Here is a 57671-nt window from a genome sequence, read left to right as displayed (position 1 = left end):
TATTACAATTTCATTTATATCTCCTATGGAGCTGATTCTATCTGTTACATGTTGAAGGATAGTCTTCCCAAAGAGCTTTTTCATTACTTTTCCTGGTAAACGAGTGGAACCCATTCGGGCCTGAATAATTACAACAGTCTTCAATTAGGCTCCCCCTATTAAATTAAATTCTCCTGCATTATCCAATCCCTAATTAAAGATTTATGGATAGGAGTTAAATTATCTTGACCATCCGTAGGAAAAAGGGTGTTTAATGAGGGATTTACACGATAAACTGAAGGTATAATATACATATTTAATTCTTCTTCTGCTATTAACTTTTCTTCGAAGGTCATTAGCTCCTCATATCTTTTTTCGCCAGGACGAAGCCCAATATTGTGTATTCCGACTTCAGAATTAATTTGATAACGTTCTTTGACTATTTCAATTATAACTTCGGCCAAATCGCCTATTTTAATAACAGGCATTTTAAGAACAAAAACCTCTCCTCCTTGCGCTCTATCATTAGCTTCAAGTATAAGTTCAATTGCCTGAGAGGGAGTCATCATATAGCGCAGCATATTTGTGTCCGTTACTGTTATACTACCATTCTCAAGTATTTGCTTTTTAAATAGGGGAATAACCGATCCCCTTGAGCCCATTACATTTCCAAATCTTACAGATGAAAAGATAGTCACCTTAGAACCCTTTTGATTTTCTGCTGCTGAGATTAATCTCTCAGCAGTAAGTTTAGTTGCTCCGTACGTATTAGTTGGTGAAATAGCCTTATCTGTACTGGTGAACAAAACCTTGGTAACGTTGTTCTCCAAAGCTGCTTGTATTACATTTTGGGTTCCTAGTACGTTCGTTTGTACTGCCTCAAAAGGATTATACTCACATGAAGGTACATGCTTCATTGCTGCAAGATGAAAAACATGATCAATACCTTCCATCGCTCTAGAAAGACGCTTTTGATCTCTTACATCCCCAATCAAAAATCGCAATCTTTGAGAGTATTCTTGAAGCTCGATTGCCATTTCATATTGTTTGTGCTCATCCCGGCTGAAGATCCTGATAACATCTGGTTCATCCTCAAGTAAACGACGAATGAGCTGATTACCAACTGTCCCAGTTCCACCTATGATTAATATTTTATTTCCTTTGTAATTATAGTCAGACATTGATTTTCCCCTTTAATTGTACGTTTTCTATTCTCTCTATTGACTCGTTCAAAACTTTTGTCAAAAAAGAAACCTCGCCAAGTATTTGTTGGAGTAAATCCCCTAAATACTCGGCAATAGAGTCAGACTTGTGAATAATATTCTTCTCAGTAATGATGCTTGGAAGTTCTCGATCAAATCGGCTGATTTCCACTGGGAGCAACGTTTCGTAAAGCGGATTAAACCAATCCTTGTTTACGATATTCGCCCAATTTCGCTCTATCACTTCTAAGTTTTTTTGACATTTAGCCGGTTTAGTACGACTTAACTCTCTAACTTTCTTCACTAATTTTAACGTTTGGTCAATTTCAGTGACTAGTCTGAGAATTTCATTTTTAGTTCGAATCAATTTTTCTTTTACCATATCTATCTTATCAGTTTTTACAGCTGATTCTTTCACTTGAACTATTAAGTCAGCAATTAAGTTATTACATACTTTTTCTTTTTTTACGATTTCATATGCAACTTCAACCGATTTCCAACTAGAACCTTCTATTTGAGCACCATTACGTGTTGAATTTATAAATTCAATTTTAGGCAGTAAAGCAATTATGTTTTCAATTCTATTCTTCATTTGTAGGAAACCAGCAGTTGTACGGTTATAATCTCCATTAACATTAATAACAGTATGCTCGGCCTGCTTAATCAACTGATCTATATAACTTTGATCCCCATGGTTAATTCCATCTGAGTAGAACTGTTCTCCAGGGAAAGACAAATCCTGTCCCATCATAATGATACGTGAACAGCCCAACCAAGCGGCAGTCTGAATGGCCGTGCCTGCAACTGTAGGATTCGGATGTAAAATCTTTTCCTCTTTCCTCACATCCATAAAATAGCTTGTAACATCGTCGTTGTTCAAAACTCCATAGATGAGACCATCTTCTTTGGAATCGGATACACCATAATAAGCAGTTGATGCAAATAAAAGGGGAGCCCTTTTAGCCTCATCACTGGAAAAAATCTGAGCATTAATTTCGCCTCCATCCATCACAACCGCAAGATGAGGCTGGATTCCATGCTTTACAAGAGCCTGTATACTTGAACCCGCAGAAATGATGATAGCATGGTTCTTCAACTTCTCAAGCCAATGGATATCCTTCTCCAACGAAGGTCCAGAAGATACAATGATTGCTGTTGTCCCCTTTAGCTTTCCAATTAATTGATTAAGAGAAGGGATTTTCAACATTGTTGGTATTTGAAATAAACTATTTCGTATCCAGTCATGGCGAAAAAGATTTCGGACATTTTGGTTAGACTCAAAAATCTTTTTATAATCCAAATATTTATTTTTCGTCGATTGCAAAACCTCAATCTGCTGTTCGAGATAGTAACGAGAAGCTACAAACGCCATTTCATCTTGGATATGAGTAGACATAATTGAAAATAATTTATCCAACTGTTTATTTCCAACAGAAATAGCATATACATTAGGATGTTCCAGCAAAAAAGTTAAATCAATATGATTCATAGCATTTATAAATGTTTGCTCGTCAGGCTCATATACAAAGAATATACGATCTGGGTACAGTTCGACTAAATCGCTCAACCCTAATCCCTGGCCAAAACCGTAAACAAAAACAGACTTTAGGCTACCAACTGATCCTTGAACCGCAGCTAGCCACTCCTGATCCCTCTCTAGTTGTTCTGTTAGATTAAATTCATCCTGTACGGTTCCTTTTTTAACAGAATTATCTTCGAAAACGTGTGGGAAACGTTTTTTTATTATAGCTAAATTCCGTTCGTAGTTCAGCATCATAACAACCACCATTCATATTTTTACTTCTATTTACATTATCGGTTACTGCTTTCTAGAAATGAAGTCAGCAAAAGCAAAAAAACCCCTTTTGCCAAAGGGATTTTATACCATCTACTTTTCTTGGTTAATTTCTTTTATCTATAAAAAGGCCATCCAATGCGTATTGATTCTGGTAACCTTTTTGTTGAACACGTGCCCCACCAAATTGTCTAAGCTGCTCAGCTGCCTCTTCCTTAAGAAAGTGCATTCTAGCCTTTATAATGATGTCTCTTTCCATAATTTCAGTAATATTATGTTTATCCGATTCATTTACTTCTGTACGGTAAGGTTCCATCGCGGAGACATATTCCTCACGCCGCTCTAGAAACTTTTCAAAATCTTCTTCAGACCAATTATACATTTGGTTTAATGCTTCACTCGTATCATGTCTTATCTTTTCCAGTAGTTCGGACAGCTCTCTTTGCTCAGTCATACGACAGCCCCACCAACACTCTTACTTGCTTCAACCCAGGTATCTCTAAGGTCCACTAAATACTCAAGAACTTCTTCAGCTTTAGAGACATTCTTTTGAACATTAGATTCGATGAGCAAATGAAGCATATATTCATATACTCGAATAAGATCATTAGAGATGGCATAGGAGAAGTCTAACGATGAGATTAGCTCATTAATAATACGCTGTGCTTTGCACAAGCTATTGTTGGCCTTTTCATAGTTTCTTTGTTCAATCCCTTCAATACCGGACTTCACAAAACGAATGGCACCATCATACAGCATAATCAACAGCTTGGGCTTCGAAGCCGTCTGTGCCTGAGCCTGCTGATATTTCTGATAAGGTGAATTAATCAATGTTTATCCTCCCTCACTACAAATAACTTGCCAAACTTGACGAAATGTTATTGTACTTATTTATCGCGGTTTCCATAGCAGTAAACTTCTTGTAGTAGTTTGTTTCTTTCATGCTGATCTTGGAAGTTAATTCACTTATCCTTCTATCCATCCCTAATAACTGAGTCCCCATGGTACTATTGGATAAGAAGGCAGCTGTCAGATCGGAGCTATACTTGGAAGTTCCTGCAGTCTCTGCCAGCTTGATTACAGCTGTATTGGATATCTTCCGCATGCGCGCAAAAATACCATCATTTTCTGTATAACTATTGTTAACAGTAGCATTAGAATAGTTCTGTCCGAAAAAGTTATTCACAATATCAGGATTTTTTTCAAGTGATGCTTTTAATTTGTCGGTGTCAAGGAGAAGTTTACCCTTTGTTTCATAAGTCCCTGTAGACATTCCCAAATCGGCAAAACTGATTTTAGAACCATCTGACAGAGTGACTCCCTGAACCATTGCTGCTCTCATATCTGAAATGGCGGAAGTGAGTATACTATCATTCTTTAACATTCCGCTCTTGGCCTTGGAAGTCCATAGTTCAATCTCATCATCCGTCATGGCACTTTTCTCATCCGAAGAAAGTGGGTTATATTTAGAATATCTCTCTTCATTTGTTTTTCCATTCATAAATGACAAAAGTTCGTTATACGAATCGACGAAATTCTGAACCGTAGCGACTATGGAATCTACATCCTTTGATACCGAAATCGTTGTTGCTTGAGTACCACTCTTACTATTCAAAGTGAGCTCAACTCCATTAACAGTTAGACTGTTGCTTGAACTAGTCATGGTAACCCCATTGACCGTTAACGAAGCATTTTCTCCCCCTGTTAAACTTGAATCAAGCTTAAGTGCACTAAATATGCTTCCGGTCAAAGCAACATCCTTTTCCCCTGTTGTTTTGCTAGTTAAGGATACTTGACCAGTGGCGCTATCAAGCACTGCTGTAACTCCAGCTGAGCTACTGTTAATTTGGGATATAAATGATCCTAATGTTGTGTCTCCTGTAATGCCTGTAATAGTAGTATCACCGATTTTAATGATATCACTACTAAAACCAGTAATCGTAGATAATTTAACATTGTTCCAATCAGATATAGTGGAATCAGTCTTCATAGGATTCCCAGTTGAAACAGTTCTGGCCGCGGTAGCCAAATTGGATACACTAACCTCCAATACCCCGCTTGCAGAAGAAGTAGCAGAAGCAGTTACCGCAGTTGCATTTCCTGTAGTAGTTGCTTTTTGAGCATTTAAGGAAGTACTTTTGCTTAAATTCGATAATTTATCTTGAATAAAAGATACTAGCTTTACACTCGTCTCTCTATAACTGTCCCGTTTCCACTCCAGCAGCTGCTTTTGTTGATTCAACTTAGTGAGAGGTTGGCTGTCTGCCTTAACCAAGTTTTTAACCAGTGTGTCGATGTCCATCCCAGATGCCAAACCTGAAATACGAGTTACCATGTTGACGCCCTCCTATACCTTTTTATCAAAAATTATCCCCGTGATCTCCATCATATGGGCAGCAAGATCTAAAATTTTTTCTGGTGGAACTTCTCTAATTAAATCCCCTGTTTCTTTATTCAATACCTTAATCATGATAGCGTGGGTTTCTTCATGAACTGAGATTTCAAAAGATTTTTGCGGTCCTTGAATAGCTTCAATGGCTTTATTCAATTCATTTATAGTTTCCTTTTGACTTTCATTCATTTGCGCAATGCTTGTAGTTTGGTTAGCAATTACTTGAGGCAACTGCACTTGTTCCATAGGAGTAATTTCTTTCTTAGCTGGGGCTGGGAACTGAATTTCTCCCTTGCTTGCAGAACTGGACGAGTTAATACTACTCATAACCATCCTCCTAATATTTCATAGATAAATTACACAAATTAATAACTAAGCCGGTATTGTATATATCGGTTAATTCTCATAAAAATTTATAAAAACAAAAAAAAGAGCTCTGCATTAAGTTGCAGAGCTCTAGATAAAAAGAGAAAATTAACGAAGCAAGGACAATACACCTTGTGGTGCAGAGTTTGCTTGAGCAAGCATAGATTGAGAAGCTTGTAGCAAGATGTTGTTTTTGGACAAAGCAACCATCTCTTTAGCCATATCTGTATCACGAATACGGGATTCGGATGCAGTCAGGTTCTCAACAGTAGTACCCAAGTTGTTAGAAGTGTATTCCAAACGGTTTTGAACCGCACCAAGGTTAGAACGTTGTGTAGCTACTTTAGTAATTGCATCACTAATGTTTGTAAGAGTAGTAGCAGAAGAAAGACCGCTAAAACCAGTTCTGCTAACGCCGTTAACAGTAATTTGGAAAGAACTGTCATCTGCTTGAACTGTCACATTAGAAGTAATGTGAATTCCGTTGAATGTTGTGTTTGTCATGATTGCATCAATTTGCGATCCCAGTTGATTCAACTCAGAATTGATGTTAGATTTGTCGCTGGCACTGTAAGTACCGTTAGCTTTTTGAACGTTAAGCTCTTTCATACGAGATAGCATGGAGGATACTTCGTTCATTGCGCCCTCAGCTGTTTGTGCGAATGAAATACCGTCTTGAACGTTACGTTGAGCTTGCTCCAAACCACGGATTTGACCACGCATTTTTTCGGAGATGGAGAGACCTGCAGCATCGTCAGCCGCACGGTTGATACGCAGACCGGAAGACAATTTCTCCATGTTTTTGCTTGCTGCTGAGTTGTTCAGACCCATATTACGGTGTGTGTTAACCGCTGGTAAGTTGTGATTGATAATCATTGTTTATTTCCTCCCTGAAATGGTTATATGCCCACATCCATGTGGTATTAGCGTCTTCACAGGTCGGCCGCCCTGAAGATTACCGCCTTAATATATATATCGACGCCAAGCCATAATTTGTTTATAGCCATTTCAACTTTTTTTCTATTTTTTATCATCATTTTTAGAAGTACATTAAAATACTATTCAGTTATTTTCCCAAGCCCTTTTATCGTTTTTTGCAATGTCTCCAGATTCATCGCCGCATTTTGATTGTTTTGCTCAATCGCGTCGAGAACTTCTTTACGAAAAATATCAATATCCCTTGGAGCTGCTATACCAAGTTTCACATTCTCTCCGTCTACGGATAGAACTGTCAATACGATATTATCTGAAATGACAATAGATTCACCCTTTTTGCGCGTAAGTACCAGCATTAGATGTCACCATCCTTGATGAGAGAATCTTCTTTTCTCCATAATGCATGTCTAGTTTTGTACTCGGTATTTTGCAGTACAATTTGTTTGCCCCTTTTTTTTTGTTTATTGAACACAATTGGAGCCAGCAAGTTTGCTGTCGCATTTCGAATATCATCATGTAAAGTAACAATACAACGGACCTCCACATCAGCTGGATCTGTTACGCCAAGATCTTCTACGTTTTCAGGAGAGAGTTCAAACTCATAGTCCGGATGAAAATCGAATGGATTTACGGTTACAAAGGCTACGGCCGGCTCTTCAACTGAACTGAAAAGGCTAAACACTTCATCATGCCGCTGCAAATTAAAAGATTTCAGTTCTTCAAAACCCGGAATTCCTTTATGGAAAGTATATGTTTCCTTTAATATCTGTTCTTCAGTTATATTTAAATTGTTGTTTTCTTTCATCTTATTCTTCCTCCTATACTAGTAAAAAAGCTATGGAACATCATCTATGTCCATAGCTTACTGTTAATATATAATTAAAATCAATTATTATCTCATGAAATCCATTAGTGAAGGTTGCATGATCTGAGCAGATGATTTAAGAGCTGCTTCATAGATGGTTTGCGCAGAAGTAGCCTGAATCATCAGACTAGCCACATCTGCATCCTCTGTCTTGGATTGTAAAGTCGTAAAGTTCAAGTCTTGATCCTGCAGACGATTTTGAACCAATTCCACTCTATTAGTTCGTGCACCGACCTCTGATAGAGATGCTTGCATTTTGGTTGACCTGGATTCAATGTTTTGCAATTGCTGCTGTACCCCGTCATGATCACCACTGTTTAATGCCGCAGAGAGATTATCAATGATTTTGAATATATTATCCGTATCGCCTTTATTACCGAAGAAATCCGCTCCAGAGGTATTAATTTGGAAAGTGACCTGTTCACTGATGGAGTAAAGAACTCCCTGTGTATCCGTCTCCACATCCGCATAATCTGTCACCGTTCCTGACAAATCATACGGCATCTTATCGTAGGTTTGACCATTAAAAATGTACTTGCCGCGGATTTGCGTATTACCAATATCCACAAGGTGTTTCTTCAATTCCTCTACTTCCAAATTAACAGCTCCAAGATCAGAATCAGACAAGGTTCCATTAGCGCCTTGAACTGCCAGTTCTTTTAATTTTTTCGCTACATCCAACGCTTGCTGCATATTTGAATCCGTCGCATCCAGCCAGCTTACCGCTGCATCCGTATTAGATTGGTACTGCTCATTTGCCGCCAACTCTGCACGGTAACGAAGCGCGTAAGTCACACCAACGGGATCATCGGATGGTTTATTGATTTTGCGCCCTGTGGAAATCTGGTTGGACATGTTATCCATACGGTTCAGGTTGCGGTTCAGGTTGCTAAGCATCTGAGTGCTCATCATTCCTGAGGTTACGCGAATAGCCATTATTGGTTACCCCTCTCTACGTCTTAGCGACCGACTACACCGGTGCTGTTAATGAGTTTGTTCAGCAGTTCATCGTAAGCAGTCATAAAACGGGCAGCTGCACTATACGCGTGCTGAAACTTGATCAAGTTACTCATTTCTTCATCTAGCGATACTCCACTTACCGATTGACGATTCAAGTCGACCTGTTCAGTGAGGAGTTGAGCATTTTGTGCTTGACGGTTAGCTTCTTGGGTCTGTACACCAAGTTGTCCTACAATTGCGCCGAAAAAGTCATCTACCGTGGTTGGTTTGGACAATGCTGATCCAAAATCAAATTTCGCATCTTTTAAGCCAGCTAAAGCCAGCGCCAGGCTATTATTCCCCAGTACTACACTCTCACTTGTACCTGTTCCGGTCGTACGCATCGAAGTCGCGATGTTATTCGGATCATTTTGGATATCTTTACTTAATGTAATATTACCAGCCGTGATCGTTCCAGAACCGTCTTTGGTTGAGAAAAAATCCCCGCCTGCTGTCGGAGTATCACCGCTAAGGGTATACCCCAGTTTATGAAGCCCATTAATCCCTTGAACCGTCACTTTCAAATCTGACGTTAACGTTCTATTGTTATTGGCATCTGAATAGGTCACATTGTTGAAAACCGTGCCGCTAGGCAATACGGATCCAGCAGGAATGGTAATCTCAATATCCCCGGTTGCGAGCGTATTCGCCAGTTGATTGATTTGATTACGATAGTCTGCTACATATTGATCACGGGAATGGATCATTCCATAGACTTCGCCGCCAGTTAAAGTCCCAGCTTGATAGGCATTCTCTAGAATATCAGCCGTGACAGGAACCACCGCAGCTCCAGTGACTGCTACTTGGCCTGCAATCGTTACCTGGTAGCCACTATCCAGTTCTGTTATCTGAACGCCTGCAATCTTGGAGAGCTGGTCTACGGCATAATCACGTTGGTCACGCAAATCATTGGCATTGTCTCCGAGTTGCTCCACTTTTACGATGTTGTTGTTCAGATCCGCTATGGACTGCAAATATGAGTTGATCTCAGTGGTTTTTAACGAAACGTTATTGGTCAAATCACTAGTCAGTGCATCCAATTGGAGACTGATTTGATTTAAACCATCTGTTAATGCCAAAGTTGTCTCTTTCACAATTTTGCGGTTTGTAACATCCTGTGGATCTTGACTAAGATCGAACCAAGAGTTCCAGAAGTTATTCAGCACTGTGCGAATACCCGTATCCGAAGGCTCATTCATAATCGTTTCAAGCTTTTCAAGTGTACTATTACGAATGGTCCATCCTCCAAGTGAGGTATTCTCATTACGGAATTGCCCGTCCAAAAAAGATTCACGAACACGCATAATTGAGTTGAACTCCACACCCGTTCCAAGCTGACCCGGTGCTGTTGTACGGTAAAATGCCACTGCATCAATTGGATCTGCTGCCGTCATGTTGACAACTTGTCGTGAATAACCTGGTGTATTCGCATTGGCAACGTTATGTCCTGTTGTGTTCAAAGCGGCCGTTTGTGTGATCAGACTGCGTTTGGCCGTTTCAATTGAATGAAATGTTGAAGCCATATTATTTTTCCCCCATTGTTAACCACGAGTATCAAAAAGACCAGAGCGAGCTATACCATAAGATTTCTCTAAAGGATTCTGATACGTGGCTTCTGATTCAGCATGAAATGACATTGTCTCAATAAAAAAGTCGATGTACGAGAGCGACTGCTTAATAAGCTGTTGATTGGATTCATTAAGATATTTCACCTTTTGTAGCACATCTGTTAATGAAGTTTGAGCTTGAAGAAGCCTCTTTTTCTCTGCGGTATCAAAGACCAGTCTTGTCAACTCACTAATGGTCAGATTTAACTTGGACTTAATACCACGTCCCTCCAGAAACTGGTGGACAGCCAGAAATCTTTGCTGTTCGATCAACTCAATCCTTTTCAGCAGTTTAGATTCCTGGTTAATTAGAGAAATCAGGATATCAACTTTGTTGGCAACAACAGCTTCCTTCTTCCGTTCCCCCAGCTCAAGCATCTCCACATGTGCGGCTTCCAGCTGTTCAAGTACACCAATTATCGATTCAATTGCCATGTGTCCTCCTATTGATTAGGGAAGTTCTTAAAGTATGGAGCGAGCTTCTCGGCAAGCTTCTGGCTGTCTACTTGATAAGTTCCCGAATTTACCTGTTCTTTTAATTCTTGAATACGTTGTATACGTCCTGCATCCTGTGTACGACCTTGTTCCTCAAGCATCTTCATCGCCTCCGGAGAAATGGATACTTCGTCCTTACGGCGGCTCTTTTTGGCATCAGCCTGCTGATTGGATTCAACGTTTCTCTGATAGGAATTGATAGCACCAATTCTATTTGGTTCATTGATTTTCATACAAACTACACTTCCTTTACCCTAGGATTTTTTACATTATCTTTATGTTATTGAATGATTGAGATAATAAAAAAAACCGATAATCTTTAATAAGTTTATCGGTACGTTCCAAAACATTTGTTATAGCAAAAACTGTATTTAAGCCCTCGCTCCTATGAATCGCGCAGTTTGTCGACAGCATTGTAGGCTCGCCCGCCTATATTATTGTTATCCTTCTGACCTACTTCACGGGCTGCTCCTGCCAAATCTTTGGTCAAGCGGCTTCGACATGAATCACACATATGTCCTTCACGAATCAGCGTTCCACATACTTCACAAGGATACATCATGTTAGGGGCGTTTTCGATGGAAATCCGACCCTCCCGAATAAAGCGCGTGATTTGCTTAATCGAAATCTCCGTTGCATCAGATAACTCCTGTATATTGGTACCCTTATTCTCACGTAGGTAGTCTACACATGTCTGGTATTCCTGCTCAATTTCTTTGATACAGTTCGAACATACATCCCGAAAATTCAACGCATATAATCTGCCGCAGCGAGGACAATTACCTAGATTCATTGCTAAAACGCCCCTCTCATACTTCCTTTTCCGAATGGATAATAATTATACATTACCTTATTTTCACACATCAAGCCATAGTCTATTGCAAACATAGCAAGGGGTTAAAATGCATGTATGCGCAATCTTATGGATATTAAACAAGTTGTTTTTGCAGAATTACACATTAATCTTTCTCAATTGAATAACTGATGAACATAAACCCAGATATGATATTATTCAAAAACCAGTAAAATAATCACCTGTAATGGAGACAGGCATCACGTAATATAATATTAATTTATCATAACCACCTATGGTCTTTAAACTTAGGATCTAGCCAAAGTCAGCGTGTAAATTTCAATTGGAATGTTTATGGAATATCCGGCGTTCAGTATCACCTGTCCACAAGCATTCAAAGTGCTACCCGTTGTGTAAATATCATCGATTAGTAGCAATCGTAAGGGAGGAATATGCCCGCTTTGTGGGGCTGGTCTGAAATGTGAAGAGACTCCTTCTCCAATGGCGTATGAATTTGTTGCTGGCTGTGAATGCATGTCCTTGTGCGCCAATTCAAGATTGGATTGATAGAGGTCATGTATCAACTCCAGTCCATCCGGCTGCATTGCAAATGCATCCTGCATGGTCTGAATACGCTCGCCACGTGTCTTGAAGCTTTGTTTGGTGGTGTTGATCCGACGCTGCAGCAGATCAACTACAGGCAGGCGGACGGCTGCGGCAAGTCCTGCTGCGAGCCGCTCGGCCTGGTTGAAGCCGCGCTCGGCAAGGCGTTCGTTGCTGACGGGGACATAGATCACCGCGTCAGGCCGCCATCGCGGCTTATTGTTTTGGAGCAGCGACTGGCGGCTGAGGGTCGCTGCTCCGGTAGGAGCGTGCGTATAGTACGCGTCTGAGCTGTGGCTGTTGTGTTGCGCGTGTATATGCACAGGCGCTAACGCGGTAGGTAAGTGAACGGGCGCTTTTACGCGCCCGTTAGGTCGGTGAATGAGTGCGTTGGTTGACGCACTCGAACCGGGTGGATGTGAGCTGCCATCCACCTGGTATTGAGCAGGCGTGGCGGGATGAGCCACGAGGGCCAGGGTTTCTTTTGCCAAAACAGGGTTCAGTTCTTCGCTCATTGCTTGAAATGCTTGAATCATAAGAGCCGTTAACAGTGGCGCGTAGCGCTCGTGGCCTCTGAATTTGTACATCCCAATCCATTCCTTCATTAAAGCGTTATACTGGACGGCGCTGCGGTTGCATATGAAAGAACGGTTTTGCATGTGTGGGCGGACGCAGTCCGGGCAGCCGATCCCTCGACCACAACGGAGACAGCGAATGGAACGAATCCATGGAATTTGCTGCACACAACGCGGACAGATGCCGGGGTAGATCGGAGACAATATGGCTCGTGTACCACAGGTTAGACAAGTCGCTCCGGGTGGGGCGAGTAATCCATGCAGGCGATGGGTAAGTTGGTGTACGTGGTCAGTGATGCTGCTTAGCCAGTTCGACATTAGATTGTTGCCTCCCTTCGTATCTATGGGTGTGTTGGCGGGTGAAGGTAGCCTTTGCGTTTTGCGATGGTGTTCATCTTTTGGATTTGTGCCACTGCCTTTACCTGGGAACGCGTACGACGGGATGATGCAAAGACGACTCTTCCTGCTGGATCATCCATAGATCGACCCGCTCTACCCGCCATCTGTACCAGAGATGCTTCGTCGAAGAGACCATTATCCGCATCCAAAATAAATACATCGCTACGTGGAATAGTGACGCCCCGCTCCAAGATGGTGGTGGTCACGAGCAGACGTATGGTCCGTTCACGAAACGCAATAACTTTGCTCGCGCGATCCGGATCTTGGGATGATGTTCCTTCGATATGGATTTGTGGAAACATGCGACGCATGAGATTTACAAATGCCTCAATCTGAGCGATCCGCGTCACAAACACAAATACCTGAGCTTCCCGTAGCAAGGAGGTTTGAATGCTCTTTTTTAGTGTGGCGGGCAGCTCTCGCTTCCGAATACACTCGGCGACGGTAAGCATTTTCAGTAAACGCGGTACGGGTAAAGGGTGGCGGTGGAAGCGCACCGGAACTTTGGCGTGAGTGAGTTTCCCTTGCGCTGCTTCCCGCTGTAGCCTAGCTGGTGGCGTAGCGGACAAGTACACAAAATGGCCATCAGGCTTGCACGAGGACTCCGCCGCATGAGCGAGCATGGGATCATTATGGTAGGGAAATGCATCAAGCTCGTCGATAATGACCAGATCGAATGCCTGGTAAAAACGCATCAGTTGGTGAGTGGTCGCTAGTGTGAGCTGCGCGTCTTTCCAACGCTCGGTGCTGCCTCCGTATAGCGTAGCGATCGAGATATCGGGGAACGCTTTCGCCAGACGAGGGGCAAGCTCCAGCACGACATCCCGGCGCGGCGTAGCAACAAGCGCTCGTCCACCGCGCTCCAATATGTATTGGAGCAAAGGGAATATCATTTCCGTCTTACCGGCCCCGGTCACGGCCCACAGCAAAAACCGCCCCGGCCCATCCCCTGCGGATGGCTGGGCCAAAAACGCCAGCGCCGCGGCAGCTGCCGCGCTCTGCGCAGGGCTGAGCCCCCACCGGGCAAGTCCGCCCTCGGTGGGGATAACGGCCGTGCCACGCTGCGATGCACCGCGTGGCATGGCACCTGGCGCTGCGCTGCGCAGCAGCAGCGCACAGGCACGGCTGCGCCCCAGCGCGAGGCAGGCCTCGCAGTAGGCGCACGCCGCCAGGCCACAGGCAGCGCATGGCACGCGCTGCCCGGCAAAGCTGCCGCATCGGCGGCAGCGGGGCGCGCTGTGCGCGCGACCAAGCCACGCAAGGCGTTGCTGCCGCGTGGCAGGCCCTTCCAGGGCGGCTGCTATGCTCAGCCGCCCACGCAGGTGCGCGAGCTGTGCAGCCGCGCGCCAAACCGAGGCAAGCTGCGGCGACGTGTCCGCCAGCATCGCCTCTGCCTCGGCCGCCAGCAATTGGCGGCCGCGAAGCCGCTCAGCCAGCAGGGCCGCGCCCCGCTCCAGCTGAACCCAGTCTCCGGCGGGATAAGGCTCAGGCATCCCGCCCACCTCCGTACCTCTTTCAGCGCCAATCCCCGCTTTGCCCGCCATCTCTCCCCTAGCCTCCAGTTCCCCGGAAGCCCGCTCGTACTTTTCCAGTTTGCCCTGCATATACGCCTGCCATTGCTTCTCTCCCCACTGATCCATCCCCCCCTCTACCTCAAAATTCTCTACCATCCAAGATGCCTGACTTAAAGGCACCTCCCTGCCTAACAGCAACCATCGCAACACCCGCTGTCCGCTCGCCCCCTCAAGCCACCACGCTACATCCACTCGGACATCCAGTGACAGCATCATCTTCCACTCTTCTCTCACTCGGCACACATACAACCCAACCTTCATCCGCTCTCCTCCCTCATCCTCCATGTCTCATAACGCAAAAAAAGCACATGCCAACCGACTATTCGTCGGAGCATGTGCTTCATGTCCATATCTCATTTATTCACTATCCATTTGTATTATCACTATATCAATTATGCAGTTGTCCCACAAGTCGTGTAGTTTCCAAAAGCAATCGTTACGACCATTTTACCCATTCAAGGAGTAGCGATAATCTTTCTTTGATCACGCGAAACTTTTTCCAATCTGCATCGTCTATACTTTTAACTTAAGAGTTCTGATTTCAAAAAGGTTCTTGCTGCGATCCCTACAGGGCTCCAACAGAGACAATAACCATAGATTGCATAAAAACCCATATTTAATTTAACAGCAAGCTTGGCTACAATGACAAAAAAAGACTACAGCATAAGCTGTAATCTTTAACCTCGAACATGATGAAATGCACGCTTATTTTGGCAAGCTTGCATGACTTCATTGATAGTGCATTCTGACTGATGACACGCTTTAGCCAGTCTGTCTCAGCAGCTTGCACGATTAATGAGTCCGACTGTTGCAAAAAAAGCATCTACTGCTTTGGCTCACGCAAATCGATAAGGCGCATAGAATGACTCCCGGTTTGATTCCACTGTTCCATATCCGAAGGGACAGCGGACAAGTAGGATAACTCCATTCCTTGCCTATGCATAAGCTTCTCAATAATACGAACCGTTTCGGCTTCCGTACGATCAGCGACAACCGTCAATGTGAAGCTCTTTCCACGGTAAAATAATTCCCGGCAAAGCGCTCTTACAATGCCTTCTATCCGCTGCTCCTGATTGGAAGGAATGAGCATAATCTGCTCGTAGCCCTCGGGGTCCGGACGGGAAAGATGGCGCTGGTGCATGGCATGAACGGCCATTGCCGCCAGGAAGTATATGAGCAGAATCATAGTCAGATGAGCAACCATGGCAACTGCACCTCCTCGGAAGGTCATGCTCACCCATGGCGAACATCCCTGTATACAGCAGTATATGCTGCATTCCCCGAAGGGTTACACTTGCAAATCCTAAAGCGCATATTCCATTCTGATCGACACCGGACGAAGAAGACAGGCCAGGTCGTTCAATCATTTATGCCGAAGCTTGAACATAAGTTCTTCTAACTTCACACTTTGCTCATTTGCAGTAATAAAGTCCATTAACCCGCTAACCAGTCCAACATTCTGGAATGGGCGCGAGTAAACAGAATCCTATAATTGCTATAATCAAACTGCATCTAAATACAATCGTATATTAAAGGGTAACCCAACCATACTTGATCGAGTTGATAACCGCTTGCGTACGATCATCCACTTCCATCTTCTGCAGAATACTGCTGACATGGTTTTTTACTGTTTTCTCACTGATGAACAGGAACTCACCAATCATTTTATTGCTCTTACCTTCAGCCATCAGACGCAATACTTCAGCCTCACGACGAGTAAGCGGATTATTGTCGCCAGCGACAAATTTAACGCCTGCTTCCTTCGAAGCTCCTTCGCTCATTGCCCCTGTCTCATTAAGGTACGTCATACGACGCAACTGCATGATCAGTTTGCCAGTTACTTTAGGGTGGATGAATGCATGCCCTTCATGAACAGAACGAATCGCATTGATCAGGGACTCGGCCTCCATATCTTTGAGCAGGTAGCCATTAGCACCTTTACGCAGCGTCTCGAACACATAACTCTCATCATCATGAATAGACAAGATAATGACTTTGACATCCGGGAACAGCTCACGCAATTTCTCCGTCGCTTCAACCCCGTTTTCCACAGGCATGTTGATGTCCATCAATACGATGTCCGGTTTATCCTGATTACAGAATTCGAGCACCTGAATCCCATCGCCGCATTCGCCGATGACCTCAATGTCGTCCTCCATATTTAAAATGCGTTTCAGACCTTCACGGAACAGCTGATGATCATCAGCCAAAAGAACTTTAATTGATGTCTTTCCAGTATCACGGTTTTCCATCCTGCTACTCCTTTCCCTTATCCACGTTTGTCGGGATATGAATCACTATTTTGGTTCCTTGATTTTCCGCGGACTCGATCTCTATTCTTCCTTCTAACAGTTCAACCCGCTCTCTCATCCCAATCAGACCGAAGTGGGTATGATCCTTGCTCTTCTTCGCAAGAAGCTCCGGTTTGAACCCAAGCCCATTGTCCTGCACGACAATCTTAACGAGCTGAGCCTGGTATGTAATTTCCACTACAACATAAGTGGGATAAGCATGCTTCGCAGCATTGGACAGACCTTCCTGCACGAGGCGGTAGATCGCAGCCTCCATTGCCGAAGATAAACGGTGTTCCTTGCCTCTCGTTTCAAAAAGTGAGCGGATTTTTGTTTTTTCTTCAAAATCCTGCACGTACTTCCGAAGCGTTGGAATCAATCCCAGGTCATCCAGTGCCATAGGACGCAAATTGAAAATAACTTTTCTCATTTCTCCAAGACTCGAACGAACCTGGCCTTTCAAATCTACTATTTCGGCCTGGACCATCTTAAAATCCTGCTTTATGAGCATTCTTTCTACAATTTCCGTCCTAAGCACTAGATTCGCGAGCATCTGCGCAGGTCCGTCATGGATCTCACGGGCAATACGTTTCCGCTCTTCTTCCTGGGCCAAAATTATTTTCAAACCAATCATTTGTCGATTTTTGGCGGATTCAATGATGCGGGTCACTTGACCCAGCTCACCCGACAGATACTCCAGTACAACCCCCATCTGGGAACCGATCGTCTCGGCGCGCTCCACGGAAGCTTCCACATTTTTGGCACGCTTTTGCAGATCATCCCGACGGGCTTTCAGATACATTTCCTTCTCACGGTAAATCATCAGATCCAGCTGTAACTGCGTCGCTTTCTCATACGCCTGCTTGATATCATGCTCGGAATAACGGACGAAGTCGCGGCTAACCTCAGTTAGCCGGATTCGAGAGCGGCGGTAGTTCAGCTCCAATTGATCTACTTTCTCGATCGTTTCCGCCGTCTCTTTCAAAACCGACTTCAATTCCTCGTTCAGCGTTTTTAGCTCATTCCGAGTCGAGTCCATAATCTCAAACATTTGATATTTACTGTTTTCCATGACTTGTATGGCGTTTTTTATGACGCGGTCTATGGCATCGGCTTGTAAATCCACGTTTGTTCGACTCCATTTCTATCGTTTCCGGTATATATCATACCATATCACGATGAGATGGTAACGGTCTTCGTGTTCTGTTCCCATTTTACAGTCAGTCCAAGCTGCTCCGAAACGAGTCTAAGAGGGACTAAAGTCCTACCACCAGATACGTAAGGTGCTACTGTTGCACTTTGTCTTTTGCCATTGATAATGAATTCTTTCTGGCCTACAACCAGATCAATTAGCTTGCCACCACGTACAACGGTAATCCGTTGATTTTTGCTATCCCAGCTCGCCTGCCCACCAAAAGCATCCAATACATGCTTGATTGGGACATATGTTGTACCATTTTTCAGTACTGGCGCAGCATCAATTGCCTTTTTCGTTCCGTTTACGGTCATGGATTTCTGTCCAAGCACTAATGAAGCAGTTCCTGTAGGCAAGCCCACTTCACTGGATTTGGATGGCATGGTGAAAGCAATATTGTCAAAAGCAACCGTGCCCGTCTTCGCACGCTCATCCTGACCTTCTTCCACATTCACCACATAAACCCGTTTCAGCTTCGCCGGATAAGCAATGTTCAGCCCATTCAGATCCACATTGAGCTTTTTCCACCCATCCCAATCAATTGCCTTTGCGAGATCGGCATATACCGTTTTGCCACTGGCATCCGTAAATTCGGCGCGCAACCAGTTGAGGCTCTTATCTCCCATAACATCCATTGACATGGATGTCGCAGTTGCAGATACTTCTTTGCCAGTGGAACCGTTCAATTGGGCATAAGCATACATTTTCCCTATTCCTGCGGTCATGTCATAGTTCAGCTGCAGCACCTTGGAGCCAGCTTTTTCACCTGTTCCCGCTGTCACGGAAGCCGATCCAGTTACACCTGATGCATTGGTCGTGAAGTTGATCGGGTAGCTTACATTCTCGAAGTTCTCCCATATTGTTTCACTTGCCGCAGCGGAGAGCACAACCACCGTGCTGTAGCCGTCATAACGACCGATCGCATAGCCAACTTGAGCGCCGGAGTTCACAGAGGATACGGTTAATTGGTCTGCAACCACTTTACCTTTGAATCCAATAAACTCCCATGTCAGCGAATCCGCCGGAACTGTCACACTTTGTCCGTCTTTGGTCTTCGCCGTTACTGGAATGGAAATCGTTGTACCCGCTTGGAGCGATCCCAAGCCAGATCCTGCTGTCAGCGAAGCCAGTTCACTTCCGCCCAACACGGTAACTTTAATGGAAGATGAAGCTCCATTGCTTGTTGCAGTCAGCGTCACTGTACCTGGTTTCACACCTTTGATCGTTCCATTGCTTACACTCACGATGCCGTTGTTGCTCGATTTCCATGTCATCTTGATATCGCCTGTCGCAATCGGGTTATAGTAGGTGTCATATCCTTTGGCTGTATACTTGCCCTCTTGCCCTACCAGCAACGTTTGGCTGCCACTCACGGCAAAGCCTTTCAGCTTACCTTCTGGAGCCGTAGAGAACACGCCCAGCGTGTTTACGACCTGACGCTGCTCTGTACCGTACTCCGTGTTGAACGTAAGCCCTGCTGTCTCCTCGCCAAGCGGACGTGTTACCATCGTTGTGGAGCCGCCTCCGTCCAGATTCATGCCTTTCCATACACCAATGCTGGTCATGAAGGATTGCAGTTCGGTCAGCGACAAACCGCTGCTGTTACTGTTTTTCTCCGCTGCAATAATGTAGACATACCGACCATCTTGAGAGTAGCCGACTGCTGTTCTCGCACGAATGCCACCGATACCGGAAGCAGCAATATCACGGGAAAAGGTAGCCGCCTTCCCACCATTCACCAGAATGGTATGACCACCGATCATCATCTGCAGATTGCTTGGATCAACGGTCTCCCCCGTCGTTTTGGCTTTCAACTTGTAATCCGCATTCAACGTCTGGCCTACCGCCAAGTGAGTCATAATCCATGTCGCTGCCGTTCCATGCGCACGCAAAATGTACCCATCTGCCGGCACAGTCATGTTTAACGCCTTTTTATCCGAAATTTGGGTTATTACACCGTTCTGTACAAGTACCTCGGTTGGTGTTGTGGAAGGATCATTCGGCCGCTTCGTGGACGTCCAAGCTGGTGTATAAATATACATCGAATTGGCGTGACTGTACTTCACCGAGCTCGATTCGACCGTGTAGTCCTCTTTATTTATCCCACGCAAAGCAAACGTTGAACCATCATCTGCCTTCACGGTGCCATCGAATGAATATTCATCAATCATCGGCTTACCGTCCTTGGTTACGGTGAGGGCATACATCCCTGACAGTTCGGATGGAGTAGATACGAGGACCCCATCCGAGACCTGTCCACCGATCGGGGCAAGTTCCCCGGATACATTGAAATAATCGCCGTTTACGGCGGCTACTGCGCCATTTTCCTTAGCCATGCCACCCGTGCTTTGTTTACTATTCAGATTGCCACCCTTGCCTGTCATGACATCCAGTTTCACATAGGGATTTTGCAAATCCACTTGAATGACATCTGCCAGTACGTTCACCTTCGAGCCGGAACGTGTCGTTGTATAATTGTATTTCATCAACTTCGCACCCGAAGTCAGAATTTCTTCGCTCAATTTACTTGTTGTTGTAGAAGCTGCTGCAGCCACCGACTGCCATGAACTTCCCGACCACACCTGTTGTCCCGCTCCCAGTACCGGTGCAATCCAGATCACGCCTGCCAGTGTCACAATCGCCCATTTCTTCGCCTTGCTAGCCTTAACGTCGTTCAGCCGTTTCCCTTGTTTCCCCAGCATGTTTGAAACGTCTCTCCCATCTTGTATATCAATCTTAGATATCACGATCTCTGCCACGTGGCAGCAGACAGCGAGATTTCTAGTATACTCTTCTATTAATAGACTACTTTTTGTGGAAAAAGTTACGCCCCGAGCCAACATTGAGGTTATAACCCCCATCTTATAAGCTGCTTTTAATAAAAAAAACTTCGAATGTACATTATTGTATGTACATTCGAAGTTCACTTAACAAATAATCATTGCTATTGCTCTAGGAAGATTGAATTGAATTATTGCACCGAAGTTATAAATACCCTAATTTATTTAATACTCTCTTCAGCATCACTGCTGCCTGTGCACGAGTTGCATTTCCTGTTGGCTGGAAGCTTGTTGATGTCATCCCTTGGATGACCCCTTCCTGAACTGCCTTAGCCACCTGTTCCTTCGATTGGATCTTTTTGTTATCCTTGAATTTGGTTAATGTTGCGGCGGCAGACGTCTTGAGTGTAACAGACTTCCCACCATAATCCAGCGCACGCACCATCATAATTGCCATTTGTTCACGAGTAATCAGATTGTTAGGTTTAAATGTACCATCTGTATTCCCTGTAATAATTCCCGCTTTGGCAGCAGCACCGATGTATGCACTGGTTGTTGATCCATAAGAGACATCACCGAAACGCTGAGCTGTTTCCTGGCTCCCTGTAAGCCCTAGTCCTTTGGCAACCATCACCGCGAACTCTGCACGAGTAATATTCATGTCAGGCTGATAATTTGTGCCGGTTTGACCATCAATGATCCATTTTGCAGCAAGTTCTTCGAGAACCGTACCTGCCCAATGAGAAGTGGTATCAGAGAATCGCACAATATGTTGGGCAGCAACAACCGTCTGATTACCAGTAAGTTTCCCTTTTAATACCAGGGCTCCATTCAACTGCACTGGAGTATGAGGAACATTCGATAATCGAGCTATCGTTTTGTCAAATTGAACATAACCTGTAGTTCCACTTGTAGCGGTACCTGTCAGACGTATCCATAGTTCGCTGTTTACTTGCTGCTCTACTGATGTCTTGTAAGGACTGGAAGCTGCAATATAAACGTCCGTCAAAGCTGACAATTTCTGAGCATTGGCTCCAACAAGCGCCCCATCCATTGTGCCAGTAACTGTAGAGGGAACTGGTTCGAGTTGAACGATAAGTTTCGCTTCAGTCGTTGTACTGCCTACGCTGTTGGCAATTGAAGTGAAGTTTAGTTTGGACAAAGGAATCATCCATAGCTGATCTGCTAAACGTATGCCTATAGCAGCACTTTTGTCACGTGTATAGCTATCTTCGAGACCCTTCAGTGGGAGTGCCACATAAGCTACGGTGTCAGTGGTTGGAACATCAAAAGTCAGCATATGTGATTCCCCACCTAGACTAGCTGCATATTGGAATCCTTGCGTTAATTTGTCCTCATCAACAGAATACTGATGTATAGAACGACTGTATCTAGATTGTACGGAACTAGTAGTAGCGGCATCCGGGCTTAACACATACATGGATTGACCGAATAATACGGCATCTCTCGTACTCAGCCATGCTGGTAATGTTGTAGAACCCGTTGTTGAACCACTAGCATTATTGGTTAACGTAATGGGCCCAAATGCTGTCATAACTTGGTTTTTGCTATCTCTAAGGGGCACATACTCTGGAGCATAGGATAGAGTAACCGTTTGCCCAGCAGCAACCGATGTGGACAGTTTCAACACTACTGACGCACCTGACGAAGATGCTGTAAGTACATTAACGGATGTTCCATTTGCCTTTACTACGAATTGTGAATTCGTCAAGCCGGTCTGTGTCAGCAGATTCGAAGTAAACGTCAGCGTAACCGTATCCCCTTGAATTACCGCAGATTTCACATTTCCAGTCCCTGATGTTTGCGTAATCGGAACCAGGTTAATATAACCAGCTGGATTTCCGTTCAGGTCTGTAACTCGTAGCGCTCCCGGTACGTAGGACAATGTTGCATTTTGATTCGATGTAATAGCCGAAGCCAAAGTCAGCGTAATCGTATCATCCTGAATATCTACAGCAGTCACATAGAGCGGTGCACCATTAACTAGAACAGAAAATTGACTCTTTAGCGGTACATTTGTTGTACTTAGAGCCTCGTTATATTTAATCATCAGCTTCGAACCGTTCACTTCTGCACTCTGAAATTCAGGAGCTACTGTATCGAGACTGTTACGTACATAAAAATCGCTGAAACTTGCTAGCGCCTGGCTGCGTGAGTCTTTTAGCGGATAAGAGCCCGGTGTATAGGATACCTTAATGACCTCACCATTTGTAATACTACGGTTCAGATACAAAATAACAGTAGAACTACTACTCAACGAGATGGTGCTTATCCCTACATTCGAACCATTCGCTTTGATAGAAAATTGATTTTTTGCTTCTGTATTCATGACATATACACTTTCAGGAAAATATAACGTAAGAGTGCTTCCATATACGTAGCCTTCTGTTGGTTTAGACATGACTGAGTCCAAACCATTCACTACTTCACGTCCGGATAAAGAAACTGCAGAATTCAGTGATGTATCCTGCACGGGACGCACACCCGGCGTGTAGGAAATACGAACGATCTGTCCCACTGCAACTCCAGTATCTAGTACCACATAAACGCTGTCTCCAGAGATATAGGCGGAACTCACGGTTCTGACTTCCCCATTAACGGTGACATTATAGCTTGAAGTCAGTGGATAGACTGAACCGTTCAATGTCTCGTCGTATGTAAGTTTAATAATTGTATTGGTATACATTTTGGCTGTCTGTAGTACAGGAGCAGTGGTGTCTCTTGTATATGTTTTAAAGCTCCATGATGCTGTCCCCGTCAAACCACCAAATACATTTCCTGCCTTATCCCGAAATCCTCCTGCAGCGATATCTACATAGTAAACCGTATTGTTCTCCAACGTATTTTGTGGAATAAGTCGAACTTGTCGCAAGTTGGAAGTATTAATGATTGGTGTAACTGCCACAGTCGTGCCGCTTGCCTTACGCAGAGTAACTGTTCCCGTGTAGGCAGTATCCAATTCTTTATTAAAAGTAATCAATAATTCACTATTGATGGGTGCGCTCGTTGCACCATCCGTAGGATAAAGTGAAGACACTGTCAATGCAGTAGTATCCGTTGAAACGGTGAACCCCCAGTTACCTTTGGCAATTGATGGTGATTCATTCTGCTGAGCATCCCTAAAAGCACCAGCAGACACTACTACATAATATTTGGTGTTATTCACAAAATTATTAGCAGGATCTATGCTTATAATTGAAGTTCCTCCACCAGTTACTTGTGATGAAGTGACTGAAATAGCTTCAACCAATGCATCGTCACTACTCTTGTAAATATTAATTGTTCCACTTGCTGGGTAAACATCTTTACTGAAATTCAATTTCAAATTTGCAGCCGGCAATATCCCTGTTGATGAATTCAGAGGCGAAAGCTGAGTAATTGTCGGAGCACTGACACCTGTTGTCCAGAATGTCCATCGACTGGCATCTGAAATACCTGGAAAGCTTGTTTCATCTGTATAAATGAAAGTTTGCTTATCCATAAGTACATAGTATCCGCCACCAGCTAGATTAAGGCCACTGATGGTAACTTTTGTTCCCCATGGAGAGGAAGGATCTGCACTGTTATCAACAGTAACATTAGTGCTTGTTACCATAACAGGGGCAATTGCTTCCTTATTGTCGGAAATTCGCTTAATCGTGATATTTCCCGTTCCTTTTTTGACTGGTTGACTAAATTCAATCGTAATAGGCTGTGCACCATCTACACCCACTGCTCCCGTTGCTGGGAACGTTTCGTTTATTCCTAGGTCGGACATGCTAGATGCGGCTTGGATACCACGCATACCTCCCGCTGGCCATGCAGTGAATATAAGCAGTACAGTCACTATCCACAATACTACTCTCTTCTTCATTGAAATTTGTGTTTTCTTCAAAACAATGTCCCCTTCCGCCTCTATTTCCTGATCGTCTGACAGGCAGACCTCTTTATGTATGTCGGTTAAATGGCCTGTTTTTTTTAGAAATAACTGCATATTAATGATGGGCTAGTACTCGGTATTCCAATTTCACTAACTTCCAGTTCTTCATGTCCAAAACTTGGTATATTTTATGCGTTCTAAAACAAGAAAAACCCCCAATTCATAAAAGAATCAGGGGCCTTAAAGTCTCTTTCAATTTAAAGAATTAACTTACAGACCTGCTTGCTCTTTCAAAACGTCTGCTTTGTCCACTTGTTCCCAAGGTACATCCAGATCTGTACGGCCGAAATGACCATAAGCAGCCGTTTGTCTGTAAATTGGGCGACGCAGATCCAGCATACGGATGATACCAGCCGGACGAAGATCGAAGTTGTTACGTACAAGCTCAACCAATTTCTCTTCGCTGACTTTGCCTGTTCCGTATGTATCCACGTTGATCGATACCGGGTTGGCTACACCAATCGCATAAGCGAGCTGGATTTCCACTTTGTCGGCAAGACCTGCAGCAATAAGGTTTTTCGCAACATAACGAGCTGCATAAGCTGCGGAACGGTCTACTTTTGTTGGATCTTTACCGGAGAACGCGCCACCGCCGTGACGTGCATAACCGCCGTAGGTATCTACGATGATTTTACGTCCAGTCAGGCCTGCATCTCCTTGAGGTCCGCCAATAACGAAACGTCCTGTTGGGTTGATGAAATATTTAGTCTGCTCATCCAGTAATTCAGCTGGAACGACAGGCAGAATTACGTGTTCTTTGATGTCTTTTTGGATCTGCGCAAGTAGAGTCTCTTCAGCATGCTGAGTAGACACGACAATTGTATCAACACGCACCGGTTTGTCACCGTCGTATTCAATCGTTACTTGAGTTTTACCATCCGGACGAAGATATTCCAATGTACCGTTTTTACGCACTTCAGCCAAACGGCGAGCGATACGGTGGGATAATGCGATTGGCAAAGGCATGAGTTCAGGTGTTTCGTTGGTTGCAAAACCAAACATCAGACCTTGGTCACCAGCACCAATGTTCTCTGTTTCGCGAGCCATTTGTTCCGGGTCACGGTTCTCCAGAGCTGCGTTAACGCCTTGGGCGATGTCAGCAGACTGCTCGTTCAGAGAAGTCAGGACTGCACAAGTATTATAGTCGAAACCGAACTTGGCACGAGTGTACCCGATTTCCTTAATCGTATTACGAACGATGGACGGAATGTCCACGTATTCAGAAGCTGAACTGATCTCACCGATGACAAGCACAAGGCCTGTAGCTACGGAAACTTCGCACGCTACACGAGCGTTTGGATCATTCGCGAGGAACGCATCCAATACGGCGTCCGAGATCTGGTCGCAAATTTTATCCGGATGTCCTTCAGTTACAGACTCCGATGTGAATAGATGTCGGCCTTTAATAGACATTGAAGTTTCAACCTCCCATAACGAGTAGTATGGCGATTGCCCGAACAAAACATTTACGTTGATTCGTTCACTGTACCCTCGAAAGCTTTCCGGGCGGAATAAGGACGCAGGGTCCGCAGTTACGAAGATAAGGATTTTTCAGGTAATGGCCTCAACAAAAAATCAACCTTTCCCTAGCGGAAAAGGTTGCGTACCTCAACTGCCATCTTAACGTATTTGTCAAGACGTGTCAAACAGATTGGGATAAGGAAAACACCCTATAAGTGCTGCTGTGCCTGGCGAATCAGCCTTTTGGTAATCTCTCCACCGACCGATCCATTCTCACGGGAAGTCAGATGGCCCCAGCCTTTATACTGACCATAAGAGTGATCACTCACCTCACCCAGTTCAGAACCAAATTCGGTATCTGCACCGGCAAGACCTCTACCGCCATATCCCACATTCAGACCAAACTCAGCGGCAATTTCATACTTCATCTGATCCAACATCTGACGACTTTCGGGTACCACTTTGCGGTTGCTTCTAGCCATGATTCCTGCACCTCCGGTTATTGGTTGTGTACAGTTATAGAGTGAGCAGGAACAGGGCTGGCTAGCCGTATTAATGTTTGTTAGAACTGGTTAATCTGAACAAATGAAATGAATAAAAAGTCTGACAAGTGCTCATCCTATTTCAGAGAATATCCACCACGTACCATTACAGTCAAGCTGTACTTGTTACCATCCAATATCGTTATACCCCGTCCATCTCTTGGAAAAGAGAGCAAGTGATTAGTCGGTGCTGTCTGACCATTCGTCAAATCAACCCCGTCCGTCAGATCAGCTACACCATTCGTACCTTCACTGACGATCACAGCTTTACCGCTACGCACGATGAACTCCGCGCCAGATGCACCGATCAGCTGTTGACCAGGCTTCACGGTTACGATCTCAACAGCATCAGAGGCACCAGAGACCAATGGAGGCAACGATGTATCTCCACTTGTACTGCCCGAGTTGCCATTACCCGTAGAGCCGCTGTTACTACCTGATGTATTTCCAGACCCTGTGTTTGTGCCTCCACCCAAAGCTTTTTGAATTTGCTGATCAACATAACTCTTCGTCACTACCGGATCATCTGCTGTTCCCGGTTGGCTTGTACCTGCACCTATTGCCGTATTGCTGTATACAGACCCAACCCACACGCCAACACCAATCGCCAGTGCAGCCAGGGATACTTTCATATAAGGTTTCATGTGATTTATTTTCCTCCTCTGGTAATCTATTAACTTTAACTATAGAGAAAAAGTAGAGATGCGACAAGCAAAACCTCGTTTCCATTTCTCTGGAAACGAGGTTTTCTTAAAAGGGTAAAATCAATTCTATATTGAAATTCCTATTCTTCTTCGGGAAGTCTAGTTCGGTCATATCCAAAGACCTGCTCCGCAAGTGGAATACGTTGTCCTTGGAATTGATCATACACCGTTAAGCGATATGAACCCCCACGTAATTGTTCGAAGAATATATCCTCAAGACTCCAACTTAAAGTCTGCTTTGTACCAGTTTTTATATCTGTACCTATATCCAGCTCTTTATCAAATGATTTACCAGCCTGATCTGTGAGGATTATCACGAGCTTATGCTCATTCTCCCCAATCTCAACATCTTCATCCCGAGACAGATTGTAGTTCATCTCCACCTGTAAAGATGAGCTTCCTGCGAGATATGCACGAACGCTGTTTGCTGTAAGGGTGTAAGGATAGAGATCAATATTTGTCAAATTACCTTGAACACTAATTAATTTGGGAGGTACTTCAAATGCCAATGCATTCACATAAGCTGTAGCCTCCCCTTCTCCGGTTACAAATTTGCTGTCAGCAATACCCTCACCGACGATTAGACGCATATCCGAGAACATAACTGTCTTAGGTACTTTAGCCCAGAACGTAACAATAGATTTTTGTCCCGGCCCTGGTACACGATCAGATTGTTTGGATAATGCTTTGTAATACTGTCCATCAGATGTTTTGAAATAACCCACCAGTTTTGCCAGGCCACTTTGACGTAGTGATTTATTTGTCATTTCAAATTCCGTATAAACGATATCCGAAGAAGTTCCTGGATAAACAATGGTTCTACGTGCACCCATTACAGTCTCTTTATCCGCAGAGCCTGATGTATAAGACTTTCCAGCGCCTACATAAGATACAGGTTGGATTAGACCGGATGTGTTTAACGTAATCCATTCATTCGTTTCTTCTTCGCTAACCTTTTCAATTAGACTCACTTCCAGCCGTCCAATCCGAAGCTCCGAAGGAATTTTAGTCAATAGGTAGGCTTCTGTAGTCATACCAACTCCAAGTAGCTTGCCTGTCTGTGTATATATTAACTTCTTGTCTCCATCGAGTTGAGCCGAGTCAATGGTGAACATTGCTTCGAGCTCTGGCAACTGCACCGTTTTGCTGCCAGCATTACGAATCGTTACTTTCGCAGCAACAATGTCGCTATCCGACCATGGTAAACGCTGTAAAGATCCCAACGAAACACCAAACGTTCCTTTGCTATTCTTAATAACCGTCTCTGTTGTCAGACCGTCTCCAGTGGAAACAGATTGCGGAATTGCATATACGCCTACAGGGTAGGAGAAAACAAAGTTATTTGTACTCGTTTGAGTCGTTGACTCCGTGCTCTCATCTTTATCCACAGGACTCATCGCATATAGCTTAATTTTGCTCGTATCTCCATCACCTTGTAAGGTCGCATTAAGTTTAATCGTTTTAATATCTCCCGGGTTAAGCTTTAATTCGTCTAAAGCCTTGGTTTCAATTGGATAAATTGTTCCGTCAGCAGATCGTACTTCAAATGTATATGTTGGTACTTTAACAGCTTTCTTGCCTTCGTTCTTAAGTACAAACTGCATATTCAGATCATATTCAGCGTCATCGATGCGAACCTTTGCTGACTCCAGCAATGTAGATAATCGTTGTCCCTCAACAGATATGATATTCGGTTGATTTGCAGCCACCTCTACGTTCGTTGCTTTGCTTGCTTCAGGCAGCTGCAACGCAGCAACAGGTAAGACCGTCTTCTCTTCACCCTGCTCTTCCACCAGCAATAGTTCAGACTTTTGCAGCTTCACCGAAGTGGGTAGAGACGCCATCAGACTCAAAGCCTTATTGGCCTGTGCCTGAATGCTAACGCTTGTACTATCCTTGTCTGGCGTCAAAGGATAATTCGCGCCACTTGGCGTACGCAAGATCCATTTGATATTCGGATTTTCAAGCAATTTGTAACTAATATTGTTTAGATTGACACCAATTTTGACATACTGATTCTTATCTTCACCTGGGAATACTTTAATACCAGACACTTTAACCTTCACCATAGAATCACTTAGACGAACCGTCTTCGGTTTACCTACGGGTGTATTAATAATATAGGATGCGGGCACATTAAACTTACCCAGCGTACGTTCATAGTTAGATTGACTGAAATCCCACTTCACGATGAGGAAGTTTAGATCACTCAGTTTCACTTCGCGTCCAACTTTCATGACGTAAGTCAAATCAGCCGTTGATCCAGGTGCAACTGTTTTCTTTTCTTGATCCTTTGCAATCAATTTAGGTGAGAATAGCGTTCCACCCTTGGTTTTTACCTTGCTCCAGTAATCGAGCATCATCATAGGGGTAGTGTCATTGTTCTTGTACGTCAATGTATACGTAACAATATTTCCATCATCTTGAGACAAGATGTTCACATCGGTCAATCTCACGGAGCTACGTGCGGTTACTTTGACAGGAGATAAATTACTCAGTGTATGTAATACCGTGTTCGTTGATACTGTTGTTTTCTTTGATGCACTGCTATTTGAACTGGTAGCAGACGTTTTATTCGATGTGCTCGCTGCCATCGCAATGCCAGCATTTGAGCTTATTAACATCACACTTGCGAGCAAGCTGGCAACCATTTTTTTTTGATCCACTTCCAAACCTCCCATAAGTTGCTTGTTGCATTTACAGTATAAACGTTAGAAAGAGATAGAAAGTTACGATGTTGTTGCTTTAAAATAACAAAGATATTCAATCACTAGAGATGAGCTATATCTTGATTAACCCAACGCAAAAAAAAGAGACTGCCTAATGGCAGTCTCTTTAAGTTTTAATACTAATTATTTTTGAATAATTGCTGAGTAGTAAGAAGTAGTTCCTGCTGCAACATTAGCTTCTGTACTAGCATCTTTCAAGAATTTAGCAGTTGGATTCACGCGTACTTTAACAATTTTGTTTAAGTTAGCGGATGGATTCACTGTTCCATTGTTGATAGTGATGTTAATAACATTAGGATTTGTATTATCTTTAGCAATTGTGAAGTCAGAACCTGGTTTCAGTACAGTTCCATCAACTGTAACATCGAAATCATAAACTTCGTTAGCACCCAGTGTAGCAATTGCTTCTGTGAAGTAAACAGAAGTTGTTACAGTGTTAGCTGTTTCATTGAGAGTTGCTTTTTGAGTTACGCTAGAGATAGAAGGTGCAATACCATCTACAACTGGTTTAGAAGCAGCAGTTACAAATTTAGCACCTGCAGGAGTTACCAGGTTTCTGTTAGCAAGAACATTAACAGTAACTGGAGCTGATGCATAAGTTCCATTAGCGCTCAATTTGTAACTATCCGACAATGTCAGCGTAGCAACATCATCAGATACAGATACAGATACAACAGACAATTTAGTAGAACCATTAGTCACTTCAAAGTCACTAGTAGAAGCAGTTTGAATGTTTTGGTTGAAGTATACTTTAATTTTGTTTGTTGCTGTAGCTTTTGCATCTCCATTAAGAGCAAGCGCGGCTTCAGGATTAACAGTTTTTTCTTGAACCAATCCAGCTAATGTCACTCCACCAGCACTTTGTACATTGGTTACACGAATTTTTGCAATTGTGTCTACTTTAACGCTAGATGGGAATACAACGATTACGGATTTACCGTCAGAACTGATTGTCAGGTTAGCTCCACTTGGAAGAGCTTTCCAAACGCCATCAGTTGTTGCATAAACATATTTTGTTTTATCCAAAGCACTGTTATTACCAGAAGTTGCCATTGCTTTGTCGAAATTCACAATCAAGCGGTTGTTAGAAATTGTGTAATACGCACCGGACAACTCAGGAGCTGTAACATCTCCAACTTTGATTGTTGTGGAATAAGGCAACAGAACGTTTTTCAATGTTGTGCTGTCAGAAACATTGTTGATGCTCAGAGTGTAAGTTTTACCTTCAGTCAAAGCTTCAAACAAAGTAATTGTAGCTGTTTTATTGTTATCGGACAATGTAATAGATTTGAATTCAGATACTACGTCACCATCAGAGTTTTTGATAACATAGTTATCAGCATCAGTAGCTGTAGTGGAATCCAAAGCTTTTGTGAATTTCACAACCAATTCGCTACTTGAATTATCAGCCAATTTTGCGCTAACTACTTCAGGGCGAGTTTGATCAACTACTGGGTTAACTGTAATGCTGCTTCCGCTAGCAATTGTGTTACCAGAGTAGTCTTGTACTCCAGATACATACAAGCTAGTGGAGTAAATCAATTTGTTATCACCAGTGAAAGTGAATTTGTAAGTATCATCAGATACCGCTTCGAAAGAATCAGCAGTTCTCTTTGTGGAACCTTGATTCCAATATACGTTACCAGCAGACAACGTAGAAGGATCAACTGGCTCACTGAATTTCAATGTAACAGTTTCAAAAGATGCACTCACTACAGAAGCAACTGTTGGTGCAGTTTTATCTTCAACTACATTGAATTTGAAATCTTTAGAAACGGATTGCAGACCAGAGAAATCAGCCACACCGTTAACATTAATTGTTTGCTCGCCAGTAGACAATGTCGAGTACAATTTCAAAATTACAGTATTGCCGGAAACATCTGTAGTTCCTACAACCGCAGAACCATTAATTTTAAAGTTATTGGAGTTAACAGCGCTTGTTACAGGCTCACTGAAAGTGATCTTAACTGCTTTGTTACCCAAAGCTTCAACAGTGTTGGCAACTGGAAGAGCAGCATCAACCGGAGTGAAAGCAACATCGGATGCAGTGATTACGTTAGATCCTGCACGTACATTAGCAACGTCAATTGTGTACTCCTTTTGGTTAGTGAAACCTTTATCATCATTGGTAGTGTTCGCAACTGTCAAAGTAACTGTCTTTTTGTCAGAAGACAACGCAGCACTTTTAACGTTTACAGCATCACCATCATCAGTATCAATTGTGTAGTTGCTTTCGTCAGTTGCAGTAGCTTCATCAACTTCACCATCGAATACTACTTTCACTTCACGAAGGTTATCAGCGGATACTGTTTGCAGCTTAGTTGCAGTAGTTACAACATAAGTTACTTTTTCAGTAAACTCTTTATCTTTGTAAGTAAATTTCACTTCAGTTTCTTTGTTAGCTTCAAGAGCTTTATCCAAAGTTACTTTAACGGACTCACCGTCGCTGATTTTGAAAGTAACAACTTTACCTTCTTCAGTTACTTCGTAAGAAGAAACTTTCAAGCTTTGAGCTTGATCGATAGAGTAAGCTGCACCTACCAACAATTGACGGGAAGCATTGGATTGGAAGTTCAGGCTGGAGTCAAGCAGACCAGCGTTGATTGCTGCTTGAACGTAACCTTTAGCCCAAGCTGTTGCTGTGTTGTTAGTTTCAGTTGGAACTTCGAGGTCCAAAGCGATTGTCAGAACTTTCGCCATTTCTTCGATAGTTACTTTACCGTTGAAGTCGAAGATTTTCTTCTCAACGTTTTTACCTTCCATGATGCCTGCAGCTGTTACTGCTTCGATGTAAGGAGCAGCCCAGTTTTTAGCATTGTAGTTTTTATCGTTGTAAGAATATACACCAGTGATTTCTTTCAGGCCAAGCAATTTAGTGATAACTTTTGCGAACTCAGCGCGAGTCATCTCTTTGTCCAAACCAGCTGTTCCATCTGGGTAACCAGTGAAAACACCTTTTGCTTTCAATGCATCAAACTGTTGTTGTGGCGAAACCGCTGTATCACCGAATGCTACAGATGCAAACATTGAGAATGCCATTGCTGTAGACAGAGCTACGGATAAAATTTTCTTCATAACCTTTTTTTCTCCTCCTTGGGCGTTCATAACATTGGAATTTTCTTTAATAGGGTCGCTCGTGTTCCTCATTCTATTGTCGCACCCCCTTTCCAGAGTCATGAGCAAGTTAATATAAATGATGTCTGTGAGCATATCACAGAAACTTGTAAACGAGAAAAATGATAGATCCATACGAAAATAGAGTAGTTTCCTAATCCTACCTTACGTATTATACAATGGGTCTTCCGTGCCGTAAAGCAATTTTTTCTAATAAATAGACAAGATTCTTCACGAGGTCATTCTTGGTAAGTTCCCCAATGTTTTTGACTCTACATCTTAAACGCAGCAGATTTCAAAAAGTTGCGGATTCAGCAAAAAAAGTTTTGAACTTATTTATGTATTGATACTGTGCGGGTAATTTAATGTTCAAAACCATAAATTCAGTAGAGATAAAGCAAGCTGCGTGAAATTTTATGGTGTATGAATGAATGGGGACGTTTATTTATACCCGCAAACCCGCTCCATGAAGCGACAAATTCTTCTAAATGTAAAATATAAATAAAAGGCACTCCATATGGAATGCCTTTCGTAAAGTTTCGTTTCTATGCCTTAGCGAATTTTCATCGCAAGATCAATAATTTGAGCACGCATATTCGGATCACTGTTCAATCTTAGATACATATCATCAATAGGTTGTCTATTTTCCCGGTACGTCTTTTCATGCTTCATCGTGGTGTGAGACCATTCAATTAATTCATTCTCAGCCAAAACCAAATTGTTATACGCATCATGGAAGCCAGTCGCCTGTACAAGCCCTTCCATCACTTCTTGGGAAACTTCCTGTGTTTTACGTGTATCTTCTATTTTCTTCTCCAGAATGACTGCTTGTTTCTCGAACTGTGTCTTTGCCTTCATGTAGCCCAGCTGGGCTTTCGAATAAATCGGTTTCATTAGCTAACTTCACCCTCTAGATCATTGTGTATTTACCGCTATTGTATCTTAAACTCTAGTGAATTACAAAAATAGTTATTGGTAAAATAAATATTTCTTCTATTATAAATGTGATTTATACAGCTGATTTACAGTTACAAAAAGACCCGCCCCTTTATCACAAGGGACAGGTCCTTCCAATAATGCTCAGTTGTTCTTACATTAATTAACTCAAGTTTTTAGGAAATAGCTTAGTACTCTTTTTCAATAACTCTACAGCAATTTTTGCCGCTTCAGCGCGGGTCAAGTTTCCTTTGGGGTTAAACTGATAAAGCTGCTTGCTGGAGCCTGCAACAGTTACTGGATTCCCCTCCATGATCTTCTGCTTACTTACTGCCTCAATGGCAGGACGAGCATAATAGTCAATCACCGTAGAATCAGTAAATGATTTAGCCAAGCTAGCTGACAGTTTACTATTATTGGCTGAGAGCTTCAGACTCATAGCTCGGGCGATCATAACTGCTGCCTGCTCCCGAGTTACGCGTTGATCAGCTCCAAAGAATCCGTCACTAAGACCCTGGACAATACCTGCACGAGCAGCCGTCTCAATGGAAGCATAGTCCCATGTTGTCGACACAGATGATGGCACGATGTCATAGAACGTTTGATTGTTATCGTAGTTCAACGGCAGACTAAGACCTTTAACGAGTAAAGTAGCGAACTCTCCACGTGTTGTTTGGTCATCTGAACCAAACTCATTGTAACGAAGATTATTCATAATCCCTTTAGAGTAAAGTGCATTCAACAAATTACGTCCCCATGGATGGTTTGTAATATCGGTGTAGCTCTTGCTCAATTTCATAACTTTATAATATCCGAACTCGTCGAAAGGTACAGTGATGGTATGTTTTTTCGTATCCACTTCACCACCAATATTTTGCCAAACACCTTTGTCAGTGTATTTAAATACGGATATTGTAGACCCAACTTCATCTACAATCGTTGAATCATAATTCAATTTAAGCGTTCCGCGGTTGGATGGGACCAATTTGCGTTCTGCTGGAATCTGGGTGAAATACAACTGATCCAAATAATATGGTGGCAATCCATTAGTACCAGCTTTGTAGCCATTGTCTCCCTTATTTCCTTGCTCACCTATTCCACCATTAATCCAATAAATATCAGATACGAGCGTAAAGTTGCTGGTATTTAACGTCGAGTTGAAATATAAAACCAGATTGTCCGGGATAATAATTGTACTTTCCCCGTTCTCACTTCGTCCATCGGTGTTAACGTTAATGATGTTACCATAATCATTTCTGCGCTCAACAACGCCGTCTTTGGGATCAGCGATTCCAAACAACAGCTTGTTGTCTGGATAAAACTTGGTTACCCCGTTACCAACTTGTGTAGCAGACTGTAGCAATGTCCCTTTCGGGAAGGACAATTCCAGTTCTTTATTAAACACGCTATATTTTGTGCTCACAGTTGGTGCCATGTACTGACTATCAATGGTCACTGTACCCGTATAATAGACATTGATTGTGTCATTAATTGTCCCACCATCACGAATAACCTGAATCTTTATGGCGTTTGTTTTGTTTGCTTTAAGACCTACATAGTCGTATACGAAACGATCTTCGATATCTGAACGACGAGTTGCTGGTTGCTTATCAATGAGAACTTGCGTAGCTCCTTCTGCCTCGATATCGAAACGAATAAAGTTTTTATTTACAACGATTTGGTCGCCTACAGTTGGCTGTGGAGCCAAAATTCGATAGGACGATGCCTCTCTCAGAATTTCCAGTCGTTGTGTTGATCTGGCTCCTGTACTGTTAATTAGTTCAACCGTGTATACATGGCTTCCAGGGGCATCAAATTCAATATCTTTAATCCGGAGAATGAACTCATCCTGGTCACCGGCATAGTCAAAATTATAACTTTTCCCATTAAAGGTAAATGTATTCGAGTATCTTACTGCCGTGTCGCTCTTATGCATATCAGGGAAATTACTACTGGTAAACATCACGTCAGACCCGAATTTCAAATTAATTGTCTGGGCTCCACCACCGCGAAGGACCAAATCGTACTTTTCTTCACTGGTTACATATTTATCCGTTCGATATGCAAATTCTGGTGTAACTGAGAAAATATTAGACAGTTCCGTTTTGGTATACTCTGATACCTCATCGTGGGTAAAGAGCTGGCGCGCATCATTCGGAATCAGCACCGGCATAAAGGCATCGATATTGGAAACATTAGAGTCAATAATATATATCCGAAGTTCTTTACGAATCTCAATCAGATTGCCTCCCGCATCGGAGGAAGTACCTGTCAATACGATTGTATTTTCACCATATACTACCGGACCTTTACGATCAATATCAAATTTGAGTTTAAACACACCTACTTTCTTCTTGTCACTGTTTGTTTCAACTTCCATCCACGTGGACCAATCTGCTCCAGGATGCTGATCAACTCCATTGACGAAAACTTGTGCATTGAATTGTGGATCGTCAGCAAAACCTTCAAAACCAATATACTGACCAATAACGTCCAATCTATTGGAGTCCGTATTAGAATTAAATGTATAGGTTTGTCCATCATATAAGTTGGATACATAAATATAATTCTTGGATGAATATGAGATGCTTGCATTATATGAAGAGCTTGCGTTCGTAAAATTAAACTTAACCTGTTGCTGACCGGTTGCAAAACCACTAACTTTCCAAACCTGCGTCTTTCCATTAGTACTTTGAACTGTCATGCTCAGTTTTTTGGTGGCAAGTGGTAGATACGCCCCTTCGAGCACATCAGTACCTTGGGTCAGATCTGTATCAGCCTCTACCATAATGTAAAATTCAGATTCTTCAACTTGAGCTCCGTTCAATGCAACTTTGGACACAACCTTGCCATTATAGTCTGGAAGATAGTACATGTTCTTGATGACTTTTTCTCCAGGTAAATATTTAAAATTGCCTGAATAAGTTGCAGTAAATGTACCATAGGTCACTGTAAGAGATGCTCTTTGTTCTGTCTGAGTATCGCCAGTACCATCGCTATTAACTGTACGGAAGTCATATGCAGACGTTGTAAATGTCACTAAACGGTACATTGGCGTGACGCCATCTGATCCTGGAATAATTACTTCCGGTTCAGTTGTCTTAGTCAAAGTCGTGGATTTATCCACGTTGTTCACACTAACAGTACCAACTGAATCAAAAGAACTGGTACTTGCAGTATAAGGAAGCAACATTTGAACCGAGAAGCTTCCCTGCTTCCCGCCCGATGCAGATGTTAGCGTCGGCTTATTATCGATAATGGAGTAGTTATTACCCCCATGCACGATTTCGAGTTTACTAAAAGGCTGCTCTGCATCGTAATAATAGACATTTCGTTCAATCGTGATGGAATCCGATGCGTTACTAATCACAAATTTAAGGGAATTCAATCCCGGATTTAGATTCATTTGAGGCGTGAAGAACTTCCCATCTTCAAGTAAGGAGGTCAGGAGAGCAGTTTCACCGTTAACTGCGACAGTTACTTTAGTTGCGTTCTGGACAGCTCCCTGCATGGAAACAGCCTTCGTCGTTACTACAGTCTGTGCTCCCTCATTTAGATTGTATGAATTAGAACCAGAGAAAATTTTCAAACTTTCTACGTAAGGAACTTTATCGTACAATACATAAAATGTATCCGATCTTTCAACACTTCCTTGATTCCCGTAAAGCGTGATTTTATTAAACCCTGAGAATAACGTGAGATTGTTGGCTTCAAACTTATTGGATGAAGATGTACTTGCCGTTACAGTGCCCGTTGTAAAGTGTGTACTGTCCGTTTCCCAGACTGTGGAACCTTTTGATACCGAGTTAAGTTGTTCAATTTTAACACTCATTGTGTCTTTGGATACATAAGAATATGTACCTGTAATGCTAATTGTTGGATTTGTTGTTTTATAAACATTGTCACGACTGAGCGTTGTACCAGATGTTGTCAAAGATAACCCTGAAGTTTTACTTAGGTTAGCTATATCCGGAATGAAATAAGTAGCTATAGATTGAAGATCATCTGCTGCATTCGCTGTGTTCTGCTTAAACAGACCTTGTGGGAACAATGAGAACACCATAGCGACCAACATGATCCATGCCAACGGCCGTTTCTTTTGTTGCATTACGTATCATCTCTCCTCTTTTTAAGTCAGTTACCGTTATATATCGGCCGAAAGGTTCCAATTATTTAGTAAAAACAGCAAAATAAACAAAAAACCTTGTCCACGAGGGACAAGGTTTGGGTTGAAAGAATATTCAATAAGATCAGTAAACGAGCGTTTCTATTTAGGATTTCGAGCGGGTCTCCGGGTTCAACTTGACGCGCATACGCATCAGGAAGTTAATAACCGGCCTTCTGGTTTTGCTTACAAGTCCGATGACTTCTGCACCCACCTGGAGGAAGAACATCATGATACAGATCACGACGAACGTTACCCAGTTGGCTTCGAACATCGCAGCGGAAGATTGGATAATCGCCAGTACACCGAAGAATGCGGCAATACCGTAGATGATCAGCACTGTCTGACGGTGACTGAATCCAAGTTCACGCAAGCAGTGATGCAAGTGACCTTTATCCGGTGAGAAAATCGGTTTCCGTTGTACCGCACGACGAATGATCGCGAAGAAGGTATCCGAGAGCGGCACACCGATAATGATCAGCGGTGTAATGAAGGACACGACAGCAATTTGTTTGAATCCAAGCATGGACAGCATTGCCAGAGAGAAACCAAGGAATAGCGATCCCGTATCCCCCATGAAGATCTTGGCCGGGTGGAAGTTGAAGAACAAGAATCCAACAATACTACCAAGCAGTACAAGACACATCAAGGCAATCATCATGTTACCCATCAGGAAGGACATCACGGCAATGGTACCAATGGCAATACCGGACACACCGGCAGCCAGACCATCCAGACCATCAATCAGGTTAATCGCATTCGTTACACCAACAATCCAGAGAATCGTCAGTGGAATGGACACCCAAGCTTCCAATGAGGAGTAAGCATCCTGAAAAGGAATATTGACGAAGTCTACACGGATATTGAATCCGAATACGACTACAGCAGCAGCAACAATTTGTCCGAGCAGTTTCACTTTGGCTGACAGTTCAAAACGGTCATCCAATGCACCAATCAGTACGATGATCGATCCACCAATCAGAAAAGCACTGACAAAGCTCATGTCTCTTGTCGTAAACCATGCTGACACAAAAGGAAGCAGAGCAGCAACCGTAATGATAAAGGCCAGGAAAATCCCTAGACCACCAAGACGCGGCATAATCCGAGTGTGCACTTTACGAGCATTCGGCGTATCCATTGCACCAATTCTGACTGCGAACTTTTTGACAAGTGGTGTCAGGGCAAGAGCCAGTCCCATTGACACGATAAATCCAATGATAAAGATCGCTACCATTTGAACATTCGACCCCCAATTATAATACCTGTAAGAAATTATAAATCCCCTGATCTCTTTTTATATATAAAAAATCATTTGTTAGTCATTTTTGAATACTTGTTACACGATAACGAAGAGAGCAAGGAAAACCTGAAGAAGCGAAGCGTTCGCCTTTATCACCTGATTTCACCCTTATAAAGGGTAATAAAAGAAATCTGGGGATAACAGCGATCGGAAGGTTGCCTTGCTATCGTAGTTGCTCAGTGTAACGTTTTAATTCAAGCAGCACGACACATGTAATCCGGAATGAATTATACGCTGATCACAGGCGAAATGCCAACCTCAATTTTTAGCAAAAACGTGCATTTTACTCGTAATAGCCTAATTTTAACGGACTTTAGTCACGTTTTCTTTGTCCCGCATCACTTTGACAGCGAATTTCGGAAGCGCAAGCATTCGACCAGCCCGGCTAGGTTCGCGAAGTAGACGATAAAACCATTCCAGTCTTAACTTTTGGAACACTTTAGGTGCACGTTTGGTTTTGCCCGAAATCACATCAAAGCTGCCTCCAACCCCCATCGTAACGGGAACCTGAAGCGCGTCTTTGTACTTGTGAATCCACGGTTCCTGCGTGTCTGCCCCACGTGCAACAAACAGCAGATCAGGTGCAGCTTCACGGATGGAAGCGACAACCTGCTCGTCCTCAGCCGGACCAAAATAACCGTCGCGATAACCTACAATTCGAATCGCCGGATATTGCTCTTGTAACCGAACTGCCGTTTCTTGAATCACCTCAGGTGTGGAACCGAGCAGATACACGCCCCACCGATAGTTTTCTCCAACACGCAGCAATTCATGTAAAAGCTCAAATCCAGGTACCCGCTCTGCCACAGGCTCCCCACAATAATTGGCAGCCCATACAACCCCTGTCCCATCGGGTACAATCATTTCCGCAGACTGCATAACCTTCATCATCGCCGGGTTTTCCAGCGCGGCCATGACCATGATGGGATTGGCTGTAATGACTTGGTGCGGCTGTTTTGTAAGCACTGCTTGGCGTAGAACCTCCACCGTTTCTTTCATCGTTAGTTTGGAAAAAGGAATACCATAGATTGAAACGGTAGGTATTGGTCCGGTCTGATTCATCTTATTTCACCCTTTGCGGCCTAAATATTTAATAATTTGCTGAGCAGGCACTTTGGCTTCCTGCTTCAATTCGGTAATGCCTTCTTCATGTTCCTTCAGCCACTGTGAACGCTGATCCAACAGGTTAGCCACCGTCTTCGCCAGTTTATCCCCATCCAGCGCATCCGTACTGCCCACGGTTTCACTATCCAGACGCAGCATGAACTGATCAATCTTCGGATCATACGAGATACCAACGGGTGGAACATACTGTGATGCGGCATAGATCAGACTGTGCAGACGCATGCCGATAACGACATCACAATTGCTGACTTCCTGCAGCATCAGCTGCGGATCGGTGAGATCCTTGGTAATGCTGACTTCGCTACCTTTGTTACCGAGGTCACCGAGCATTTCCATAACAAAACGTGAAGCCTGCTCATCAATCGGTAAGTGAAATGGCATAAAGCGCAAGTGAACGGCTTTTTTGGAGCAAAGCTTCTTCAATCCAGCAGCAATGGCTGTAAGCTCTTTACGATCCGACTCCCAGAAACGTACCGAAACGCCGATCACCGGGAGTTTGGTATGAACGCTTGCTCCTTGAGCATTAACCGCGACTGAACTTACTTCTTCAGCTTTGGCTTCAGGCAGTGGCAGACCCATCACCGGGTCAGGGACCACATGAATCTGATTCCACCGCAATCCGAGCCCGCGCAAATATTCAGCGGATTGTTCATCACGCACAGATACATAGTTGCAGGCCTTAAAGACCGAACGAATCATCGGATTGAATATCTTGCGATTTACAGGTCCGATGCCCTGAGCATAGATAAATGTTGGTTTTTTCAACCATTGGGCCAGTTTGATAACACCCAGGTAGTAAGGGATGGATTTCAGTCCGGTTGCATCCTGCAGCAGACTTCCTCCCCCACTAATTAAACCGTCACTTTCCTTAATCGCTTCGCGAACTTCCTTCAACTTCATCCGATGTACTGAACGTACACCGTACATTGAAGTGGTCGACTCCGGGTCACCGGAGAGCACAATCGGCTCAATCGTGACATTCGATCTGTGACTCTCCTCTTCCAGCGCCGTCAAAATTGACTTTAGTACCGCTTCGTCTCCGCTGTTGCGGAATCCGTAATATCCCGAGATGACTAACTTTTGAGAAGTGGTGACCATTTTTTCCAACATCCTTCCGCTACTTGCCACACACCCACAGCAACGATACCGAAGATTAAGCCAAGTCCCAATCCCATCACTCCACGAATGAGTGACAATACAGCTGGCGTATGGATATGCGCGAACGTATCCACCATGGACAATTGTCCAATTGCTGCAATAATGAGCACAAAGATGACTTTACGATATTTTAAAGCGGCGAACACGCCAACGATAAACAGCGGGTGTCCCAGCATAAATTCTTTGAATCTTGGCCGCACGCCGAATGTATCTTCCAGCGTAGTACGCAGGAACATCTCGAACGGTGTAACCGAACCCGAGTTGCCTGTACGGCTCAAATAATAGTATCCAACCACAGCAGCAACCAGTGCCAATACAACCATCAATACGTTAATCGGTGTACGAAGAATATCCTTAATTTGTTTAATGGAGAATGTACCCGAACCACGGTAAAACACAATATAAATCGCTACCAGCGCCATAGGTGCAAAGTGTAACAAACTCACGCCTCGGAACTGGTTGATCACCAGACTGTACGTAATGCTGTTCAGCAATGCGATGACAAAAGGCACCGCCAGAAACGAAAGAATCGACGTTCTTACATATAAGAAGATCGTTTGTGCCAACCGGCGACCCGCAGGCGCGTCTGGCTGACGCTGTTGCTGATAGTTCACTGTACGAACCGCCAGCACCATCGCAATGGTTGGCGCGCTAATTGCGACCAGCAAGGCAATTCCTTGCTCCAGCAACGTCGGTTTGAGCAAGAATAACCCGGCACTACCCACCAGAGCCAGCGCAAATACCAGCAATGTCAGCAGTGGTACAAAATAGGAAACCATAAGCGTAATCATTGCGATTGCACCAATCAAGGCCACCAGCTTGGCATAACGCTGAATGGAAGAATCCTTAACCGTGAACGCTTCAGCTTGTCCGAGTTCGAAGCCGTGTTTGCCCATACGTTCAATCGCATGACCTGGCTCACCCAAACTGTTGATCAAATTATCAATCGGATTGGTGATCATGGCTTTGGCTGTATTCCGACTTGGCGAAGCATTCATATAGAGCATACGAATGTTGCGGTCTTTGGTAGCCAAAACAAAACGGTCAGCAATGGTGTCTACATCCAGATTGGCATCCCCGTCACTTAAGGAGTACAGACGAGTTACATTGTAATCAATTTTATAGGAGAGAGTCTCAAAACCGGATTGTGGTTTCTTCAAATTCTCAATAGCCGCCAGTCCAATATGGTGCTTGTTCAGCAACTGGGCAAACATATCGATACTCTTCATCTCTGCATTATCATTGTACCCTTTCACAGCATCGCCATCAAACAAGATGCGCTTTACCCCATTTTCTTCGAAGAAGGTAAGCAGGCGTTCCATAGATTCCTGATTGTAAGGAACACTGTCTGCGATCCGTGGCAAAATGTAAAATCCTTTATCACGCAGCATCTTCACGGCAACCGGATCTGGTTGCAAAGGCTGCATGTTGGCATTCTCCGGTGGAGTCTGCAATATTAAGCCGCTACGACCTTCATATTCCCATGGAAGCACAGGAATCTCCCGATCGGCGAACGTTTGTTCAATGATAGGGGTATACGTTTGTGCATTTTCCTCGTTTGTGAACAGCACATACGTGTAATTATCGTTAGCAGGAATGACATTTTTGGTCATGTTCGCAAGGTCCTGCCCGTTATATACCATCAGACGGCGGGACTTCTTCAACTCATCCAGTGTACTTTCGAACACCGCCATGGTTGTCACTCCGGCGTCTTTCAACCGAGACAGTTGTTCATTCATAAAGTCTTGCGGATGGGCCTGATAAGCCGAGATATCCAATAGCCCCCGATAATTGAAGACAAGCTCCACCTTTTTGGCGGAAGATTCCGTCTGTACCCGATCACTGATGACAGGGATGGAAGCAATCAAACCGATAATGACAACAATCCACAGCCACTTCCGTGAAGCGGTATTCCAATAAAGCCATTTTTGACGCACTACATGTACCTCCTCAAGTGTTGGAACCAAATGCACGTTCAGCTCATGATTTTCATTGCATAATAGTGAATAAATACCGGATACAAACAGCTTGTGTCAACAAACGTGCATCTATCCGCAATTCATCCAAAATAGACGTAGGAATTCACCCTTTTTACCTAAAAGAAAAGCCCCTCCGCCAACCAACCTTACGGTGCGGAGAGGCTTTCTCATGTTCTTGCTCAGTACTGCATTCGTATTTATTGTGCGTCTACACGCGTCATCACCGTAGTAGCCAAACGCTCAATACGGCTTTCGGCGTCTTCCAGGTTCTCTCCGCGCACAGCGAAGTATACTTTGATCTTCGGTTCTGTTCCCGAAGGACGCAGGCAGAACCATGATCCGTCTGCCAAAATAAATTTCAGAACGTTCTCTTTAGGCAAGCCATCCAAGCCAAGGGAGTAATCCAGCACATCTTGTACAGCGATGCCGGCTACTTCTTGTGGCGGATTAGAACGCCAGTCGGTCATTTTCGCCTGAATTTGAGCTACGCCATCCTTGCCTTTCAGCGTACGGGACTCCAGCTTCTCCAGGAAATATCCGAATTGGCTGTACAGCTCTTGCAGGACATCATAGAGCGTTTTGCCTTGGTTTTTATAATAAGCAGCTGCTTCAGCAATCAGCATTGCAGCCAGGACTGCATCCTTGTCACGTGCGTAGCTGCCTGCCAGGTAACCGTAGCTCTCCTCATAACCGAACAAGAACGTATGACTGCCGGTTGCTTCGAACTGGTTCATTTTTTCACCGATATATTTAAAGCCTGTCAGGGTGTTCATCACTTCTGCACCGTAATGCTCAGCAATGACCGCTCCCATCTCGCTTGTTACAATCGTTTTGACAACCGCACTGTTTTTCGGCAGCTTACCTGTCTCTTGCAAACGGCTCAACACATAATGCACCATGATGGCTCCGGACTGGTTACCCGACAGTACGAAATACTTGCCATCCTTGTCTTTCACTACCGCACCCATGCGGTCTGCATCCGGATCTGTACCAATCAGAATGTCCGCACCCACGGATTCACCCAGCTTCATTGCAAGCGTAAATGCTTCGCGTTCTTCCGGGTTAGGGGACTTCACTGTGGAGAATTCAGCATCAGGCTGTTCTTGTTCTGCTACAATGTGAACCTGCTCGAAACCGATCTGTTCCAACACACGACGTACAGGCACATTACCTGTTCCGTGCAGCGGAGTGAAGACGATTTTGAAATCACGGCCAACGCCGGATTGAATCAGGTCACGACTGAGGCTAAGGCTGGCTACGGTATCAACAAATGCCTGATCTTCCTCTTCCCCAAGCCATACCAGCAATCCTTGAGCTTCGGCTTCTTCCTGCGTCAGCTTTTTCACATCCGCGAGGGAAGGAACTTCCTGAATGTATTGAATGACTTTCTCCGCTTCGTGTGGTACCAATTGGCCACCCTCGTGGTTGTACACTTTGTAGCCATTATATTCAGGAGGATTATGACTCGCTGTCACCACAATACCGCCGGTTGCTTGCAGATGACGTACACTGAAGGAAAGTTGGGGCGTAGGACGCAGGGATGTAAACAACTTAGCCACAATGCCATTTCCAGCCAGAACCAAGGCAGCATCCAGTGTGAACTCAGGTGAGAAATGACGGGAATCATGCGCGATCACAACAGAAGGTTTACCTTCTTTGTCGCCATGCTGCTCCAGCAAATAACGGGCAAACCCTTGCGTTGCACGACCCACGGTATAACGGTTCATCCGGTTGCTTCCCGCTCCGATTACACCACGCAATCCACCTGTACCAAACTCCAGATTTCTGTAAAAACGATCCTCCAGCTCTTTCGGCTGATCCTGCAAATCACGAAGCTCCTGTTTCGTCGCTTCATCAATCGAAGCATCCTCCAACCACTGCTGCAATGTTTGTGCTGCTGTTGTGCTTAACTGTTCCATTCCTGCAAACCCCTTCCTTCTATATAAAATTCAATTAAATGCTGAACGATACAATCATTAGCTTGGGTCAGACAGTGCGAACATGATCTCGCCTTCAGCTACCACTTTGTCGCCTACTCTGGCTGTAGCTTTGCCTTTACCAATTGAACCTTTGAGACGTGTAATCTCCACTTCCAGCATCAATGTATCTCCAGGCACAACTTGTCCACGGAATCGGAAATTGTCCAGTCCCGCCAAAAAGCCGATTTTGCCTTTGTTGCCTTCCAAATTAAGAATGGCTACTGCACCGACCTGTGCCAGTGCTTCTGTAATCAACACACCCGGCATTACCGGATACTCTGGAAAATGACCAATGAAGAACGGTTCATTAATGGTTACATTTTTCAAACCAACAGCACGTTTGCCATCCTCTAATTCTACAATCTTGTCCACCAGCAGAAACGGGGGACGGTGTGGAATAATCTCTTGAATCTGTTTGATATCGAGCACAGTGTAATCTCCTCTCAGGGTCATTTATATGAGATTCTCCATCATGATTGAAGTTAAGCGCAATAGAGGTCGTTACGGTTACGGATCATTCTTTCGATCGCTGTTGTCCCCGAATTTTCTGATACATTTTAGAGTTGTCTAAAATTCGGTGACAAAGGCGAGCGCTTCGCTTCTTCTGAACGATTCCGTTCCCTCCACTTACTTTAGTGCGGAAGCCGTCAACCCCAACATGATCAAGTCGATGCTCATATAAAATGTGGTTTTCATTTAATTTGTATGAAAAGCATATTTTCAGTTAACACTAGTTATATCCTTCATGACTGCAGTAGTGAAGGTTGAGATAAGGGGTCTCTCTTCGCGATGACGAATGTCTTTCGCAGGGGAGGCCTCTTTTGACGTCAAACGTCATCCACCATTATACTGTTTTCAACGCCAAAAAGAAAACTCCTGCCTGCGCAGGAGTTTTCGCATATATCGTTCATCTACGGAGCGAACACCAAATCATATACATGTTCCCATGTACTCCACTGCAATACGGAACCGATATCCTGTTTGCCCAGTACCACGTAGCCAGCCACCAATCCGCCAGCGAGGGCAAGAACAAGCAGGACCGGAACCAAAAACCATCTTGCGATGCGCCATCCACTCTTCTTCTTCTTGACTTTCGTCTTATCCGGCTTGCTGTTCTGCTGCTGTGTATCTGTCATCACATTCACCTTTTATGCTCTCATATTGTTGGCAAGACCCGACATTGAATCACTGGATGTCAGTGCGCGTGCCGCCAGTTGGTAAGTCCGCTGTCCTTGCATCAGCAAAGCCATCTCTTGTGTCAAATCCACGTTGGATTGTTCAATGTAGCCTGCACGGATCATGGCTGTCGCTTCACGTGTAGCTGCATTAGCTCCAAATACATCATCCTCGGTCAGACCCGCATCCAGACCAAACAGGTTATCCGCATACTGCACAAGCCCTTCCGGGCGCTCGATATCAACGAGTTGCAATTGGGCTCCAATCGTTGCATTGGCTTCATTGCCACGACGGATCAACAGATTGCCTTTTTCATCAAATGCAACCTTGCTGTTATTCGGTGCCGTAATGCGATTACCTTGACGATCCAATGCAAAGTGGCCTTCGCCATTGACCAATACCATCATATCTGGCGCATTGGGATTCGTTTTGGGTCTTGTATCAGGGACAAAATGGAATGCACCCTGACGCGTCCACATTTTCTCACCATTTGCTTCAACTGCAAACATTGCATTTCCTTCAATTGCCAGATCGGTAGGATTGCCTGTCTCATTGAGTGTACCTTGAGTCATATCCTTTGTCACATCAGCCAAACGTACGCCAAACCCGAGGTTGTATCCCATCGGGGTGGAGCGTCCATCCAGCTTGTACTTGTCCGGTTGCTGCTGCACACGTGTCAGTACATCTTCAAAGGCTGCTTGCTTACTCTTATAGCCTGCCGTATTTACGTTGGCAATATTATCGGAAATGACATCCAGACGCTGCTGTATTCCGGTCATGGAGACCATTGCACTAATCATGGAATTATTCATTCGGTGGTTACCCTCCCTGGTTCTACCCTCCCAAACCCTCCCTGGTAGGGAGGGCCCCAGATGGCGCTGCCCTCTGGACTCCCGAAACAGGCGGAGTGGGTGCGTGGGGTACGATCTTGCTAAGTGACGGTGGTGTGTGTGCGCCGCGACTGCCCAACTAATATTTACGCCATAGTTTCACGTGGCTAAATATTAGTTGGGCACGCTCTTTGTGCGGCGAGTAGCTCCGCGTGGTCTCTCCTTGCTTTGCTTCGCAAAGGACTCTCGAGACCATCGCTGCGCTTAGGATAATGCTGCGCAATCCTCGCATAAGCTCGGCTGCGTTTAGGCTTACGCTCCGCGTGGTCTCTCCTTGCTTTGCTTCGCAAAGGACTGTCGAGACCGTCGCTACGCTTGGGGTAATGCTGCGCAATCCTCGCATAGGCTCGGTTGCGTTTTGGCTTTACGCTCCGCGTGGTCTCTCCCTGCTTTGCTTCGCAAAGTACTGTCGAGACCGTCGCTGCGCTCGGGATAATGCTACGCAATCCTCATATAAGGTCGGCTGCGTTTTGGCTTGCGCTTCGCGTGAGCCTCTCTGCTTTGCTTCGCAAAGGGCGTTTGGCTCTTCGCTACGCGGCTATATTATACGTTGGCGTTATACACGCCCAACTTCATTGACGGCTTTATCCAGACTGCGGTCGTAGAATTGTACGACTTTCTGGTTCGCTTCATAAGCACGAAATGCTGCATTCATATCTACAGTTGCCTGTGATGCATCTACATTCGAACCTTCCAGGTAGCCCTGACGGATCTGCACATTATCACCGGCAGCCATCATCCGGGCCGTTGCTCCATTCTGATCATTCAGGCTGAAATTACCATCGCCTTGACGTACCAGTTGGTTGGGTTGATCGATGACACTGATTCCCAATGTTACACCTGTGGGTGCACCCGTCTCTGCATTAACAAGACGACCTTGCTCATCCACTTTAAATTGGTCTACCGAGCCTGTCAACACAACAGGTTGTCCATTATTATCCAGAACTTGTGAACCTGTTGAGCTGAGCAGCTGTCCGGTTCCTGTAACCTCGAAGTGCCCATCACGTGTATATCTTGTGTTACCTTCTGCATCCTGTACTGTAAAATACGCCTGAGGTTGGTAAGTTACCGTGCCATCAGCTCGTACAAATTTGCCTGAACCGTCAAACGGGACAGGTTGTCCTGTCTGTGGATCATTCACGGCCAGATTGGACGAAATGGCAAAATCACTCTTTTGCCCACTTTCCATAATGGCTCCCTGCAAATTCATGGACAAACTTTCTTCCGCGAACACACCCGTGTTCAGCTTGCCCAGCCGCTTTGTCGGAAGATTAGCGTCTCCGCCTACCAAAGTAATGAGCATTTCCGGGAAAGAACGGCTTACGCTGTTCACTTGTTTATATCCCGTTGTGTTCATATTTACGATATTCTGTGTTGCGGTGTCATGGCGGCGTTGTTGCGTTATCATTCCCGCGGTAGCGGTGTACAGACCTCTTAACATGTATTAACCCCTCTCCTCAAGCGCTTGTCCTTCATTACAGGATGGCTGCTTGTCCGTTCTGCTTCCCGAGCTTGGGCGAACCTTTGCTTTTTATATCGGCAGATTAGAACTTTTTCTTAACCACTTGATCCAAATTATTCAGCATAATGCCTGTCCCCTTCACGACACAATGCATCGGATCCTCTGCAACCCATACCGGTACATGCAATTCATTGGACAACAGTTCGTCCAGTCCGTTCAGCAAAGCGCCTCCTCCTGTCAACACGACACCTCGGTCAATAATGTCCGCTGACAATTCCGGTGGCGTCCGCTCCAATACCGACTTAGCTGCAACGATGATGGATTGCACGGAATCCCATAGCGCCTCTTGCACTTCATTCCCCGACACCGTTACGGTAACAGGCAAACCGGATACCATATCCCGACCGCGAATGTCCATCTCTGTTTGACGTCCGCCCGGATGTACGGAACCAATCGCAATTTTGAGATCTTCGGCGGTACGTTCACCGATCATGAGTTTGTATTTGGCTTTGATAAACTTGATAATCGCTTCGTCGAACTTGTCCCCTGCGACTTTAATAGAAGAGGCGGTGACTACGTCGCCCATAGACAGGACTGCAACGTCAGTCGTTCCGCCGCCGATATCCACGACCATATTGCCGCTCGGCTGAAAAATATCCATTCCCGCACCGATCGCTGCCGCTTTCGGCTCTTCTTCCAGAAATACTTCTTTGGCACCGCTGCGCTCAGCAGCTTCACGGATAGCCTTCTGCTCCACGGAAGTAATGTTGGTTGGTGCACAGATCAGAATACGCGGGTGGCTGTACCAGCTTCTTGCCCCCACACGATTAATGAAATGTCTAAGCATTGCTTCCGTAATCTCGAAGTCCGCAATAACACCGTCACGCAGCGGTCTAATGGCAACAATGTTACCTGGAGTACGCCCCACCATACGACGCGCTTCTTCCCCAACAGCAAGGACCCGCTTCGTATCGCTTTCAATGGTCACGACGGAAGGTTCATCGAGGACAACCCCACTTCCTTTCACGTGAATAAGCACGTTCGCCGTGCCAAGATCAATACCGATATCCTTGCTAAACATAAAAGAGCCCCCAAAGTGATATTATTTGGTCAGCGTATCCTGTGAAAAAGAGTCCCTTATCACGTCACCGCTCGTTCGACAAAGTGCAACATATATATGTAAAAATCGGGCTGATAAGATGTCATAATTCGATCCTGTACCAGCTTTTAACATATCATACTTCAGGGGAGGGATTCAATGCATGTGTGAGCTTTTTGGCCTACGTCTTTCCGCAGGTCCCTACGATTTAGCGGAAGCCAACACCTCGCGTTTTTTACCGCTTGTTTTTTTGTATTTAATTTTGGTCGCTTCACCGCCCCGCAAATGACGGATGGACTTATGATACTCCAGAATGTGTTTCACCTGGTCAGCAAGATCAGGGTTGATTTCCGGCAGACGCTCCGTCAGATCCTTATGCACAGTACTCTTTGACACGCCGAATTCCTTGGCTATGGTACGGACCGTATTCCTCGTCTCAACAATGCAGCGACCAATTTTTATGGTCCGTTCCTTGATGTAATCGTGCACGCTCCCGCCTCCCTACTGTGTGGATAGTTTGGTACATTATATGAGGAGCATGCCTATATATTCGCGGTTTAAAGGTGTGACAAGCTTCGAAGGTCCCATTATTTTCTGAAAAGCACAAAAAGAGCAGAGGAGAAATCCCTCTGCCCATCATGTCGCTGCGGTAAAAATCATTTATTTTTCCGGAAGATATCCTTGCGGGTTAACCGGTTGTCCGTCTTCGTAAACTTCAAAGTGAAGGTGGTTGCCCAGCGTTTTTTCCAGTTCATTAACGCCAGCCGATGCAATTGCATCTCCTTGCTTCACTTCATCATCCTGTTTCACTTTGACGTCAGCCAGGCTTTGGTATACGGTTTTGAGGTTATCACTGTGCGTGATTTCCACAACTTGACCTGTCAGCGGGTTTTGTTCAACCCGGGTAACTTTTCCGCCGAGTGCTGCTTTGACTTCGAACGTTTTGTTATCCCCACGTGCCAGATCTACACCCGTGTTCGGAATAAATGTGTCATTGTACTGCACCATCGCTGCTTCATGTTCCTCACTTGAAGCTTCGTTGTCATAGAAAGGTTTTACTACCGAAATTTCTGACGGAACCGCTACTGGCCATACAAAATTCTCCGACTTTGCAACAACTTCCACACTTTCCTGTTCTCCGTTAACCGCTGTTTCTTCTGTACCCGCCGATGCGCCTGTTTCTACTACCCCGCTAGCAGGGTCCGAGTTCAGCGTTTTGTCGCCTGTGCCCTGATAGACCCACACTAAGGTTAGTATAATGCCTGCTGCTGCGATGTAGGCTGCCGGGAAGACCCAACGTTTGGACATTGCTCTTTTCCATGAAGAGGGCTGGCTAGCCGGTACTCCTTGAGTTGTTTTAGGAGTTTCTTCTTGGACTGATTTTTTGTTTTGTTCATTCATCTTAATCACCTCAGTAACAAGTGTTACCGGGTGCAACTCTTTTATACACGCGCGACTCTAATTATTTTCACGGAGCTTTCAAAGAGTGCTATATAAGGTGAAAAAGAGGAGCTACACTGGGCCACTCCGCGTGCAGAACAACCTTTCGGCCGCTGTTACTCCCAGATTTCTTCTATCACCTTCTTCAAAGGTGAAATCCGGGAGTAAAGGCGGACGCTCCGCTCCTACAGGTTTTTTCTGCACTCTCCGTTCCGGTGTAGCTATTGATCCAGCCTGATATATCCAAGTTTTAAAAGCTCCGGAAGGGGTGGTGGACAGAAATGCATGGATTGGATTTAGCAGCCAATCCTTATTAAGTGAGTCTGTGAGATTGAACATGGCGTTATAGTTTTAAGTTCATTGGTAGAGCTAACGGTGGGTTTTAATTCTAGGCTTAGCAACTTCATAGAGTATCTGCGAGGGCTCGTTTTATATTATCAGTGACCCCAATTACTGCTAATAGACTAACGGTTGCTAATTCAAATTGTCCGGTTGATACCGACTTCCATGTTGGTCTATTTGGAGGCTAGCATCTTGGATGCCTGTCCGAAGGAGATGCCGGTGTAGTAGTGTTTGAGAATCTGGGTCGCGGTGTGACCCTCCTGTGCCATGCCGTTGGCTCCCCACTGGCTCATGCCGACTCCATGACCGTATCCATACGTTGTAATCTGAACCTCGTCTCCATCGGTCTTCCAGCTGAACTGGCTGGATCGAAGCCCAAGCAGCTTTCGAACTTCCGGCCCGCTAAACGTTTTACCTGCAATCTGCATCTCCTTGATGCGATGGCCTTGCGTTGTAGACAATACTTCCATCCAGCCACCGCTCTGCTGCGCGCTCACAGGAATGGCATTCGCCCCCAGATTCAACTTTTGGAGAATCTCACTGCGCTTCATGGTGGTGGTTTCTTTAAAACCTGGAGCCAGGTTTTTATCCCACGGACTCGCTACACTTTGCAAATATGGTACTGGGTTGCCCCAGACATCCTCTGCATTCTCCGTGTACCCATTACTTGTGGAAAAAAAGGATGCGGTAATGGCCTTGCCTTGATATGTCATGACGGAATCTTTGCTTTCGCGGACAGCCTGCTGCAGCTTCTCCCATTCTTTTGCTTTCCCCAGACGTGTCCAGTCTGCTTTTACTTGTTCTGGTGGTATAAACACTTGATGACTCACAGTATCCGTTACATCCGCTTCTCCTGAAGGTACACCGCTTGTATCGTTGGCTGCCAGTCTTCTCACAATAAATGTCCTTGCAGCAATGGCCTGTGCCTTCAGAGCTTCCAATCTGAACTCCGCTGGCATCTCGGCAGCGACTACTCCGGTAACATAATCTTCAAGCGGGAGATTCATCGTTGTACCGGTTGCGGACAGGTATACCCTTACTTGGGGTTCAGGGTAGGTAACGGGTACAGCTGGAGAAGGTGCTGGAGTCGTTACACTGCCTGTACCAGATGGGACAGGGATCGGTTTAACAGAATCATCCGTCCGCGGCCAGACCAGAATGGCGGGGATCAACAGCGCAAGTGCCAGTACTGCCGATACAGCCGCTGCCGGTTGCCAGCGAGTGTTGTTCTTGCCCCATCTGCGGCCTCGGCCGAACGTACGCATTCGGCGGCGCTTCACACGGCGAAACTGGTCTAATTCAATGACAGGTATGTGTATACGTGCCGTAGTGTGTTGAGCTGACTCCTGTTTGGTGGCAGCCCCTCTAGGAGATGTTGTTATGGGCTCATCTGGAACAGTTCTGATGTTCGTTGAAGCAAGCTTGTCTTTTTCCACACCGAAACCAGCAATCTCTTCTGGCTCCTTCACTAGTGGACGAGGGACAAGAGGTACCTTAACCTGCACACGAGCTTCTTTCATTTTGATATAACCCTCCGTTGTCCATGGCCGGTCAAGCGCCGGTCCTTTTGTTCAAATCCATAGTTTAGGGTATGAGCTGCGTGGATCTGATAGAACCTGATTTAAGAGAAACGAAGGCATTCCATATGTGGCGATTTCCAACTTAATTCTGCTATGTATTATTAAAAAACATTGATCTGTCGCGGAATCCGGTTCCATAAGGTACCATCCGTTCCTCAAAAAGCATGCTCTTTCATTTGTTCAGAATTGGTACAGAATGCGATGTTATGCTATATAAGTTAAGACCAGCTATTAATAGAATCAGGTACTGATTCAGTTGATTATTGAACACAAAAAAAGCCAAGCCAGATGGCTTAGCTTTTGATCTGAATTTAAATGACAGTACGCATGCTCTCGTCTCCGCAATTTACAATGATGTATGATTAATACTAGAGAGCAACGCCTATTTGTCTAATTCGATGTTATGCCCAAGTCGGTTGTACTTTGAACAGTGGTACTTCTTCCCCGACTTTTTCATTCGAAGCTTTAACTGCATCCAGCTTAGGCTCTTCAACCGAAATACGATAAATATCGGCTCCAAGTCCGTTAAGTTTCTCAGCGAGATGTACGTAGCCACGGTCGATGTGATGAACACCGCCCACTTCCGTTGTACCTTCAGCAACAAGACCCGCGATAATAAGTGCGGCACCCGCACGCAAATCGGTAGCTGTTACTTTGGCACCCTTCAGCTTGGCATTGCCCGTGATGATGGACGAACGTCCTTCAACTTTGATCTCCGCATTCATCAACTGGAATTCATCCACATGCATGAAGCGATTTTCAAAAACAGTCTCTGTTACAACAGAAGTTCCTTCAGACGCAAGCAAAAGGGCCATCATTTGGGATTGCATATCGGTAGGAAAACCTGGGTATGGTAATGTTTTCACATCCACAGCCTTGAGCGGACGATCTGCAATGACACGAACGCCATTCTCGTCAGGATGAATGGTTACACCCATTTCTTCCAGCTTCGCAATAACAGAACCCAAGTGGTCTGAAATCGCACCTTCGATATACACATCACCACCGGAAATTGCAGCAGCAGCCATATAGGTACCTGCTTCAACCCGGTCAGGAATGACGGTATGCTTCACGCCAGACAGTTTCTCCACACCCTCGATGCGGATGACTCCTGTTCCGGCACCTCGTACTTTTGCACCCATTCCATTCAGGAAGTTGGCAAGATCCACGATTTCTGGTTCTTTTGCCGCGTTCTCCAGAACAGTTACACCTTCAGCCAATGTTGCAGCCATCATAATATTTTGAGTGGCACCTACGGAAGCCACATCCAGATAAATTTTCGCGCCACGCAACCGTCCTTGGCTGCGAGCTTCTATATAGCCTTGGCCCAAGCTGATCTCAGCGCCCATGGCTTCAAAACCTTTCAAATGCTGATCAATAGGCCGTGTACCGATGGCACATCCACCAGGAAGCGAAATTCTTGTATGACCCATACGCGTCAACAATGGCCCCATGACCAGAAATGACGCCCGCATTTTACTTACCCATTCATACGGTGCCTCACAGGAAGTAAGTTTCTCCGCATTTACGGTAATCACTTCGTCCCGGTATGTAACACCCGCTCCTAGCGATTCCAACACCTTGTTAATCGTCATCACATCGTCTAGAGGAGGAGCGTCAATAATAACGCTTTGTCCTTCTTCCCCTAAGAGAGAGGCAGCGATGATCGGAAGAACAGAATTTTTAGCGCCGCTAACTTTGACACTTCCGGTCAACCTTTTGCCACCGCGGACGATAAATTTGCTCATCATGGTTCCCTCCGCGCTTTTATTCCCTTTTCTTCATTCCGGAATACGTGAGCCCTTCTGTAATAGAAAAGACTGTTGCTGTGTGTGGAATTTCGACATAGCCTGGCAAATAATGCCCTTGATGTCTATTCAGAAAAGAATTGGTTTATAATCCATATCGATGATACCACGTGCGTTGCATGATGCCCTCCGACTTGTAAATGTAATGCCTTACAGGCCAGCAAGCATCTGAACAGACAGAATGGGATGATTATTAGCCGGATTCAACCGGGTATCCCGTTTATAACCACAAAATAAGTGAACAATTGTGAATTCCCTAACTTCCATCATAACATTGTTGAATTGTACGATACAAGCATTTTTACATAAAACATCTCAAATTCATCCAATTCCACGTCACACTTTTTTCTTAATTCATTTGCCGACAACTCATACTCTAATTGTTAACACAATTAATCGATGTTATTCGACATTGAACTGCTTGAAGAACCTAACAGATGATTAACCAACCATCTCAACATTAAAACAAATGGCGCAACATTTGTGTCCATGACAAATAGTCAATGACAAAGCCTGAAACAGCATGCCCAAGTATAATGGCCAACAGTAAATGTAACAGTCTTCCCTGTGCTCCTCGTGGCTGCCTGATGATTAAATCCAGCTTGAGATTCTGCAAAGCCCACCACGACAACGCTATACATAAAAGAGAGACGACAATTGAGACTAAGCCATTCGTACTTAATGTCTGGTTCAACTGATTCGTCAGGTCAGTATCCATATATTCATTACCTCCACATTTGTTGCAGCGATCAGCATAATTATGCCTGGCATCCATAACTTGTTAGAACAATGGAATGACTTGAACACAACATACCGAGCCTACTGTCAGACTTACTCCTGCCATGCAGGAAATCTGGATGCCCAATCCGGAGCAGCAACAATCTGGCTGTGAATGACTATGGAATTCATCAACGCAGCTTCCTGCATCTGCTGACTCTATGGAATATAGGCTCTTTCATCATACATTGTCAATTACATTGATTTCCACTTCGATAATATTTTAAATTCAAAATGCCGGGATTTTGTGACTAAAACGACATAAAAGAGCGTTATTTCGATATCGATCCTGTCATTTCCTCGGAAATAATTCAGATTTCCGTCGTTAAAAATGGTTCCAACAGTGATCATTATCGACACGACTTTAGTCCTACATTCTATTCAACTGCCCATAAACGGTGAATGCAATTAACTTTATTTGCCGTTAAATCAAGTACTTCAACCGCAGATAATGTGCATATAGTTTACTGTAATTGGAAAAGATAACACTCCAAAAACTCAAAAAAGCCTGGCAGACTAAGCCGCCAGGCTCCGATGAGTAGTTTATTTGCCGTATACGTTGATCCGGTTAACCGCTTTTTGCAGAGCAATCTCTGCCCGGCGGTGATCAAAATGGTCCTGATTGCTTTGGCTGCTGAGACGGCGTTCTGCCCGCTCTTTCGCCGCACGCGCACGATCCACATCGATATTTTCCGGGAATTCGGCACTTTCTGCGAGCACAACAACCTTATCTTTACGGACTTCGATAAACCCGCCACCAATAGCGACGCGTTTGCTTTCTTTTCCGTTTTTGATATAGATCGGTGCGATCTGTAAAGGTGTAACCATAGGGATATGACCTGGCAGAATGCCCAGCTCCCCTTCAATACCACGAGCCGTGATACTATCCACTTGTTCTGAATATACCAGACGCTCAGGTGTTACGATTTCCAACAAAAAGGTGCTCAATTCCATCCCTCCTGAAACTATCCGAAGGATAGCTCGCTTCATAAGGACAATCCTGGATTCAGATTATACCAGTGTTTTGGCTTTCTCCACTGCCTCTTCAATTGTACCCACGAAGAGGAAAGCTGCTTCCGGAAGATCGTCGTGCTTGCCTTCGAGAATTTCTTTAAAGCT

The 57671-nt window shown here is 44.5% G+C and carries 47 protein-coding genes (2 of these 47 running past the window's edge); 1 reads left to right on the top strand and 46 read right to left on the bottom strand.

All coding sequences use genetic code 11. The features are described 5' to 3' along the window. The 16 genes from ACR1R9_RS30300 to ACR1R9_RS30225 all read right to left on the bottom strand — a co-directional run. Positions 1–144, bottom strand: partial view of a cytidylyltransferase domain-containing protein gene (locus tag ACR1R9_RS30300; protein ID WP_433922009.1) — the start only. It extends 588 nt beyond the left edge of the window; 144 of the gene's 732 nt are visible here — the first part of the coding sequence; its start codon is at positions 142–144; its stop codon lies beyond the left edge, outside the window. Between the two features lie 14 nt (positions 145–158). Then, a complete protein-coding gene (locus tag ACR1R9_RS30295; RefSeq protein WP_433922010.1) occupies positions 159–1160 on the bottom strand; it encodes an SDR family NAD(P)-dependent oxidoreductase in 1002 nt (333 codons plus the stop codon). Beyond that, positions 1153–2958, bottom strand: a complete 1806-nt coding sequence (locus ACR1R9_RS30290; protein WP_433922011.1) for a motility associated factor glycosyltransferase family protein — start codon at positions 2956–2958, stop codon at positions 1153–1155. Before ACR1R9_RS30290 ends, ACR1R9_RS30295 begins: the two co-directional genes overlap by 8 nt. A gap of 124 nt (positions 2959–3082) precedes the next feature. Continuing rightward, on the bottom strand, positions 3083–3430 hold the full coding sequence (locus ACR1R9_RS30285) for a hypothetical protein (RefSeq protein WP_433922012.1): 348 nt from the start codon (positions 3428–3430) through the stop codon (positions 3083–3085). Further along, complete coding sequence (gene fliS, locus ACR1R9_RS30280) at positions 3427–3807, bottom strand: flagellar export chaperone FliS (RefSeq protein ID WP_433922013.1); 381 nt, start codon at positions 3805–3807, stop codon at positions 3427–3429. Before fliS ends, ACR1R9_RS30285 begins: the two co-directional genes overlap by 4 nt. A gap of 16 nt (positions 3808–3823) precedes the next feature. Further along, the gene (fliD, locus tag ACR1R9_RS30275) at positions 3824–5311 is read right to left on the bottom strand and encodes a flagellar filament capping protein FliD (protein WP_433922014.1); all 1488 of its coding nucleotides are present in this window, start codon (positions 5309–5311) and stop codon (positions 3824–3826) included. Between the two features lie 12 nt (positions 5312–5323). Further along, complete coding sequence (locus ACR1R9_RS30270; RefSeq protein ID WP_433923777.1) at positions 5324–5614, bottom strand: flagellar protein FlaG; 291 nt, start codon at positions 5612–5614, stop codon at positions 5324–5326. Positions 5615–5842: 228 nt separating this feature from the next. Then, positions 5843–6610: a flagellin gene (locus tag ACR1R9_RS30265; protein ID WP_433922015.1), complete on the bottom strand. Its 768-nt coding sequence runs from the start codon at positions 6608–6610 to the stop codon at positions 5843–5845. 182 nt (positions 6611–6792) lie between these two features. Beyond that, on the bottom strand, positions 6793–7026 hold the full coding sequence (gene csrA / locus ACR1R9_RS30260; protein WP_433922016.1) for a carbon storage regulator CsrA: 234 nt from the start codon (positions 7024–7026) through the stop codon (positions 6793–6795). Next, positions 7026–7475, bottom strand: coding sequence for a flagellar assembly protein FliW (gene fliW, locus ACR1R9_RS30255; protein WP_433922017.1), 450 nt, complete (start codon positions 7473–7475; stop codon positions 7026–7028). Before fliW ends, csrA begins: the two co-directional genes overlap by 1 nt. A gap of 87 nt (positions 7476–7562) precedes the next feature. Continuing rightward, positions 7563–8471: a flagellar hook-associated protein FlgL gene (flgL, locus tag ACR1R9_RS30250; protein WP_433922018.1), complete on the bottom strand. Its 909-nt coding sequence runs from the start codon at positions 8469–8471 to the stop codon at positions 7563–7565. 23 nt (positions 8472–8494) lie between these two features. After that, entirely contained in the window at positions 8495–10057 is a 1563-nt protein-coding gene (gene flgK, locus ACR1R9_RS30245) for a flagellar hook-associated protein FlgK (protein WP_433922019.1), read from the bottom strand. A gap of 18 nt (positions 10058–10075) precedes the next feature. After that, on the bottom strand, positions 10076–10576 hold the full coding sequence (locus ACR1R9_RS30240; RefSeq protein ID WP_433922020.1) for a flagellar protein FlgN: 501 nt from the start codon (positions 10574–10576) through the stop codon (positions 10076–10078). A gap of 8 nt (positions 10577–10584) precedes the next feature. Further along, the gene (gene flgM / locus ACR1R9_RS30235; RefSeq protein ID WP_062329757.1) at positions 10585–10869 is read right to left on the bottom strand and encodes a flagellar biosynthesis anti-sigma factor FlgM; all 285 of its coding nucleotides are present in this window, start codon (positions 10867–10869) and stop codon (positions 10585–10587) included. A gap of 152 nt (positions 10870–11021) precedes the next feature. Beyond that, entirely contained in the window at positions 11022–11429 is a 408-nt protein-coding gene (locus tag ACR1R9_RS30230; protein WP_064641917.1) for a TIGR03826 family flagellar region protein, read from the bottom strand. Between the two features lie 308 nt (positions 11430–11737). Further along, complete coding sequence (locus ACR1R9_RS30225; protein WP_433956407.1) at positions 11738–12568, bottom strand: ComF family protein; 831 nt, start codon at positions 12566–12568, stop codon at positions 11738–11740. A 123-nt stretch (positions 12569–12691) separates the two neighbouring features. Here ACR1R9_RS30225 and ACR1R9_RS30220 point away from each other — a divergent pair, with 123 nt between their 5' ends. Further along, positions 12692–12835: a hypothetical protein gene (locus ACR1R9_RS30220; protein WP_433922022.1), complete on the top strand. Its 144-nt coding sequence runs from the start codon at positions 12692–12694 to the stop codon at positions 12833–12835. A gap of 113 nt (positions 12836–12948) precedes the next feature. Here ACR1R9_RS30220 and ACR1R9_RS30215 read toward each other — a convergent pair whose 3' ends face one another. From ACR1R9_RS30215 to atpD, 30 genes are all read right to left on the bottom strand, one after another. Continuing rightward, the gene (locus tag ACR1R9_RS30215) at positions 12949–14841 is read right to left on the bottom strand and encodes a helicase-related protein (protein WP_433922023.1); all 1893 of its coding nucleotides are present in this window, start codon (positions 14839–14841) and stop codon (positions 12949–12951) included. Between the two features lie 562 nt (positions 14842–15403). After that, on the bottom strand, positions 15404–15784 hold the full coding sequence (locus ACR1R9_RS30210; protein ID WP_433948844.1) for a hypothetical protein: 381 nt from the start codon (positions 15782–15784) through the stop codon (positions 15404–15406). 325 nt (positions 15785–16109) lie between these two features. Then, positions 16110–16832 carry a response regulator transcription factor gene (locus ACR1R9_RS30205; RefSeq protein WP_063567747.1) on the bottom strand — a complete coding sequence of 241 codons (723 nt, stop codon included), beginning with the start codon at positions 16830–16832 and terminating at the stop codon, positions 16110–16112. Between the two features lie 4 nt (positions 16833–16836). Then, complete coding sequence (locus ACR1R9_RS30200) at positions 16837–17997, bottom strand: sensor histidine kinase (RefSeq protein ID WP_024631628.1); 1161 nt, start codon at positions 17995–17997, stop codon at positions 16837–16839. Between the two features lie 47 nt (positions 17998–18044). Further along, on the bottom strand, positions 18045–20768 hold the full coding sequence (locus tag ACR1R9_RS30195; RefSeq protein ID WP_433922025.1) for a stalk domain-containing protein: 2724 nt from the start codon (positions 20766–20768) through the stop codon (positions 18045–18047). A gap of 283 nt (positions 20769–21051) precedes the next feature. Then, positions 21052–24720 (bottom strand): SwmB domain-containing protein, encoded by a 3669-nt coding sequence (locus ACR1R9_RS30190; RefSeq protein ID WP_433922026.1) that lies wholly within the window; start codon positions 24718–24720, stop codon positions 21052–21054. A 276-nt stretch (positions 24721–24996) separates the two neighbouring features. Further along, the gene (gene metK, locus ACR1R9_RS30185) at positions 24997–26199 is read right to left on the bottom strand and encodes a methionine adenosyltransferase (protein WP_063567744.1); all 1203 of its coding nucleotides are present in this window, start codon (positions 26197–26199) and stop codon (positions 24997–24999) included. A gap of 257 nt (positions 26200–26456) precedes the next feature. Beyond that, complete coding sequence (locus ACR1R9_RS30180; RefSeq protein ID WP_053782866.1) at positions 26457–26729, bottom strand: alpha/beta-type small acid-soluble spore protein; 273 nt, start codon at positions 26727–26729, stop codon at positions 26457–26459. 137 nt (positions 26730–26866) lie between these two features. Next, complete coding sequence (locus ACR1R9_RS30175; RefSeq protein ID WP_433922027.1) at positions 26867–27433, bottom strand: hypothetical protein; 567 nt, start codon at positions 27431–27433, stop codon at positions 26867–26869. 140 nt (positions 27434–27573) lie between these two features. Then, entirely contained in the window at positions 27574–30159 is a 2586-nt protein-coding gene (locus ACR1R9_RS30170; RefSeq protein WP_433922028.1) for a hypothetical protein, read from the bottom strand. A gap of 186 nt (positions 30160–30345) precedes the next feature. Beyond that, a complete protein-coding gene (locus tag ACR1R9_RS30165) occupies positions 30346–33297 on the bottom strand; it encodes an Ig-like domain-containing protein (RefSeq protein ID WP_433922029.1) in 2952 nt (983 codons plus the stop codon). A 591-nt stretch (positions 33298–33888) separates the two neighbouring features. After that, entirely contained in the window at positions 33889–34230 is a 342-nt protein-coding gene (locus tag ACR1R9_RS30160; RefSeq protein ID WP_326067504.1) for a hypothetical protein, read from the bottom strand. 205 nt (positions 34231–34435) lie between these two features. Further along, entirely contained in the window at positions 34436–38380 is a 3945-nt protein-coding gene (locus ACR1R9_RS30155) for an S-layer homology domain-containing protein (protein WP_433922030.1), read from the bottom strand. Between the two features lie 163 nt (positions 38381–38543). Continuing rightward, on the bottom strand, positions 38544–39671 hold the full coding sequence (locus ACR1R9_RS30150; RefSeq protein ID WP_072733618.1) for a glycosyltransferase family 4 protein: 1128 nt from the start codon (positions 39669–39671) through the stop codon (positions 38544–38546). Between the two features lie 369 nt (positions 39672–40040). Next, positions 40041–40799, bottom strand: coding sequence for a WecB/TagA/CpsF family glycosyltransferase (locus tag ACR1R9_RS30145; RefSeq protein WP_063567739.1), 759 nt, complete (start codon positions 40797–40799; stop codon positions 40041–40043). A gap of 6 nt (positions 40800–40805) precedes the next feature. Then, on the bottom strand, positions 40806–41960 hold the full coding sequence (gene csaB, locus ACR1R9_RS30140; RefSeq protein WP_433922031.1) for a polysaccharide pyruvyl transferase CsaB: 1155 nt from the start codon (positions 41958–41960) through the stop codon (positions 40806–40808). Further along, positions 41936–43957: a DUF5693 family protein gene (locus ACR1R9_RS30135; protein WP_433922032.1), complete on the bottom strand. Its 2022-nt coding sequence runs from the start codon at positions 43955–43957 to the stop codon at positions 41936–41938. The genes csaB and ACR1R9_RS30135 overlap by 25 nt, the downstream gene beginning before the upstream one ends. Before the next feature lie 239 nt (positions 43958–44196). Next, complete coding sequence (locus ACR1R9_RS30130) at positions 44197–45918, bottom strand: phospho-sugar mutase (RefSeq protein ID WP_163758053.1); 1722 nt, start codon at positions 45916–45918, stop codon at positions 44197–44199. Between the two features lie 57 nt (positions 45919–45975). Then, a complete protein-coding gene (fabZ, locus tag ACR1R9_RS30125; RefSeq protein WP_024632705.1) occupies positions 45976–46407 on the bottom strand; it encodes a 3-hydroxyacyl-ACP dehydratase FabZ in 432 nt (143 codons plus the stop codon). A gap of 482 nt (positions 46408–46889) precedes the next feature. Further along, positions 46890–47114: a DNA-directed RNA polymerase subunit beta gene (locus tag ACR1R9_RS30120; RefSeq protein WP_024632706.1), complete on the bottom strand. Its 225-nt coding sequence runs from the start codon at positions 47112–47114 to the stop codon at positions 46890–46892. A 12-nt stretch (positions 47115–47126) separates the two neighbouring features. Continuing rightward, the gene (locus ACR1R9_RS30115; protein WP_076287600.1) at positions 47127–47966 is read right to left on the bottom strand and encodes a flagellar hook-basal body protein; all 840 of its coding nucleotides are present in this window, start codon (positions 47964–47966) and stop codon (positions 47127–47129) included. A gap of 634 nt (positions 47967–48600) precedes the next feature. Next, the gene (locus tag ACR1R9_RS30110; RefSeq protein WP_064641898.1) at positions 48601–49485 is read right to left on the bottom strand and encodes a flagellar hook-basal body protein; all 885 of its coding nucleotides are present in this window, start codon (positions 49483–49485) and stop codon (positions 48601–48603) included. Between the two features lie 103 nt (positions 49486–49588). Beyond that, the gene (locus tag ACR1R9_RS30105) at positions 49589–50587 is read right to left on the bottom strand and encodes a rod shape-determining protein (RefSeq protein ID WP_076287598.1); all 999 of its coding nucleotides are present in this window, start codon (positions 50585–50587) and stop codon (positions 49589–49591) included. Between the two features lie 219 nt (positions 50588–50806). Further along, a complete protein-coding gene (gene spoIIID, locus ACR1R9_RS30100; RefSeq protein ID WP_024632710.1) occupies positions 50807–51094 on the bottom strand; it encodes a sporulation transcriptional regulator SpoIIID in 288 nt (95 codons plus the stop codon). A gap of 171 nt (positions 51095–51265) precedes the next feature. Continuing rightward, positions 51266–52006, bottom strand: a complete 741-nt coding sequence (locus ACR1R9_RS30095) for a M23 family metallopeptidase (RefSeq protein WP_113052900.1) — start codon at positions 52004–52006, stop codon at positions 51266–51268. A gap of 554 nt (positions 52007–52560) precedes the next feature. Continuing rightward, positions 52561–53907 carry a stage II sporulation protein D gene (spoIID, locus tag ACR1R9_RS30090; protein ID WP_433922033.1) on the bottom strand — a complete coding sequence of 449 codons (1347 nt, stop codon included), beginning with the start codon at positions 53905–53907 and terminating at the stop codon, positions 52561–52563. Positions 53908–54368: 461 nt separating this feature from the next. Further along, complete coding sequence (gene murA, locus ACR1R9_RS30085; RefSeq protein WP_083678749.1) at positions 54369–55715, bottom strand: UDP-N-acetylglucosamine 1-carboxyvinyltransferase; 1347 nt, start codon at positions 55713–55715, stop codon at positions 54369–54371. Between the two features lie 520 nt (positions 55716–56235). Further along, positions 56236–56493 carry a DUF1146 family protein gene (locus ACR1R9_RS30080; RefSeq protein ID WP_433922034.1) on the bottom strand — a complete coding sequence of 86 codons (258 nt, stop codon included), beginning with the start codon at positions 56491–56493 and terminating at the stop codon, positions 56236–56238. Between the two features lie 602 nt (positions 56494–57095). Further along, entirely contained in the window at positions 57096–57500 is a 405-nt protein-coding gene (locus tag ACR1R9_RS30075; RefSeq protein WP_076287595.1) for a F0F1 ATP synthase subunit epsilon, read from the bottom strand. A gap of 63 nt (positions 57501–57563) precedes the next feature. Beyond that, a protein-coding gene (gene atpD / locus ACR1R9_RS30070; protein ID WP_024632716.1) for a F0F1 ATP synthase subunit beta crosses the window boundary here: on the bottom strand, positions 57564–57671 show its end. 1296 nt of this gene lie beyond the right edge of the window; 108 of the gene's 1404 nt are visible here — the last part of the coding sequence; the start codon falls outside the window, past its right edge; the stop codon is at positions 57564–57566.

Source organism: Paenibacillus taichungensis (assembly GCF_050994985.1).
GTDB classification, from domain to species: Bacteria; Bacillota; Bacilli; order Paenibacillales; family Paenibacillaceae; genus Paenibacillus; species Paenibacillus taichungensis.
This window is presented reverse-complemented; position numbering and strand designations above follow the sequence as displayed.

Bases quoted from the DNA above. Each gene is read 5' to 3' on its own strand.
- ACR1R9_RS30295 (WP_433922010.1), bottom strand. From the start codon at position 1,160: ATGTCTGACTATAATTACAAAGGAAATAAAATATTAATCATAGGTGGA.
- ACR1R9_RS30290 (WP_433922011.1), bottom strand. From the start codon at position 2,958: ATGATGCTGAACTACGAACGGAATTTAGCTATAATAAAAAAACGTTTC.
- ACR1R9_RS30285 (WP_433922012.1), bottom strand. From the start codon at position 3,430: ATGACTGAGCAAAGAGAGCTGTCCGAACTACTGGAAAAGATAAGACAT.
- fliD (WP_433922014.1), bottom strand. From the start codon at position 5,311: ATGGTAACTCGTATTTCAGGTTTGGCATCTGGGATGGACATCGACACA.
- ACR1R9_RS30270 (WP_433923777.1), bottom strand. From the start codon at position 5,614: ATGGAACAAGTGCAGTTGCCTCAAGTAATTGCTAACCAAACTACAAGC.
- ACR1R9_RS30265 (WP_433922015.1), bottom strand. From the start codon at position 6,610: ATGATTATCAATCACAACTTACCAGCGGTTAACACACACCGTAATATG.
- csrA (WP_433922016.1), bottom strand. From the start codon at position 7,026: ATGCTGGTACTTACGCGCAAAAAGGGTGAATCTATTGTCATTTCAGAT.
- fliW (WP_433922017.1), bottom strand. From the start codon at position 7,475: ATGAAAGAAAACAACAATTTAAATATAACTGAAGAACAGATATTAAAG.
- flgL (WP_433922018.1), bottom strand. From the start codon at position 8,471: ATGGCTATTCGCGTAACCTCAGGAATGATGAGCACTCAGATGCTTAGC.
- flgK (WP_433922019.1), bottom strand. From the start codon at position 10,057: ATGGCTTCAACATTTCATTCAATTGAAACGGCCAAACGCAGTCTGATC.
- ACR1R9_RS30240 (WP_433922020.1), bottom strand. From the start codon at position 10,576: ATGGCAATTGAATCGATAATTGGTGTACTTGAACAGCTGGAAGCCGCA.
- flgM (WP_062329757.1), bottom strand. From the start codon at position 10,869: ATGAAAATCAATGAACCAAATAGAATTGGTGCTATCAATTCCTATCAG.
- ACR1R9_RS30230 (WP_064641917.1), bottom strand. From the start codon at position 11,429: ATGAATCTAGGTAATTGTCCTCGCTGCGGCAGATTATATGCGTTGAAT.
- ACR1R9_RS30225 (WP_433956407.1), bottom strand. From the start codon at position 12,568: ATGATTCAAGCATTTCAAGCAATGAGCGAAGAACTGAACCCTGTTTTG.
- ACR1R9_RS30215 (WP_433922023.1), bottom strand. From the start codon at position 14,841: ATGAAGGTTGGGTTGTATGTGTGCCGAGTGAGAGAAGAGTGGAAGATG.
- ACR1R9_RS30210 (WP_433948844.1), bottom strand. From the start codon at position 15,784: ATGGTTGCTCATCTGACTATGATTCTGCTCATATACTTCCTGGCGGCA.
- ACR1R9_RS30205 (WP_063567747.1), bottom strand. From the start codon at position 16,832: ATGGAAAACCGTGATACTGGAAAGACATCAATTAAAGTTCTTTTGGCT.
- ACR1R9_RS30195 (WP_433922025.1), bottom strand. From the start codon at position 20,768: ATGCTGGGGAAACAAGGGAAACGGCTGAACGACGTTAAGGCTAGCAAG.
- ACR1R9_RS30190 (WP_433922026.1), bottom strand. From the start codon at position 24,720: ATGAAGAAGAGAGTAGTATTGTGGATAGTGACTGTACTGCTTATATTC.
- metK (WP_063567744.1), bottom strand. From the start codon at position 26,199: ATGTCTATTAAAGGCCGACATCTATTCACATCGGAGTCTGTAACTGAA.
- ACR1R9_RS30180 (WP_053782866.1), bottom strand. From the start codon at position 26,729: ATGGCTAGAAGCAACCGCAAAGTGGTACCCGAAAGTCGTCAGATGTTG.
- ACR1R9_RS30175 (WP_433922027.1), bottom strand. From the start codon at position 27,433: ATGAAACCTTATATGAAAGTATCCCTGGCTGCACTGGCGATTGGTGTT.
- ACR1R9_RS30165 (WP_433922029.1), bottom strand. From the start codon at position 33,297: ATGAAGAAAATTTTATCCGTAGCTCTGTCTACAGCAATGGCATTCTCA.
- ACR1R9_RS30160 (WP_326067504.1), bottom strand. From the start codon at position 34,230: ATGAAACCGATTTATTCGAAAGCCCAGCTGGGCTACATGAAGGCAAAG.
- ACR1R9_RS30155 (WP_433922030.1), bottom strand. From the start codon at position 38,380: ATGCAACAAAAGAAACGGCCGTTGGCATGGATCATGTTGGTCGCTATG.
- ACR1R9_RS30150 (WP_072733618.1), bottom strand. From the start codon at position 39,671: ATGGTAGCGATCTTTATCATTGGATTTATCGTGTCAATGGGACTGGCT.
- ACR1R9_RS30145 (WP_063567739.1), bottom strand. From the start codon at position 40,799: ATGAATCAGACCGGACCAATACCTACCGTTTCAATCTATGGTATTCCT.
- csaB (WP_433922031.1), bottom strand. From the start codon at position 41,960: ATGGTCACCACTTCTCAAAAGTTAGTCATCTCGGGATATTACGGATTC.
- ACR1R9_RS30130 (WP_163758053.1), bottom strand. From the start codon at position 45,918: ATGGAACAGTTAAGCACAACAGCAGCACAAACATTGCAGCAGTGGTTG.
- ACR1R9_RS30120 (WP_024632706.1), bottom strand. From the start codon at position 47,114: ATGACAGATACACAGCAGCAGAACAGCAAGCCGGATAAGACGAAAGTC.
- ACR1R9_RS30115 (WP_076287600.1), bottom strand. From the start codon at position 47,966: ATGAATAATTCCATGATTAGTGCAATGGTCTCCATGACCGGAATACAG.
- ACR1R9_RS30110 (WP_064641898.1), bottom strand. From the start codon at position 49,485: ATGTTAAGAGGTCTGTACACCGCTACCGCGGGAATGATAACGCAACAA.
- ACR1R9_RS30105 (WP_076287598.1), bottom strand. From the start codon at position 50,587: ATGTTTAGCAAGGATATCGGTATTGATCTTGGCACGGCGAACGTGCTT.
- ACR1R9_RS30095 (WP_113052900.1), bottom strand. From the start codon at position 52,006: ATGAATGAACAAAACAAAAAATCAGTCCAAGAAGAAACTCCTAAAACA.
- spoIID (WP_433922033.1), bottom strand. From the start codon at position 53,907: ATGAAAGAAGCTCGTGTGCAGGTTAAGGTACCTCTTGTCCCTCGTCCA.
- murA (WP_083678749.1), bottom strand. From the start codon at position 55,715: ATGAGCAAATTTATCGTCCGCGGTGGCAAAAGGTTGACCGGAAGTGTC.
- ACR1R9_RS30080 (WP_433922034.1), bottom strand. From the start codon at position 56,493: ATGGATACTGACCTGACGAATCAGTTGAACCAGACATTAAGTACGAAT.